At 71.6% G+C, this 57671-nt stretch carries 46 protein-coding genes and 2 tRNA genes (2 of these 48 running past the window's edge); 39 read left to right on the top strand and 9 right to left on the bottom strand.

Annotation, left to right across the window (positions count from 1 at the left end; genetic code table 11):
• A protein-coding gene (locus OG553_RS22320; RefSeq protein WP_405980681.1) for an amino acid permease crosses the window boundary here: on the bottom strand, nucleotides 1-1032 show its 5' portion. Its footprint begins 357 nt before the window's first position; only the first 1032 of its 1389 coding nucleotides appear in the window; its start codon is at nucleotides 1030-1032; the stop codon falls past the left edge of the window.
• Between the two features lie 283 nt (nucleotides 1033-1315).
• Here OG553_RS22320 and OG553_RS22325 point away from each other — a divergent pair, with 283 nt between their 5' ends.
• Complete coding sequence (locus OG553_RS22325) at nucleotides 1316-1900, top strand: biotin transporter BioY (protein WP_405980682.1); 585 nt, start codon at nucleotides 1316-1318, stop codon at nucleotides 1898-1900.
• 74 nt (nucleotides 1901-1974) lie between these two features.
• Here OG553_RS22325 and OG553_RS22330 read toward each other — a convergent pair whose 3' ends face one another.
• Complete coding sequence (locus tag OG553_RS22330) at nucleotides 1975-3462, bottom strand: amino acid permease (protein ID WP_405980683.1); 1488 nt, start codon at nucleotides 3460-3462, stop codon at nucleotides 1975-1977.
• 219 nt (nucleotides 3463-3681) lie between these two features.
• Here OG553_RS22330 and OG553_RS22335 point away from each other — a divergent pair, with 219 nt between their 5' ends.
• Nucleotides 3682-4170: a ribose-5-phosphate isomerase gene (locus OG553_RS22335; RefSeq protein ID WP_405980684.1), complete on the top strand. Its 489-nt coding sequence runs from the start codon at nucleotides 3682-3684 to the stop codon at nucleotides 4168-4170.
• Nucleotides 4171-4232: 62 nt separating this feature from the next.
• Nucleotides 4233-5039, top strand: a complete 807-nt coding sequence (locus OG553_RS22340; RefSeq protein ID WP_405980685.1) for an Fpg/Nei family DNA glycosylase — start codon at nucleotides 4233-4235, stop codon at nucleotides 5037-5039.
• Between the two features lie 150 nt (nucleotides 5040-5189).
• Here the strand turns inward: OG553_RS22340 and OG553_RS22345 are convergent, their stop codons facing one another.
• Complete coding sequence (locus OG553_RS22345) at nucleotides 5190-6428, bottom strand: GNAT family N-acetyltransferase (protein WP_405980686.1); 1239 nt, start codon at nucleotides 6426-6428, stop codon at nucleotides 5190-5192.
• A gap of 117 nt (nucleotides 6429-6545) precedes the next feature.
• On the opposite strand from OG553_RS22345, the gene OG553_RS22350 reads away from it, so the two are divergent.
• The 5 genes from OG553_RS22350 (at nucleotide 6546) to OG553_RS22370 (ending at nucleotide 11502) form a co-directional block, all read left to right on the top strand.
• Nucleotides 6546-7688, top strand: a complete 1143-nt coding sequence (locus OG553_RS22350) for a PP2C family protein-serine/threonine phosphatase (protein WP_405980687.1) — start codon at nucleotides 6546-6548, stop codon at nucleotides 7686-7688.
• A gap of 118 nt (nucleotides 7689-7806) precedes the next feature.
• Nucleotides 7807-8595, top strand: a complete 789-nt coding sequence (locus tag OG553_RS22355; protein ID WP_405980688.1) for an ABC transporter ATP-binding protein — start codon at nucleotides 7807-7809, stop codon at nucleotides 8593-8595.
• A 707-nt stretch (nucleotides 8596-9302) separates the two neighbouring features.
• A complete protein-coding gene (locus OG553_RS22360; protein ID WP_405980689.1) occupies nucleotides 9303-10688 on the top strand; it encodes a pyridoxal phosphate-dependent decarboxylase family protein in 1386 nt (461 codons plus the stop codon).
• The gene (locus OG553_RS22365) at nucleotides 10685-11143 is read left to right on the top strand and encodes an HD domain-containing protein (protein WP_405980690.1); all 459 of its coding nucleotides are present in this window, start codon (nucleotides 10685-10687) and stop codon (nucleotides 11141-11143) included. Before OG553_RS22360 ends, OG553_RS22365 begins: the two co-directional genes overlap by 4 nt.
• Nucleotides 11144-11307: 164 nt before the next feature.
• Nucleotides 11308-11502 carry a hypothetical protein gene (locus tag OG553_RS22370; protein WP_385761390.1) on the top strand — a complete coding sequence of 65 codons (195 nt, stop codon included), beginning with the start codon at nucleotides 11308-11310 and terminating at the stop codon, nucleotides 11500-11502.
• A 76-nt stretch (nucleotides 11503-11578) separates the two neighbouring features.
• On the opposite strand, the gene OG553_RS22375 is transcribed toward OG553_RS22370, so the two are convergent.
• Nucleotides 11579-11649: transfer RNA gene (locus OG553_RS22375), tRNA-Gly, on the bottom strand.
• 178 nt (nucleotides 11650-11827) lie between these two features.
• Between OG553_RS22375 and OG553_RS22380 the strand changes: the two genes are divergently transcribed.
• The 5 genes from OG553_RS22380 to clpX all read left to right on the top strand — a co-directional run bounded on the left by OG553_RS22380 (nucleotide 11828) and on the right by clpX (nucleotide 16566).
• Nucleotides 11828-11904 (top strand) — tRNA-Pro (locus OG553_RS22380).
• 180 nt (nucleotides 11905-12084) lie between these two features.
• Nucleotides 12085-13464, top strand: a complete 1380-nt coding sequence (gene tig / locus OG553_RS22385) for a trigger factor (RefSeq protein ID WP_405980691.1) — start codon at nucleotides 12085-12087, stop codon at nucleotides 13462-13464.
• Between the two features lie 286 nt (nucleotides 13465-13750).
• Nucleotides 13751-14368, top strand: coding sequence for an ATP-dependent Clp protease proteolytic subunit (locus OG553_RS22390; protein ID WP_405980692.1), 618 nt, complete (start codon nucleotides 13751-13753; stop codon nucleotides 14366-14368).
• A gap of 104 nt (nucleotides 14369-14472) precedes the next feature.
• The gene (locus OG553_RS22395; protein WP_405983107.1) at nucleotides 14473-15126 is read left to right on the top strand and encodes an ATP-dependent Clp protease proteolytic subunit; all 654 of its coding nucleotides are present in this window, start codon (nucleotides 14473-14475) and stop codon (nucleotides 15124-15126) included.
• Nucleotides 15127-15279: 153 nt separating this feature from the next.
• Entirely contained in the window at nucleotides 15280-16566 is a 1287-nt protein-coding gene (gene clpX / locus OG553_RS22400; protein WP_007264060.1) for an ATP-dependent Clp protease ATP-binding subunit ClpX, read from the top strand.
• A gap of 66 nt (nucleotides 16567-16632) precedes the next feature.
• Here the strand turns inward: clpX and OG553_RS22405 are convergent, their stop codons facing one another.
• Complete coding sequence (locus OG553_RS22405) at nucleotides 16633-17664, bottom strand: hypothetical protein (RefSeq protein ID WP_405980693.1); 1032 nt, start codon at nucleotides 17662-17664, stop codon at nucleotides 16633-16635.
• A gap of 195 nt (nucleotides 17665-17859) precedes the next feature.
• Here OG553_RS22405 and OG553_RS22410 point away from each other — a divergent pair, with 195 nt between their 5' ends.
• Nucleotides 17860-19113 (top strand): RNA-guided endonuclease InsQ/TnpB family protein, encoded by a 1254-nt coding sequence (locus tag OG553_RS22410; RefSeq protein ID WP_405980694.1) that lies wholly within the window; start codon nucleotides 17860-17862, stop codon nucleotides 19111-19113.
• The gene (locus OG553_RS22415) at nucleotides 19110-21758 is read left to right on the top strand and encodes a valine--tRNA ligase (RefSeq protein ID WP_405980695.1); all 2649 of its coding nucleotides are present in this window, start codon (nucleotides 19110-19112) and stop codon (nucleotides 21756-21758) included. The genes OG553_RS22410 and OG553_RS22415 overlap by 4 nt, the downstream gene beginning before the upstream one ends.
• A 79-nt stretch (nucleotides 21759-21837) precedes the next feature.
• Here the strand turns inward: OG553_RS22415 and OG553_RS22420 are convergent, their stop codons facing one another.
• Nucleotides 21838-22413, bottom strand: coding sequence for a vitamin K epoxide reductase family protein (locus tag OG553_RS22420; RefSeq protein ID WP_405980696.1), 576 nt, complete (start codon nucleotides 22411-22413; stop codon nucleotides 21838-21840).
• 163 nt (nucleotides 22414-22576) lie between these two features.
• Here OG553_RS22420 and OG553_RS22425 point away from each other — a divergent pair, with 163 nt between their 5' ends.
• Nucleotides 22577-23725: a sensor histidine kinase gene (locus tag OG553_RS22425; RefSeq protein ID WP_405980697.1), complete on the top strand. Its 1149-nt coding sequence runs from the start codon at nucleotides 22577-22579 to the stop codon at nucleotides 23723-23725.
• Between the two features lie 30 nt (nucleotides 23726-23755).
• Here OG553_RS22425 and OG553_RS22430 read toward each other — a convergent pair whose 3' ends face one another.
• A complete protein-coding gene (locus OG553_RS22430) occupies nucleotides 23756-24805 on the bottom strand; it encodes a rod shape-determining protein (protein WP_405980698.1) in 1050 nt (349 codons plus the stop codon).
• Nucleotides 24806-24922: 117 nt separating this feature from the next.
• Here OG553_RS22430 and OG553_RS22435 point away from each other — a divergent pair, with 117 nt between their 5' ends.
• The 18 genes from OG553_RS22435 (at nucleotide 24923) to galE (ending at nucleotide 48837) form a co-directional block, all read left to right on the top strand.
• On the top strand, nucleotides 24923-26488 hold the full coding sequence (locus tag OG553_RS22435) for a bifunctional folylpolyglutamate synthase/dihydrofolate synthase (RefSeq protein WP_405980699.1): 1566 nt from the start codon (nucleotides 24923-24925) through the stop codon (nucleotides 26486-26488).
• Between the two features lie 7 nt (nucleotides 26489-26495).
• The gene (locus tag OG553_RS22440) at nucleotides 26496-26855 is read left to right on the top strand and encodes a DUF4233 domain-containing protein (protein WP_405980700.1); all 360 of its coding nucleotides are present in this window, start codon (nucleotides 26496-26498) and stop codon (nucleotides 26853-26855) included.
• A gap of 64 nt (nucleotides 26856-26919) precedes the next feature.
• Complete coding sequence (gene ndk / locus OG553_RS22445) at nucleotides 26920-27330, top strand: nucleoside-diphosphate kinase (RefSeq protein ID WP_405980701.1); 411 nt, start codon at nucleotides 26920-26922, stop codon at nucleotides 27328-27330.
• 316 nt (nucleotides 27331-27646) lie between these two features.
• Nucleotides 27647-28666, top strand: a complete 1020-nt coding sequence (locus tag OG553_RS22450) for a rod shape-determining protein (RefSeq protein WP_030008578.1) — start codon at nucleotides 27647-27649, stop codon at nucleotides 28664-28666.
• A gap of 167 nt (nucleotides 28667-28833) precedes the next feature.
• Entirely contained in the window at nucleotides 28834-29784 is a 951-nt protein-coding gene (gene mreC / locus OG553_RS22455; RefSeq protein WP_405980702.1) for a rod shape-determining protein MreC, read from the top strand.
• 3 nt (nucleotides 29785-29787) lie between these two features.
• A complete protein-coding gene (gene mreD / locus OG553_RS22460) occupies nucleotides 29788-30483 on the top strand; it encodes a rod shape-determining protein MreD (RefSeq protein ID WP_405980703.1) in 696 nt (231 codons plus the stop codon).
• Between the two features lie 16 nt (nucleotides 30484-30499).
• On the top strand, nucleotides 30500-32662 hold the full coding sequence (mrdA, locus tag OG553_RS22465) for a penicillin-binding protein 2 (RefSeq protein ID WP_405980704.1): 2163 nt from the start codon (nucleotides 30500-30502) through the stop codon (nucleotides 32660-32662).
• 9 nt (nucleotides 32663-32671) lie between these two features.
• Nucleotides 32672-33871 carry a rod shape-determining protein RodA gene (gene rodA, locus OG553_RS22470; RefSeq protein ID WP_405983108.1) on the top strand — a complete coding sequence of 400 codons (1200 nt, stop codon included), beginning with the start codon at nucleotides 32672-32674 and terminating at the stop codon, nucleotides 33869-33871.
• An 89-nt stretch (nucleotides 33872-33960) separates the two neighbouring features.
• Nucleotides 33961-35484 (top strand): CHAD domain-containing protein, encoded by a 1524-nt coding sequence (locus OG553_RS22475; RefSeq protein ID WP_405980705.1) that lies wholly within the window; start codon nucleotides 33961-33963, stop codon nucleotides 35482-35484.
• A 72-nt stretch (nucleotides 35485-35556) separates the two neighbouring features.
• Nucleotides 35557-37500 carry a TIGR03960 family B12-binding radical SAM protein gene (locus tag OG553_RS22480; RefSeq protein ID WP_405980706.1) on the top strand — a complete coding sequence of 648 codons (1944 nt, stop codon included), beginning with the start codon at nucleotides 35557-35559 and terminating at the stop codon, nucleotides 37498-37500.
• A 99-nt stretch (nucleotides 37501-37599) separates the two neighbouring features.
• Entirely contained in the window at nucleotides 37600-38562 is a 963-nt protein-coding gene (locus OG553_RS22485; RefSeq protein WP_405980707.1) for a hypothetical protein, read from the top strand.
• Between the two features lie 109 nt (nucleotides 38563-38671).
• Complete coding sequence (locus OG553_RS22490; RefSeq protein ID WP_405980708.1) at nucleotides 38672-39451, top strand: TIGR03936 family radical SAM-associated protein; 780 nt, start codon at nucleotides 38672-38674, stop codon at nucleotides 39449-39451.
• 234 nt (nucleotides 39452-39685) lie between these two features.
• On the top strand, nucleotides 39686-43615 hold the full coding sequence (locus OG553_RS22495) for a ribonuclease E/G (RefSeq protein WP_405980709.1): 3930 nt from the start codon (nucleotides 39686-39688) through the stop codon (nucleotides 43613-43615).
• A 280-nt stretch (nucleotides 43616-43895) separates the two neighbouring features.
• Entirely contained in the window at nucleotides 43896-44216 is a 321-nt protein-coding gene (gene rplU, locus OG553_RS22500; RefSeq protein ID WP_007264039.1) for a 50S ribosomal protein L21, read from the top strand.
• 13 nt (nucleotides 44217-44229) lie between these two features.
• Nucleotides 44230-44484, top strand: a complete 255-nt coding sequence (gene rpmA, locus OG553_RS22505; RefSeq protein WP_007264038.1) for a 50S ribosomal protein L27 — start codon at nucleotides 44230-44232, stop codon at nucleotides 44482-44484.
• A 170-nt stretch (nucleotides 44485-44654) separates the two neighbouring features.
• Nucleotides 44655-46100 carry a GTPase ObgE gene (obgE, locus tag OG553_RS22510; RefSeq protein WP_405980710.1) on the top strand — a complete coding sequence of 482 codons (1446 nt, stop codon included), beginning with the start codon at nucleotides 44655-44657 and terminating at the stop codon, nucleotides 46098-46100.
• A 66-nt stretch (nucleotides 46101-46166) separates the two neighbouring features.
• Nucleotides 46167-47804: a glycosyltransferase family 2 protein gene (locus OG553_RS22515; RefSeq protein WP_405980711.1), complete on the top strand. Its 1638-nt coding sequence runs from the start codon at nucleotides 46167-46169 to the stop codon at nucleotides 47802-47804.
• A 16-nt stretch (nucleotides 47805-47820) separates the two neighbouring features.
• Nucleotides 47821-48837 (top strand): UDP-glucose 4-epimerase GalE, encoded by a 1017-nt coding sequence (gene galE, locus OG553_RS22520; RefSeq protein ID WP_405980712.1) that lies wholly within the window; start codon nucleotides 47821-47823, stop codon nucleotides 48835-48837.
• A 74-nt stretch (nucleotides 48838-48911) separates the two neighbouring features.
• Here the strand turns inward: galE and OG553_RS22525 are convergent, their stop codons facing one another.
• Nucleotides 48912-50093 (bottom strand): glycosyltransferase, encoded by a 1182-nt coding sequence (locus OG553_RS22525; protein ID WP_405980713.1) that lies wholly within the window; start codon nucleotides 50091-50093, stop codon nucleotides 48912-48914.
• On the bottom strand, nucleotides 50090-52960 hold the full coding sequence (locus OG553_RS22530) for a CDP-glycerol glycerophosphotransferase family protein (protein WP_405980714.1): 2871 nt from the start codon (nucleotides 52958-52960) through the stop codon (nucleotides 50090-50092). Before OG553_RS22530 ends, OG553_RS22525 begins: the two co-directional genes overlap by 4 nt.
• Before the next feature lie 159 nt (nucleotides 52961-53119).
• Between OG553_RS22530 and OG553_RS22535 the strand changes: the two genes are divergently transcribed.
• The 5 genes from OG553_RS22535 to OG553_RS22555 all read left to right on the top strand — a co-directional run.
• Nucleotides 53120-54100, top strand: a complete 981-nt coding sequence (locus tag OG553_RS22535) for a glycosyltransferase family 2 protein (RefSeq protein WP_405980715.1) — start codon at nucleotides 53120-53122, stop codon at nucleotides 54098-54100.
• Nucleotides 54100-54546 (top strand): GtrA family protein, encoded by a 447-nt coding sequence (locus OG553_RS22540; protein WP_405980716.1) that lies wholly within the window; start codon nucleotides 54100-54102, stop codon nucleotides 54544-54546. The genes OG553_RS22535 and OG553_RS22540 overlap by 1 nt, the downstream gene beginning before the upstream one ends.
• Before the next feature lie 93 nt (nucleotides 54547-54639).
• The gene (gene proB / locus OG553_RS22545; protein WP_405980717.1) at nucleotides 54640-55767 is read left to right on the top strand and encodes a glutamate 5-kinase; all 1128 of its coding nucleotides are present in this window, start codon (nucleotides 54640-54642) and stop codon (nucleotides 55765-55767) included.
• A gap of 46 nt (nucleotides 55768-55813) precedes the next feature.
• Nucleotides 55814-56245: a hypothetical protein gene (locus OG553_RS22550; protein ID WP_386274904.1), complete on the top strand. Its 432-nt coding sequence runs from the start codon at nucleotides 55814-55816 to the stop codon at nucleotides 56243-56245.
• Between the two features lie 534 nt (nucleotides 56246-56779).
• A protein-coding gene (locus OG553_RS22555; RefSeq protein ID WP_405980718.1) for a glutamate-5-semialdehyde dehydrogenase crosses the window boundary here: on the top strand, nucleotides 56780-57671 show its 5' portion. 392 nt of this gene lie beyond the right edge of the window; 892 of the gene's 1284 nt are visible here — the first part of the coding sequence; its start codon is at nucleotides 56780-56782; its stop codon lies off the right edge, out of view.

Genomic DNA, 57671 nt, shown 5'->3' on the forward strand with positions numbered 1-57671 from the left:
CACCGCCCGCGTCGGCACCCCGCTGCCCGACACCTTCAGCAGCGACTTCGGCGCCTCGCCCCGCTCGGCCAGCGAGAACACCATGCGCGAGGAGCCGTACAGGTTGGCGTTCAGCGCCGACAGCAGCGCCACGAACACCACGATGTTCATGATCTGGCCGGCCGCCGGGATCCCGATGGAGTCCAGCACGGCGACGTACGGGCTCTCACCCGGCTTCAGCGAGTCCCACGGCAGCAGGGTCACGATGACCAGCATCGAGCCGACGTAGAAGAAGAGGATGCGCCACACCGCGCTGCGCACCGCGCGGGACACGGACCTGGCCGGGTCGTCCGACTCGGCGGCCGCGATGGTGACGACCTCCAGGCCGCCGAAGGCGAAGATCACCGCGAGCATGCCGGCGATCACCCCTCCGAAGCCGGCCGGGAAGAAGCCGCCCTGCCCGGTCAGGTTGGCCATCCCCACCGGCTCGGTGTCGGGGAGCAGGCCGAAGACCGCCAGGGTGCCCAGGATCAGGAACAGCACGATGGCGCCGACCTTGAGGGCGGCGAACCAGAACTCGAACTCGCCGAAGTTCCGGACGGCGGCCAGGTTGCTGAGGGTGAAGACCACCATGAAGATCAGCACCCACAGCCACTGGTCGACCGCGGGCACCCACCCGTGGGCGATGTTCGCGGCGCCGGTCGCCTCCACGGCCAGCACCACCACCAGCAGGAACCAGTACAGCCAGCCGGCCGAGAAGCCGGCCCAGCGCCCGAGGGCCTTCTCCGCGTACACGGAGAAGGAGCCGGAGGCGGGCATCGCGGCGGACATCTCGCCGAGCATCCGCATCACCAGCATGGCGAGCACGCCGGCCAGCAGGTACGAGCAGATGATCGCGGGGCCGGCGATCCCGATGCCGGCGCCGGAGCCGACGAACAGGCCGGCCCCGATCACGCCGCCGAGGCCCAGCATGGTCAGGTGACGCTGCTTGAGGCTGTGGCTGAGGGGTTCCGGGGGCAGTTCGCTCCCGGTGACGGACAGATCTTCGCGCATGAGCAGATTCGTACTCTCGGTAGGCAAGCGACGCAGGGGTATCCGGGGGGATTGGCGGGAACCTACAGTCTGGCTGGAGTGAACCCCCGGGAGCAAAAAGGATGTGTCGTCGAATGCGGCCCGTGATCGGGATCACTTCAACTCGGGTGTAAGGCTGCACCTTTGTGCGGTCTCCACCAAACCGGACAGTATGGCTTTGTCCCGGTCAGTGGATGGGCCGGCCGTATGACGACGGCTAACGTCGCGGTGTCCCGCCCGACCACACCACCTTCCGGAGCCTTCGATGAGCACCGCTTCCGTCTCCTTCCGGCCCGGCGCCGTCCTCGCCGACCTGCTGCCCGCGAGCCGCGTCAGGGACGCCGCCCTCGTCGTCGGCGGAGCCGCGCTCACCGGCCTGGCCGCGCAGCTCTCCGTACCGGTCCCCGGCTCGCCGGTCCCGGTCACCGGGCAGACCTTCGCGGCGCTGCTCGTCGGCACGGCCTTCGGCGCCCGCCGCGGCTTCCTGTCGCTGGCGCTGTACACCCTGGTCGGCATGGCCGGCGTGCCGTGGTTCGCGGGCGGCGGCTCCGGCGCGGCCGGGGCCTCCTTCGGCTACGTGCTCGGCATGCTGCTGGCCGCCACCGTCGTCGGCGCCCTCGCGCGCCGCGGCGCCGACCGCTCGGTGCTGCGCACGGCCGGCACGATGGTGCTGGGCTCGGCCGTGATCTACGCGGTGGGCGTGCCGTACCTGATGGCCGCCACCGGCATGTCGCTCGGCGCGGCCGTCGCGGCGGGCCTGACCCCGTTCCTGATCGGCGACGCCCTCAAGGCCGCGCTCGCCATGGGCGCGCTCCCGGCCGCGTGGAAGCTGGCCGGCCGCCGCGGCTGAGCCCCGCACCCGTACGGCAGCAGCCCCGGACCGCGCGCTCGCGGTCCGGGGCTGCTGCCGTGTGCGGGGGTCGCTCAGGAGAGGTCGGCCGAGGCGTCGACCGCGACGTCGGCCGCGACCTCGGCACCGGCCCCGGCGGCGAGCTCGCCCTTGCGGCGCGAGTCGCGCACCACGCCGACCACGATCACGACGGCGGCGACGAGCAGGGAGTACAGCACCGTCTCGCGGTTGCCGTCGTCATAGAGCATGTAGCCCAGGACGAAGGTGATCATCGCGGCGGTGGCCCAGGTCAGGTACGGGAAGAGCCACATCTTCACCGTCAGCTTCTCCGGCGCCTCGGCGACGAGGATCTTGCGCATGCGCAGCTGGGTCAGGCAGATGACCAGCCAGACGAAGAGCGCGATCGCACCGGAGGAGTTCAGCAGGAAGCTGAAGACGGTGTCCGGGTTGGTGTAGTTGAAGATGACGGCGACGAAGCCGAAGACCGTGGAGCCGAGGATGGCCGCCATCGGCACGCCGCGCTTGTTGACCTTCGCGAAGGACTTGGGCGCGTCACCGCGCTCGCCCAGCGAGAACGCCATGCGGGAGGCGGTGTAGAGGCCCGAGTTCAGGCAGGACAGCACGGCGGTCAGGACGATCACGTTCATGATCTGGCCGGCGGCCGGGATGCCGATCGAGTCGAGGGCCGCGACGTACGAGCCCTTGTCGACGATCGACTTGTCGTTCCACGGCAGCAGGGTCAGGACGACGAAGATCGAGCCCAGGTAGAAGACGCCGATGCGCCAGATGACCGAGTTCGTGGCCTTGGTGACGGCGCGGCGCGGGTCCTCGGACTCGCCGGCGGCCAGGGTGACGATCTCACTGCCCATGAAGGAGAAGACGACCATCAGCACACCGGTGAGGACCGAGCCCCAGCCGTTGGGCATGAACCCGCCGGCGTCGGTGAGGTGCGCGAAGCCGGCGCCCGGGTTGTCCGAGCCGGGCAGGACGCCGAAGACGGCGAGCATGCCGACGATGACGAACGCGCCGATGGCGACGACCTTGATGCCCGCGAACCAGAACTCGAACTCGCCGTAGGAGGCGACCGAGCCGAGGTTGGTGGCGGTCAGGACGGCCATGACGATCAGGGACCAGCCCCACTGCGGGATGGCCGGGATCCAGCTTTCCAGGATGACGGCGCCGGCGGTGGCCTCGACGGCCAGGACGACGACCCAGAAGAACCAGTACAGCCAGCCGATGGAGAAGCCGGCCCAGCGGCCCAGCGCGCGGTCCGCGTAGGCGGAGAAGGAGCCGGAGTTCGGGCTCGCGGCGGCCATCTCGCCCAGCATCCGCATCACGAAGACGACCATCGCGCCGACGAGGGCGTACGAGATCAGGATGGCGGGGCCGGCCTTGGCGATGCCGCCGCCGGAGCCGACGAAGAGTCCGGCGCCGATGACACCGCCGATGGCGATCATGGAGAGGTGGCGGTTCTTGAGACCGGCCTTGAGACCGTCGGAGGGCTGGGAGGAACCGGGTTCGCCGGGGCCGCCTGCCTTCTGAAGGGTCGTCGTCGTGCTCATGGACGAATCCTTAGGTTCTCGGGTGGAGAGTTCCGGCATTCAAACCCGATTTCCGGCCAGTACGGAAGACCTTCTTCCGATAGTTACCTAAGGCCCCCAACGCGGGACCAAGGTCCTGACCCCTCCCGTCTGCGTTCTTTGGGTTTACTTGAGGTTTAGAAGTGATTTATGCGACACCCCTCTGCGGTCGCCGGAGGCCGCGCATGCCACACTCGACCCATGCGCGTGTATCTCGGATCCGACCATGCAGGCTTTGAGCTCAAGAACCACCTCGTGGACTGGCTCAAGAACAACGGCCACGAGCCCGTCGACTGCGGGCCCCACATCTACGACGCCGTCGACGACTACCCGCCGTTCTGCCTCCGCGCCGCGGAGAAGACCGCCGCGGACGCCGACAGCCTCGGCATCGTGATCGGCGGCTCCGGCAACGGCGAGCAGATCGCCGCCAACAAGGTCAAGGGCGTCCGCGCCATCCTCGCCTGGAGCGTGGAGACCGCGAAGCTCGGCCGCGAGCACAACAACGCCAACGTCATCTCCGTCGGCGGCCGCATGCACAGCCAGGAAGACGCCACCAGCTTCATCGAGGCCTTCCTCGCGACCCCGTACTCCGACGAGGAGCGCCACACGCGCCGCATCGACATGCTCTCCACGTACGAGACCACCGGCGAGCTCCCCCCGATCCCGGCCCACCACCCGCAGGACCAGTAGTACGCCGTGCCGCCGGACGCCCCCGTCCGGCGGCACCCCCGTTCGCAACGAGGAGCGCCGCCGTGCCCGAGGGGCATACGATCCACCGCCTCGCCCAGGACCACGCCGAGCGCTTCGCCGCCCGCCCGGTACGGGTGAGCAGCCCCCAGGGCCGCTTCGCCGCGAGCGCGGCCCTGCTCGACGGGCGGGAGCTGGAGAGCGCCGAGGCACACGGCAAGCACCTCTTCCTGGAGCTGGGCGACGCCTGGATCCACATCCACCTCGGCCTCTTCGGCAAGCTCGGCTTCGGCCCCGCCCCGGCCCCGCCGGCCACCGACACGGTCCGGCTGCGCCTGCTGAACGAGGACCACTACGCCGACCTGCGCGGACCCACGGCCTGCGCGCTGATCGGCGAGGGCGAGAAGAAGGCGATACACGACCGCCTCGGCCCCGACCCGCTGCGCCCCGCCGACGACCCCGGCCGCGCCTGGACCCGGATCTCCCGCAGCCGGACCACGATCGCCGCCCTGCTGATGGACCAGAAGGTCGTCGCGGGCGTAGGCAACGTCTACCGGGCCGAGGTCCTCTTCCGGCACGGCATCGACCCCTACCGGCTCGGCCGGGACCTCACCCGCGCCGAATGGGACGCGATGTGGGCCGACCTGGCGGAGCTGATGCGCGAGGGCGTCCGCAGGAACCGCATCGACACCGTCCGCGACGAGCACCTCCCCGAGGCGATGGGCCGCCCGCCGAGGGTGGACGACCACGGCGGCGAGGTGTACGTCTACCGGCGGGCGAACATGCCCTGCCACATCTGCGCCGGCGAGATCCGCACCGCCGACCTCGCCGCCCGCAACCTCTTCTGGTGCCCGACCTGCCAACAGCGCTAGCCGCGCATGAGTCCCGGGGCCCGCTGCGCGGAGCCTCTGGGAACGGTGGAAGTGGGGGTCCCCCCGGACGGAGTCTGGGGGAGGGTGGGGGACCCCGGCCCCGCGCAGCGGCCCACCCACCCGCACCCGGACCGCCCCCGGAGGCAGGGGCTAGAAGTTGTGCGGCAGCCAAGGGGCCGCGTCGGCGGTGAAGGCCCGCGAGGCCTCCCGCAGGGCGCCCGCCCGCAGCTCGCGCACCCGTCCGGCCGCCGCCAGCGAGGTCAGCGTGACCCCGCCCAGGTACGCCGAGCCCAGCTCCCGCACCGACAGCGCCAGGTCCGCGGGGTCCTGCGACCGGACGCACCGCACCGCCCCGTCACCGCCGGCGGTCGTCAGCCGCCACCGCCCCGCGTTCCACGGACAGAACGCGTCCTCCACCTCCAGCACCACGTCCACCGCCGCCCCGTACGCCCGCGCCTCCAGCGCCGCCGGCAGGTCGACCAGCCGCAGGTGCAGCGCGTCCCGCTGCCGGACCCGGCACCGCCGGACGTCGCTCACGAGGTGCAGCAGAGCGTCGTCGACCGGCCGCCGGTACGCCCGTACGTGCCAGGTCAGGTCGATCTCGAAGAGGTACCGCCACAGCGCCGCGTACACCGCCGGGTCCGGCGCGTGCACCTCGGCGACCTCGACCTTGCCGTCCGAGCCGGTCAGCTCCCAGTCCGGCTTGACCCGGTAGCGCGCGTACCCGGTCACCCCGCCGTCCGGGTCCTCGGCCACCACGCACTTCAGCGGCGAGGACCCGTCCCGCAGCTCCGGCACGTCCACCAGCGCCTCCCGCTCCCAGCCCGGCTGCCGCGCGAGCATCCCCGGCCGGTCCGCGACCAGCCCGGCGTAGACCCGCTCGCAGTCCGCGAGGGACTTCTCCGGGTCCACGAGCCGCAGCCGCACCCCGTCCGTCCCCGGCGGCACGGAGAGGCGTACGCGGGTGGTGTCGATGTCGACGGCCAGGGAGTACGCGGCGGTGCCGTAGCCGAAGCGGCCGTAGATCTCCGGCTCCGAGGCCGTCAGCACGGCGATCGGCTCCTCACCCGTACGGATGTCGTCCAATTGGCGGCGCATCAGCGACGTGAGCACCCCGCGCCTGCGATGGGTCGGCGCGACACCGACCATGGTCACCCCCGACGCCGGAACCAGGGCCCCGCCCGGCACCGAGAGGCGGAAGCCGAAGGCAGAGGCCGAGCCGACGCAGTCCTCGCCGTCCCAGACACCGAGGGAGCGGTCCGGCTCCGTGAGCGACCGGAAGAGCTCCCGGCTCGGTGCGGGTTCGGTCACACCGCCGAACGCCAGTTCCAGATGATCGAACCAGACATCCCACTCATTCTGCTTCAAAACCCGCATCTCAAGAGCCATGCGGTCATCCTCACTCGGCCGATCCGCCGGAGTCGAAGGGTTTTCGCCCCGCGAAGTGCCATTGGTCCGGGGGTCCCCCTGCGCAGTCACAGCCAGGATGGATATGGTCCCGAAGCAATGGCCGGAGCACGCGTGGAGACGTTCATGGCCCGGATGCGCATGTTTTCGCACCGGGCACGCACAGCCCTGCGCAAATCCGCCGTCGACTACTTCCGCGGCGACGCCTCCGACTGGCTCGCCTTCGCCGGCCTCCTCCTCACCGTCCCCGCCATAGCCTGCGGCACGCTCCTGATGCCCGTCTGGTTCTCCCCGGCGGCCCTGGTCCTGCCCATCGTCGCGGGCGGCCTCCTGCTGCGCCCCGCCAGCCTCCTCGGGCTGTACGCCGCCACAGCGGCCGCCCTGATCGTCGAGGCCCTCGTCCTCGGCCCCTATACCCAGGGCCCCGCCCGGGTCACCCCCGGAACCGTCCTCGTCGTGGCCGCCTGCGGATTCTTCGGACTGGTCATCGCCCAGTTCCGCAGCCGCGTCGGCGTGCCCTGGAGACGCGGCGGCACCATGCTCTTCGACCTGCGCGAACGCATCCGCGTCCAGAGCAAGCTGCCCGCCCTGCCCCGCGGCTGGCACCGCGAGATGGCCCTGCGCCCGGCCGGCGGCCAGTCCTTCTCCGGCGACTTCGTCGTCGCCGCCCGCACCAACGGCGGCCGCACCCTCGAAGTCGTCCTCACCGACGTCTCCGGCAAGGGCATGGAGGCGGGCTCCCGCGCCCTCCTCCTCTCCGGGGCCTTCGGCGGCCTCCTCGGCGCCCTCCCGCCCCAGGACTTCCTCCCCGCCGCCAACGGCTACCTGCTCCGCCAGGACTGGGACGAGGGCTTCGCCACCTCCATCCACCTCGTCCTCGACCTGGAGACCGGCGACTACGAGCTGCTGTCCGCCGGACACCTCCCCGCCCTCCAGCTCTCCGCCGGCACCGGCCGCTGGCAGGAGATCGCCGGCGAGGGCCCGCTGCTCGGCGTCTACGACGGCGCCGAGTTCGAACCCGCCCGCGGCAACCTGCGGCGCGGCGACGTCCTCATGCTCTTCACCGACGGCCTCGTCGAAACCGCCGAACGCGAGATCAGCGAAGGCATGGACCGGCTCACCGGCGAAGCCGACCGCTACGTCGCCGCCGGCTGGGACGGCGCCGCCTGGCACCTCATCGAGAAGGTCGCCAAGGACGTCAACGACGACCGCGCCCTCCTCCTCATCCGCCGCTCGCCCTGACACCCCGGGGTGGGGTTTACCCCACCGGCCGTCCGCCGGGCCGCTCCATGGCCACCGCCCCACGCCCCTCCGTAGCGTCGGGGACACCAACGGACACCGGTACGGAAGGCGGCACACCATGGGGCTGAGGCGGACCAGGCGGGACGACGCGAGGACCGGACCCGCCGTGGAGCTGAGCGGCGTACGGCGCGTCTACGGACGCGGCGCCGCCACCGTGCACGCCCTGCGCGGCATCGACCTCACCCTGCCGCGCGGCAGCTTCACCGCCGTGATGGGCCCCTCCGGCTCCGGCAAGTCCACCTTCCTCCAGTGCGCCGCCGGACTCGACGTCCCCACCGAGGGCTCCGTCCGGCTCGGCGGCACCGAGATCACCACCATGAACGAGAACGAGCTCACCGAGCTGCGCCGCAGCCGCCTCGGCTTCGTCTTCCAGGCCTTCAACCTGCTGCCCTCGCTCACCGTCGAGCAGAACGTCCTGCTCCCCATGAGCCTCGGCGGCGGCCGCCAGGACCGGGCGCGGGCCGCCGAGCTGCTCGCCCGGGTCGGCCTCGACGGCAAGGGCCGGCGCCGCCCCGCCGAGCTGTCCGGCGGACAGCAGCAGCGGGTCGCCATCGCCCGGGCCCTGGTCACCCGGCCCGACGTGGTCTTCGCCGACGAGCCGACCGGCGCCCTCGACACCACCACCGCCGCGGAGGTGCTCGGTCTGCTGCGTGACGGCGTGGACTCCCTCGGCGCCACCGTCGTCATGGTCACCCACGACCCGGTCGCCGCCGCCCACGCCGACCAGGTCCTCTTCCTCGCCGACGGCCTCATCGCGGACCGCCTCCCCCGCACCCCCGCCGCCACGATCGCCACCCGCATGACCGCCCTCGCCGCCCGCCCGACCCCGTCGTACACGGCGGCCTGAGGGCGCTCCTTCTTGACGCGCCGCGCTCCCTCTTTTGCCGCGCCGCTCGCGCGGCTCGGCGCCGGGGCGCCTCCCGGGCTTCGCGCCGCTGCGCCGGCCTCCGTCCGTACTCTCCTTGACGCGCCGCTCGCGCCGCTCAGCGCTGGCGCGCTTCCCGGGCTTCGCGCCGCTGCGCCGGCCTCCGTCCGGCGGATGCGGTGCGGGGTCGGTTCGGGTGGCTGGTGCCGGTGGTCGTGTGCGGCTGGGTGGGCCGCTGCGCGGGGCCGGGGTCCCCTACCCCCCCCTTCCACCGTTCCCAGGGGCTCCGCCCCTGACCCCGATACCGGCCGCTCCGCGCCCGGTGCGCTCAAACGCCGCGCGGGCTGGAGATTCGCTGCGCGAATCCCAGCCCCCGCCGGCACCCTCCAGCCTCGCCGGCGTTTGAGGCGCGGGGGTGCGGGGGCGGAGCCCCCGCAAGGGGTCCGGGCGCAGCCCGGGGAACGGGCGAAGGGCGGGTAGGGGACCTCGCCCCGCGCAGCGGCAACGCCCCGGCGCCCCGGACCCCGCCGGGCCACGGCAGCGGCCCACCCGGACCCCGCCGGGCCACGGCAACGGCAGCGGCCCCCCACCCCGCCGGGCCACGGCAACGGCCCGCGCCCCTGCCGCCCGGGCCAATTGGCGCGGATTGGCCCGCCCCCCAGCCCCCGGCGGGGTCTAGCGTGCCGCCCATGCACCGCATCCTCGCCGCCGACCTCGCCCGTCTCCCCGAGCTCCTCGACGCCACCCGCCGGGCCGCCGCAGAGGCCCTCGCGGCCCTCGACGACCGCCCCGTCGTACCGCCCCAGGACGCCCCGCGGCCGACACCGCTCCCCGAGCGCGGCACCGGCACGGAGGCGGCCCTCGCCGAGTTCCGGGCCCGCTGGGAGCCCCGGCTCTCCGCCTCCGCCGGACCTCGCTACCTCGGCTTCGTCACCGGCGGCGCCACCCCCGCCGCCCTCGCCGGGGACTGGCTCACCGCCGCCCACGACCAGAACTCCAACTCCGCCATGGACGGCGCCGGCCAGCACCTCGAACGCGAGACCACCGGCTGGCTCCGCGAACTCTTCGGCCTCTCCGACGCCCACACCGGCACCTTCGTCAGCGGCGCCACCATGTCCAACACCGCCGGCCTCGCCATCGCCCGCGAGTGGCTCGGCGAACGCCTCGGCGTCTCCCCGGCCGATGAGGGCGTCGCCGCCCTCGGGTCCGTCCGCGTGCTCTCCGGCGCCCCGCACTCCTCCATCGCCAAGGCCCTGTCCGTCCTCGGCCTCGGCCGCGCCGCCCTCGTACCCGTGCCCACCCTCCCCGGCCGGGAGGCCGTCGACCCCGCCGCCCTCGACCGGGCCCTCGCCGACACCACCGGCCCGGCGGTCGTCGTCGCCAACGCCGGCACCGTCAACACCGTCGACTTCGACGACCTGCGGGCCGTCGCCGCCCTGAGGGAACGCCACGACTTCTGGCTCCACACCGACGCCGCCTTCGGCGCCTTCGCCGCGCTCACACCCGAGCACGCCCACCTCGTCGCCGGCCTCGACGCCTCCGACTCCGTCTGCGTCGACCTGCACAAGTGGCTCAACGTCCCCTACGACAGCGCCGTCCAGTTCACCCGCCGCCGCGACCTCCAGTCCCGGGTCTTCGCCAACGCCGCCGCCTACCTCGGCCCCCTCGGCCCCGACCCCGACCTCGTCCACCTCACCCCCGAGAACTCCCACCGGCTGCGGGCCCTCGCCGCCTGGTTCACCCTGCGCGCCTACGGCCGCGAGGGCCACCGCGAGATCGTCGAACGGGACATCGCCTGCGCCCGCGCCCTCGGCGAACGCCTCGACCGCGACCCCGCGTTCCGGCTGCTCGCCCCGGTCCGCCTCAACGTCGTCTGCTTCACCCTCGCCGCAGACCCCGACCCCGAGCGGCTGACCGCCCTGCGCGAGGCCGTCGCCGCCGACGTCTTCGTCACCCCCACCGTCCTCGGGGGAACCGCCGGCCTGCGCGCCGCGTTCTCCAACTGGCGCACCACCCCCGCGGACGTGGACCGGGCCGCCGAGGCCCTGCGCGCGGCAGCGAAGGAGATCGCATGACGAACGACCGCCCCCTGACCCTCGCCGAGGTGGAGGCCCTCGCCCGCTCCGCGCACGAGGGCCAGACCGACAAGGCCGGACGCCCCTACGCCGAGCACCTGGCGGCCGTCGCCGAGGGCGTCCGCCTGCGCGGCGGCAGTCCCGCCCAACAGGCCGCCGCCTGGCTCCACGACTCGGTGGAGGACGACGCCCTCAGCCCGGAGCAGCTCGCGGCCGCCGCCCTCCCGCAGGAGGTCAAGGACATGGTCCTGGCCCTCACCAAACGCCCCGGGGAACCGGTCGGGGAGTACGCCGCCCGCATCCTCGCGACCCCCGGAGCCCTCCTCGTGAAGGAGGCCGACATAGCGCACAACGCGGACCCCGTACGGCTGTCCGTACTGGACGCGCCCACCCGCGACCGGCTGACCGCCAAGTACGCCCACGTCCGCTCGCTCCTCGGCATCACCGCACCCTGACGCCCGAAATGTCCCCGGTCCGCGCCCCCTTGGCGGGAAAGACCCGATGGCTATTCGTCACGGGGCGGATACCCGGGGCCGGTTGGTGGGAGGATGGTGCATGTGGGGCGCGCAACGCCGCGCGCGCCGGGCCGGCCAGGGGACGACCGAAGGTGTGATCAGTAGTGGCCATTTCGCTGTCAGTGGTGGTTCTGTTGGCGGTCATCCTGGTGATCCTGATCCGCGGCAACCACATCAAGGCGGGCCCCGCGATCGTCGCGGTCCTCTTCGGGTTCTTCCTCGCGTCCAGCTCCATCGCCCCGGACGTGAACCGCTTCCTGAACTCCCTCGCGGACACCATCGCGGGCATCAAGCTCTGAAGCGGGAGCCCTGAAGCGGAAACGGCGAGGGGCCAGGTCCTGGAGAACGTCTCCGGCCTGGCCCCTCGCCATGAAGAGCGGGTGACGGGAATCGAACCCGCGTAGCTAGTTTGGAAGACTAGTGCTCTACCATTGAGCTACACCCGCAACACGCGCGCCGCAGGTCCGAGGACCGCGGCACGGACATCATCCTAGCGGGTCGCGCGGTGGGAGTGCACACCGCATTTCCCTCCGTGTCCGGCCCGCCCCGCACGCGCGTGCGCCCGCCCGGGAAAACCGGGGGCGTCGGAGGGTCTCCGGGCATGTACCCTACGTGTCGCACCGACGGGGTGTGGCGCAGCTTGGTAGCGCGTCCGCTTTGGGAGCGGAAGGTCGTCGGTTCGAATCCGGCCACCCCGACCACTCAGTACCGCCCGCGCCACCGATCATTCGCCAAGATCGCGTTGTGGGCTGATTGCCGCTTGCGGTTACTATGCAAGCTGCGTGCCCGTGTGTCTGATGTACCGGGCCGAATCCGCCGAGACCGCTGAATCGCAGCGTTCCGGCAGAACCCCCAGCAGTCAGCCACAAGGAGACCGAACCGTGAAGAGCGCCGTGGAGACCCTGAACCCGACTCGGGTTCGGCTCACTGTCGAGGTGCCCTTCGAGGAGCTCAAGGACAGCCTCGACGCGGCGTACAAGAAGATCAACCAGCAGGTCACGGTGAAGGGCTTCCGCAAGGGCAAGATCCCTGCCCGCGTCATCGACCAGCGCTTCGGCCGCGGTGCGGTGCTGGAGGAGGCCGTCAACGACGCCCTCCCGAAGTTCTACACCGAGGCCGTCAACGAGGCCGACCTGAACCCGCTGGGCCAGCCCGAGGTCGACATCACCGAGCTGAAGGACGGCGAGCTGCTGGCCTTCACCGCCGAGGTGGACGTCCGCCCCGAGATCGAGATCCCGGACTACTCCGGCATCGAGGTCGAGGTCGACGCGGTCGAGGTCTCGGACGAGGACGTCGAGAAGTCGGTCGAGCAGCTGCGCGGCCGCTTCGCGTCCACCAAGGACGTCGAGCGCGCCGCCGCCGAGGGTGACGTCGTCACCATCGACCTCGAGGCCAAGGTCGACGGCGAGGTCCTCGCGGACGGCGTCGCCACCGACGTGTCCTACACCATCGGTTCCGGCGAGCTCCTCGACGGCATCGACGAGGCCGTCAAGGGCCTGGAGGCCGGTGGCGAGGCCACCTTCACCTCGCAGCTGAAGGGCGGCTCCGCCGAGGGCAAGGACGCCGAGGTCACCGTCAAGGTCACCAAGGTCTCCGCCCGCGAGCTGCCGGAGCTGGACGACGAGTTCGCGCAGATGGCGAGCGAGTTCGACACCCTCGACGAGCTGAAGGCCGACAGCCGCAAGCGCCTCGAGAACATGAAGCAGTACGACCAGGCCACGCAGGCCCAGGAGCGCGTCCTGGAGAAGCTGCTGGAGCTCGTCGAGGTCCCGATCCCCGAGAAGCTCCTCGCGGACGAGGTCCAGACCCGCAAGCACAACCTGGAGCACCACCAGCTCGGCCAGATGGGCCTGGACCTCGAGAAGTTCCTCGAGATCCAGGGCAAGACGGTCGAGGAGTTCGACGCCGAGACCTCCGAGCAGGCCGTCAAGGGCATCAAGACCCAGTTCGTCCTCGACGCGCTGGTCAACAAGGAGAAGCTGGGCGTCAACCAGGAGGAGCTCACCGAGCACCTCATGCGCCGCGCGCAGTCCTCCGGCATGTCCCCCGACCAGTTCGCCCAGGCCGTCGTCGAGGGCGGCCAGGTCCCGATGCTGGTCGGCGAGGTCGCCCGCGGCAAGGCCCTCGCGGTCGTCGTCGAGGCCGCCAAGGTCGTCGACACCAAGGGTGAGGTCGTCGACCTCTCCGACGACGAGGACGAGACCGAGACGGCCGCCGAGGTCGTCGAGGCCGCCGTCGAGGGTGACGCCGAGGCCAAGTAACACCCCCGGGAGGCGCCCTCGCGGAGCCCCCTGAGCAGTGCCCCGAAGGGCCCGTACGCAGCCGCGTACGGGCCCTTCCGCTTGTCCCCGCGGGGCCCCCGGGACCTTGCGCTCCGAGCGAACAGTTCGGGAAGCGGGATGGCGTTGTCCGACCTGCGCGTTAGGGTCCATGAATACGAGGGCACGGGAGTACCCGAAGCCGGCGGGCATCGCCCCCCGGTAGGTCCGCGCCCCAGAACGAGACGCTGAGACGGCATGTGGCCGTCGGAGACGAGCAGGTGGATACGTGACGAATCTGAAGCCTTACGCCGCGGGTGAGCCGTCCATCGGTGGCGGCCTCGGCGACCATGTCTACAACCGGCTGCTCGGCGAACGCATCATCTTCCTCGGGCAGCAGGTCGACGACGACATCGCGAACAAGATCACGGCGCAGCTCCTCCTCCTGGCCGCGGAGCCGGAGAAGGACATCTACCTGTACATCAACAGCCCCGGTGGCTCGGTGACGGCCGGCATGGCGGTCTACGACACCATGCAGTTCATCCCGAACGACGTCGTCACCATCGGCATGGGCATGGCCGCCTCCATGGGCCAGTTCCTGCTCACCGGCGGCACCCCGGGCAAGCGCTTCGCCCTCCCGAACACCGACATCCTGATGCACCAGGGCTCCGCCGGCATCGGCGGCACCGCGTCGGACATCAAGATCCAGGCCCAGTACCTGCTGCGCACCAAGCAGCGCATGGCCGAGATCACCGCGCACCACTCGGGCCAGACCGTCGAGGCGATCATCCGCGACGGTGACCGCGACCGCTGGTTCACCGCCGAGGAGGCCAAGGCGTACGGCCTGATCGACGACATCATCGCGGCCGCGTCCCTCGCTCCGGGCGGCGGCGGCACCGGGGCCTGATCCCCGGCCGGCGCCCGGCGTCCCGTACGAGGACCCGTGCGCCCCGCCCGCCCGCGCCAGGCACCCACAGCCCGCAGAACGCCACCAGGACGGTGAACACCCAGATGCAGAACAACTTCTCCGCGAGCGGCCTCTACTCCGGCCCTCAGGTCGACAACCGGTACGTGATCCCGCGCTTCGTCGAGCGCACCTCGCAGGGCGTGCGCGAGTACGACCCGTACGCGAAGCTCTTCGAGGAGCGCGTGATCTTCCTCGGCGTGCAGATCGACGACGCCTCCGCCAACGACGTCATGGCGCAGCTGCTGTGCCTGGAGTCGATGGACCCGGACCGCGACATCTCGATCTACATCAACAGCCCGGGCGGTTCCTTCACCGCCCTCACGGCGATCTACGACACGATGCAGTTCGTGAAGCCGGACATCCAGACGGTCTGCATGGGCCAGGCGGCCTCCGCCGCCGCGGTCCTGCTCGCCGCCGGTACCCCCGGCAAGCGCATGGCCCTCCCGAACGCCCGCGTGCTGATCCACCAGCCCTCCGGCGGCACCGGCCGCGAGCAGCTCTCCGACCTGGAGATCGCGGCCAACGAGATCCTGCGCATGCGCGACCAGCTGGAGAGCATGCTGGCCAAGCACTCGTCGACGCCGATCGAGAAGATCCGCGACGACATCGAGCGCGACAAGATCCTCACGGCCGAGGACGCGCTGGCGTACGGGCTGATCGACCAGATCGTCTCGACCCGCAAGATGAACGCGGCCTGATCCTTGCCGCCACCGGCGCGGCCGCACCGCGGGATTCCGCGATGTGAACCGCGTCAAGGGGGCCCCGAACGGGGCCCCCGGCAAGGTACCGTCGGATATGAGGCACCAGGAGCGCTGAACCAAAGCGTCTCCCAGGCGAAGGGGAAGCACCTCGTGGCACGCATCGGTGACGGCGGCGACCTGCTCAAGTGCTCGTTCTGCGGAAAGAGCCAGAAGCAGGTGAAGAAGCTCATCGCAGGACCCGGTGTGTACATCTGCGACGAGTGCATCGACCTCTGCAACGAGATCATCGAAGAGGAACTCGCGGAGACCTCCGAGGTCCGGTGGGAGGAACTCCCCAAGCCCCGTGAGATCTACGAGTTCCTGGAGAGCTACGTCGTCGGCCAGGAGCCGGCGAAGAAGGCGCTCTCGGTAGCGGTCTACAACCACTACAAGCGCGTCCAGGCCGGCGAGAACGGCGGCGCGCAGGGCCGTGACGACGCGATCGAGCTCGCGAAGTCCAACATCCTCCTGCTGGGCCCCACGGGCTCCGGCAAGACCCTGCTGGCCCAGACCCTGGCCCGCATGCTCAACGTCCCGTTCGCCATCGCCGACGCGACGGCGCTGACGGAGGCGGGGTACGTGGGCGAGGACGTCGAGAACATCCTGCTCAAGCTGATCCAGGCGGCCGACTACGACGTCAAGAAGGCCGAGACGGGGATCATCTACATCGACGAGATCGACAAGGTCGCCCGCAAGAGCGAGAACCCGTCGATCACGCGCGACGTGAGCGGGGAAGGCGTCCAGCAGGCCCTCCTCAAGATCCTGGAAGGCACGACCGCTTCGGTGCCCCCGCAGGGCGGCCGCAAGCACCCGCACCAGGAGTTCATCCAGATCGACACGACGAACGTGCTCTTCATCGTGGGCGGCGCCTTCGCCGGCCTGGAGAAGATCATCGAGTCGCGCGCGGGCGCCAAGGGCATCGGCTTCGGGGCGACGATCCGCTCGAAGCGCGAGATCGAGGCGAGCGACCAGTTCCAGGAGGTCATGCCGGAGGACCTGGTGAAGTTCGGGATGATCCCGGAGTTCATCGGCCGTCTGCCCGTCATCACCTCGGTGCACAACCTGGACCGCGAGGCGCTCCTCCAGATCCTGGTGGAGCCGCGCAACGCGCTGGTGAAGCAGTACCAGCGGCTGTTCGAACTCGACGGCGTCGAGCTGGACTTCGAGCGCGAGGCCCTGGAGGCCATCGCGGACCAGGCGATCCTCCGCCAGACGGGCGCGCGCGGCCTGCGCGCCATCATGGAAGAGGTCCTGATGTCGGTGATGTACGAGGTCCCGTCCCGCAAGGACGTGGCCCGCGTGGTCATCACCGCCGACGTGGTCCGCTCCAACGTCAACCCGACGCTGGTCCCCCGCATCGTCCCGAAGGACCAGGGCCCGCACGAGAAGTCGGCGTAGCGGCAAGGACGTACGAGAAGGGGCGCTCCCGACCGGGGGCGCCCCTTCCGCGTACCTGCCGTGCGGTCACTTCTTGGCGCGGGCGGTCTTGTAGAGCTTCGAGGTCAGGTCGGAGTCCTGCTCCAGGGTGTAGCCCGGCTTGCTCGCGAGGATGGCGGCGGCGTCGCTGGCGGTGACCGTCGCCATGGTGCTGTAGTCGGCCCAGACGCACACCGGAACCGTGATCTCCTTGGGGCCCTTGGTGTTCGGGTCCTTCGAAGTGGCCTTGAACTCCTGGCACTTCATGATGGCGCCCTCGAACCCGTCGGGAGTGAACTCCTTGGGGCTGCCGATGAACTGGGCGTCCGACTTGCCGTCCTTGGCGATCTTCGCCTGCACCATGGCGAAGGCCCCGTCGACGGTCTTCTCCGGGTCGGCGATCTCGCCGTAGTAGCCGCTGAAGGTGAGGCCCTTGAACGTGAGCGGGTTCTTCGGGTCGCCGACGAAGTAGTCCATCCCCACCTGGGTGGGGTTCTTGATGCCCGCGGCCTCGACCTGCTGCTTGTCGGCGTCGCTGAGCTGCTTGGGCTGGTACTTCGGGTCCTTCTGGAACTCGCCCACCGACTCCGGGGCGACCAGCTTGTAGCCCTTCGTCTCGTCCGAGACCGAGCCGCCGGAGCCCAGGAACCACCAGGCGCCGCCCGCGATCACGGCGACGGCCACGACGCCCGCGATGACCGGGACGGCCTTCGACTTCTTCGGGGGTGCCGGCGGCGGGGGGACGTACGCGGGCGTCTGGGGCTGCTGCTGCGGCTGCTGGTAGCCGTACGCGGGCTGCGGGGCCGGCGGGGGCGGGGGAGGCGTCTGGTAGCCGCCCTGCTGGGGGTAGGCCGGGGGCGCCGGCTGCTGGGGGTAGGACGGCTGCGCCGGCTGCTGGGGGTAGGACGGCTGCGCGGGCTGCTGCGGGTAGGACGGGGCGGGGGGCTGCTGGGGGTAGCCGTAGCCGGGCTGCTGCTGGGGCTGCTGGCCGTACGGGTTCGGCTGCTGCGGGGGCTGCTGCCCGTAGGGACCTGGCTGCTGCGGCTGCTGGCCGTAAGGCCCCGGCTGATTGAAACTCATCCCGCGTCCCCCTGTGAGGTGTGCTTATCCGTTTCACACATCCTGGCGGAAGGCCGGGGCGGGAAGGACCTCGGGGTGTGGTTCAGTGCCGGACTGTTACCGCCATGGTGACAACAAGTTGCCCGAGCGGATCCTTTCCGGACAGTTGCGGTCATGTGCGCCGAAGGTGCACGGTCGCTCCCTAGGGAGCGGAACGTGCGGCTTCGCTACAACTACCGGGTGTACCCCGACGCCGACCAGCGCTCGGCGCTGGCGCAGGCGTTCGGTTGTGCACGCGTGGTGTGGAACGACTGCCTGCGAGCCCGCAAGGACGCGCATGCGGCGGGCATGCCGTACGTGTCCTCGTCCGAGCTGTCGAAGGCCTTCATCACCCGGGCCAAGCGGACGGAGGAACGCCGCTGGCTGGGGGACGTCTCCGCCGTGGTGCTCCAGCAGTCACTGAGGGACCTGGACACCGCCTTCCGGAACTTCTTCGCGTCGTTGAAGGACGGCAGGAAGGGGCGCAGACACGGCCCCCCGCGCTTCAAGCCGAAGAAGGACCCCCGGCAGGGCATCCGCCTCAACACCAACGCGTTCGTCCTGCGAGACGACGGCCGGCTGTACGTTGCGAAGGTCGGAGACCTGAAGGTCAGGTGGTCGCGGCCGCTGCCGGCTGCCCCGACGTCCTTGACGGTCATCAAGGACGCGGCCGGGCGCTACTTCGCCAGCTTCGTCGTCGCCGTGCGGCCGGACGGCCTTGCCGAGGTGGGCGCCGAGGTGGGGATCGATCTCGGTCTCACCACGTTCGCGGTCCTGTCCGACGGTTCGAAGATCTCCTCTCCCCGTTTCCTGCGGAGGGCGGAGAAGAAGCTGAAGAGGCTCCAGCGGGAGCTGTCACGGAAAGCGGACGGTTCGAGCAACCGGGCGAAGGCCCGGACCAAGCTCGCTCGCCAGCACGCCAAGGTCGCCGACCGGCGCAGGGACTGGCACCACAAGACGTCCACACGGATCGTCCGCGACAACCAAGCGGTGTACGTGGAAGACCTCGCGGTGCACGCCCTCGGCCGGACCGGGCTCGCCAAGTCGGTGCACGATGCCGGCTGGGGGGCCTTCCTGCGCATGCTGGAGTACAAGGCGGCCAAGCACGGCCGCCACTTCGGGAGGGTCGGCCGCTTCGTGCCGACCTCCCAGACGTGTTCCACGTGCGGGCACCGCGACGGGCCCAAGCCGCTGCACGTCCGCGCATGGACCTGTGCGGCCTGTGGCTCGCTCCACGACCGTGACGAGAACGCAGCGATCAACACCCTGGCCGCCGGACGGGCGGACAGGTCAAACGCCTCGTGGAGCGCGGGTAGGACCGGGACGAGAGCTCCGGCGCCGCGCGGTGAAGCAGGAAGCCGGCCCGGTCGGCCGGGCGGCACGTCAACGGTTTCAATACTGGACCGGCACGCCTCTAAACTGTGCCCGTGACCGAGAACACGCAGACACCCAGTGCCCCCAACTCCGAACTGCCGACCCAGTACGCGCCGGCCGAGGTAGAGGGGAAGCTCTACGAGCGCTGGGTAGAGCGTGGCTACTTCACGGCCGACGCCGCGAGCGAGAAGCCCGCGTACACCATCGTCATCCCGCCGCCGAACGTCACCGGCTCGCTCCACCTGGGCCACGCCTTCCAGCACACCCTCATGGACGCCCTGACCCGCCGCAAGCGCATGCAGGGCTTCGAGTCCCTGTGGCTGCCCGGCATGGACCACGCCGGCATCGCCACCCAGAACAAGGTCGAGCAGCAGCTCGCCGAGGAGGGCAAGTCCCGCCACGACCTGGGCCGCGAGGAGTTCGTCGAGCGCGTCTGGCAGTGGAAGGAAGAGTACGGCGGCAAGATCCTCGGCCAGATGCGCCGCCTCGGCGACGGCGTCGACTGGTCGCGCGAGCGCTTCACCATGGACGAGGGCCTGTCGAAGGCCGTCCAGACCATCTTCAAGAAGCTCTACGACGACGAGCTGATCTACCGCGCCGAGCGCATCATCAACTGGTGCCCCCGCTGCCTGACGGCCATCTCCGACATCGAGGTGGAGTACCAGGAGGACGCGGGCGAGCTCGTCTCCATCCGGTACGGCGAGGGCGAGGACAGCCTCGTCGTCGCCACCACCCGCGCCGAGACGATGCTCGGTGACACCGCCATCGCCGTCCACCCCGACGACGAGCGCTACAAGCACCTCGTCGGCCGGCTCATCAAGCTGCCGCTCACCGACCGCTCCATCCCGGTCGTCGCGGACGCGCACGTCGACCCGGAGTTCGGCACCGGCTGCGTCAAGGTGACGCCGGCGCACGACCCGAACGACTTCGCCATCGGGCAGCGCCACAACCTGCCCAATATGACGATCATGGACGAGCACGGCGTCATCACCGTCCACGGCCCCTTCCTCGGCCTGGACCGCTTCGAGGCCCGTTCCGCGGTCGTCGGCGCGCTGCGCGAGCAGGGCCGGATCGTCGCCGAGAAGCGCCCCTACCTGCACTCCGTCGGGCACTGCTCGCGCTGCAGCACCACCGTCGAGCCCCGCCTGTCGCTCCAGTGGTGGGTCAAGGTCGAGACGCTGGCCAAGGCCGCCGGTGACGCCGTCCGCGACGGCCGGGTCGCGATCCACCCCGTGGAGATGGAGAAGCGGTACTTCGACTGGGTCGACAACCTCAACGACTGGTGCATCTCGCGCCAGCTGTGGTGGGGCCACCGCATCCCGGTCTGGTACGGCCCGGACGGCGAGGTCGTCTGCGTCGGCCCCGACGAGGAGGCGCCCGCCGGCGAGGGCTGGACCCAGGACACCGACGTCCTGGACACCTGGTTCTCCTCCGGCCTGTGGCCGTTCTCCACACTGGGCTGGCCGGAGAAGACCCCGGACCTGGCGAAGTTCTACTCCACCGACGTCCTGGTCACCGGCCACGACATCATCTTCTTCTGGGTCGCCCGGATGATGATGTTCGGCCTGTACGCCATGGACGGCGAGGTCCCCTTCAAGACGATCGCGCTGACCGGCCTGGTCCGCGACGAGCGCGGCAAGAAGATGTCGAAGTCCTTCGGCAACGTCGTCGACCCGCTCGACTGGATGGACAAGTACGGCTCCGACGCCGTCCGCTTCACCCTGGCCAAGGGCGCCAACCCCGGCACCGACGTGCCGATCGGCGAGGACTGGGTCCAGGCGTCCAGCAAGTTCGCCAACAAGATCTGGAACGCCACGCGCTTCGCGCTGATGAACGGCGCCACGATCGAGGGCGAGCTGCCGCCGGCCGAGCAGCTGTCGGCCACCGACCGCTGGATCCTCTCCCGTCTGAACAAGACGGTCGCGCAGGTCGACGGCTACTACGAGGACTTCCAGTTCTCCAAGCTCAGCGAGGCGCTCTACCACTTCGCGTGGGACGAGGTCTTCGACTGGTACGTCGAGCTGTCGAAGACGACCTTCTTCGCGGGCGGCGAGCAGGCGAAGGTCTCCAGCCGGGTCCTCGGCGAGGTCATCGACGTGATGCTGCGCCTGCTGCACCCGGTGGTCCCGTTCGTCACCGAGACGCTGTGGACCACTCTGACCGGCGGCGAGTCCCTGGTGATCGCCGACTGGCCGAAGGCTGTGTCCGTTCCTGGCACTGACGCGCCGGGCGGTTTCCGCGACGAGGCCGCCGAGGCCGAGATCGAGGGCGTCCAGAACCTGGTCCGCGAGGTCCGCCGCTTCCGCAAGGAGCAGGGCCTCGACGACAAGCAGAAGGTTCCGGCCCGCCTGGACCTGTCCGGTACGGCGCTCGCCGCGCACGAGGCGGCCATCCGCCAGGTGCTCCGCCTCCAGCCTGAGGGCGACGCCTTCAGCGCCTCCGCGACCCTCCCGGTCGGCGGTGCGACGGTGGCCCTTGACCTGTCGGGCACCATCGACGTCGAGGCCGAGCGCAAGCGCCTGACGAAGGACCTGGGCGCCGCCGAGAAGGAGAAGCAGCAGGCCGAGGCGAAGCTGGCGAACGAGGCGTTCATCGCCAAGGCGCCGGACAACGTCGTGGACAAGATCAAGGGCCGTCTGGCCAAGGCCGAGGCGGACATCGCCCGGATCCAGGCGCAGCTGGCGGGTCTGCCCGCCGCCTAGTCGCGCAGCGGCGCCAGACGTACGAAGGCCCCCGCGCCGTCTCCGGACGGTGCGGGGGCCTTCGCGCGCGTGCGGACGTTCAGAGCAGGGCCGTCCCGAAGCGGGTCACGACCAGCGCGGCCACGGCCAGGTACAGGGCGGACGGGACCAGCCAGTGGGGGAGGGCGCGCAGCGGGGAGCCGGGGCGGGCCAGGTGCCGGGTGACGTACCAGAACAGCGGGATCATCACCGCCCAGACGGCCGTGCACCACGGGCACAGCGCGCCGATCACGTACAGGCACTGGGCGATCAGCCACAGGGTGAGGGCGAAGCCGGCGGCGAGGGCGGCCCACAGCCCCTGCCAGAGCCGGTGCGGGAGGCGGGCTCCGGCGGCGACCGCGAGGCCCAGGCCCGCGAGGGCGGCGAAGGCGGCGAGGCCGAGCAGGGCGTTGGGCGGGCCCAGCAGGTCGCTCTGCCAGGCGGTCATCACGTCGCCGCAGCTCAGTACGGCGTTGATGTTGCAGCCGGGGGAGAAGAGGGGGTCCTCCAGGGTGCGCAGGCGGTCGTGCAGGAGCGCGCCGGAGGCGAGGGCGCCGATGAGGCCGCCGGTGAGGAGGAGCAGTCCGGTGCGGCGGCCGCCGGTGCTCCGGGCTGCCCTGCTGTGCTCGGTGGTCATCCTGCCGACGCTACGGCGGCGGGTGCGGCCGGCGGCAGGGCGGAAGGTCCGCTCGGGGGAGGGGCTTCGGTCCCCTGTCACGGGCTAAGCGGAGTGCCGCATATCACTTGATATGTCCCAGTCGCCGATCCGATCCCGGCCGCGGACCCCCGATGATGGGGAGATGCACGTCAAGCCCGCCCCGACGGCGTTCCACCGGCTCGTGGCCTCCGGCCGCCGGATGGCCGAGGGCTGGGGCGCCTCCCCGCGTGCGCAGGACGTCCTCACGGCGCTGAGCTGCCTGGCCCTGATGGCGCTGGACCTCCCCGGGCTGGCCGCCGCCGACAACTCCCTCAACGGGGCCGGTGCCGCCGTCGTGCTCACCGTCGGCTGCTCGACGCTGCTGCTGCGGCGCCGGATGCCCTGGGCGGCGTACCTCACCGCCCTGGTGTTCATCGGCTGGCTGCACGAGCTGACGCTGATCCAGTTCGCCCTGTACTCCGTCGGCCGCTACCGGGGGCGCCGCGCCGCGGTCCTGGCCACCGTCGGGTACGTGGCCTTCGCGGTCTCGGTGTTCTGCGTGCCGGGCTGGCCCGAGCCGAGGGCCGCTACGCTCAGCTCCTTCCTCGGTCTGGTGGTGCCCATCGGGGTGCTCGCCTCGGCCGTCGGGATCGCCGCGTACCGGCACGACCTGGTGCGCGAGCTGGAGGCCAGGCGGGCCGAGTCGGCGGTGCTGAACGCCGTGCAGGAGGAGCGGACCTCCGTAGCCCGCGACGTCCACGACTTCGTGGGGCGGGAGCTGACCCTGCTGACGGTCCGCTCGGAGGTGCTGTCGATGCGGGCCCGCGAGACCCCGTACGCGAAGGACTTCGAGGAGCTGTCGGACACGGCCCGGCGGGCGCACCTGGTGCTCAACGAGATCATCGTGCAGCGCGGGGAGCGGGCCGCGACCCCCGGTGTGGACGGGCTGGCGGCGCTCGCGGAGGAGAGCGGGCGGGTGGGCTCCCCGGTGCGGCTGGCGATGGACCCGCAGGCGCACGGGCTGTCGCCGCTGCGGCAGGCGGCCGTGTACCGGGTGGTGCAGGAGTGCCTGACCAACGCGGCCAAGCACGCGCACGGCGAGACCGTCGAGGTGACGGTCCGGACGGACGGCCCGCACGTGCGGATCGCCGTCAGCAACGGCCTGCCGGACGGAGCCCCGGGCCGGGCCCCGGTCTCGGCGGGCTCGGGTACGGCGAGCATGGCCGAGCGGGTCCGCAGCCTGGGGGGCACCCTGACGGCGACGCGCACGCCGGACTCGTACGAGGTCGTGGCGGTGCTGCCGCGCGGCTGACCGGGGCCCGGCCCGATCCGGCGGGCGCGGTCAGGCCCTGGCGGGGGAGAGCAGGCCGCTGAGGGTGTCGAGGTCCTCGACGCAGCGGCCGGAGCCGAGGGCCACGCAGTCCAGCGGGGAGTCCGCGACGAACACCGGGATGCCGGTGGCGGAGGCGATGCGCAGGTCCAGGCCGGGCAGCAGGGCGCCGCCGCCGGTGAGGACGATGCCGTGCTCCATGACGTCGCCGGAGAGCTCGGGCGGGCAGTCCTCCAGGGTGGTGCGGACGGCCGCGATGATCGCCTCGACGGGCTCGTCGAGGGCGGCGCGGACGTCGGGCGCGGTCAGCTCCAGGGTCTTGGGCATGCCGCCGACCTTCTCGCGGCCGCGCACGGTGAAGGTCCGGGTCTCCAGCTCCGGCCGGTCCGGGACGGGCCAGGCGGAGCCGATGGCGACCTTGACGTCCTCGGCGGTGCGCTCGCCGATGAGCAGCGCGTGCTCCTTGCGCACGTAGTCCGTGATCGCGGCGTCCAGCCGGTCCCCGCCGACCCGCAGGGACTGCGAGGTGACGATCCCGCCCAGGGAGATCACGGCGACCTCCGAGGTGCCGCCGCCGATGTCCACCACCATGGAGCCGCGCGCTTCGGCCACCGGCAGGCCCGCCCCGATCGCGGCGGCCATCGGCTCCTCGATGAGGTGGACGGTCTTGGCGCCGGCCCGGGTGGAGGCGTGGATGATGGCCCGCCGCTCCACGGGGGTGACGCCGGACGGCACGCAGATCACCATCCGGGTGCGGGGGCGGCGGCCGGGCACGGCCTTGCGCACGAAGTGCCGGATCATTTCCTCGGCCGCCTCGTAGTCGCAGATCACCCCGTCCTTGAGGGGGCGGATGGCGGTGATGGAGCCCGGGGTGCGCCCGATGGTCTCCTTGGCCTCTGCGCCGACGGCCAGGGCGGTGGTGGTGCCGGCCTTGACCGCCACCACGGACGGCTCATTGAGGACGATTCCGTGGCCGCGGGCGTAGACGAGGGTGTTCGCGGTGCCCAGGTCTATCCCTATGTCGCGGCTGGAAGCGGTCGTGGTGGTGCTGGCCTGCGGCATTTGTTCCCCTATCTCCTGCCCGCAAGGCTTGCATAACGATCAGGTCGCTTTCGCAGCCGAAGGTCCCGAAACGGCCGGGCCGAAAGTCCCGCGGGGCCCCGTCCGTAGACTGGACCCGTGAGTGAGCAGCAGCCCGAGAGCCACGACCGCGACCGCGACCGTCCCTTCGACGAGTTCGACCAGATCGTGGCGGAAGAGTCCGACCTCCCCCAAACTCTCGACTCCGCTCGAGCAGGGGGTACCCCCACCCCCGACCTGGCGGTGATCGAGGCCGGCAGCCGTACCCTGCGCGCCCAGGCCGGGCCGCCCGCGGGCGACCCCGTGCCGTCCCGCCCCGAGGACCCCGAGGTGGCGAAGGCGCTGCACGAGGTGGAGCAGGAGCTCGCCACCCGCTGGGGCGAGACCAAGCTGGAGCCGTCCGTCAGCCGGATCGCCGCGCTGATGGACGTACTGGGCGAGCCGCAGCACGCGTACCCGTCCATCCACGTCACCGGCACCAACGGCAAGACCAGCACGGCCCGCATGATCGAGGCCCTGCTGAACGCCTTCGACCTGCGCACCGGCCGCTACACCAGCCCGCACGTCCAGTCGGTGACCGAGCGGATCAGCCTGGACGGCGCGCCCATCAGCGCCGAGCGCTTCATCGAGACCTACCACGACGTGAAGCCGTACGTGGAGATGGTCGACGCGGCCGAGGAGTACCGGCTGTCGTTCTTCGAGGTGCTCACCGGCATGGCGTACGCGGCCTTCGCGGACGCGCCGGTCGACGTCGCCGTCGTCGAGGTCGGCATGGGCGGCAGCTGGGACGCCACCAACGTGATCGACGGGACGGTCGCGGTGATCACCCCGATCAGCCTGGACCACACGGACCGGCTCGGCTCCACGCCCGGCGAGATCGCCCAGGAGAAGGGCGGCGTCATCAAGCAGGACGCCACCGTCATTCTGGCGCAGCAGCCGGTGGACGCGGCGCAGGTGCTGCTGAAGAAGGCCGTCGAGGTCGACGCGACGGTGGCCCGCGAGGGCATGGAGTTCGGCGTCGTCTCCCGCGAGGTGGCGGTCGGCGGCCAGATGCTGACCCTGCGCGGGATGGGCGGCGAGTACGAGGGCATCTTCCTGCCGCTGTACGGCGCCCACATGGCGCACAACGCGGCCGTCGCGCTGGCCGCCGTCGAGGCCTTCTTCGGCGTCGGCGGGGAGCACGCGCGGGAGCTGGACCTGGACACGGTGCGGCAGGCCTTCGCCTCGGTGACCTCGCCGGGCCGCATGGAGGTCGTGCGCCGCAGCCCGACGGTGATCCTGGACGCCGCGCACAACCCGGCGGGCGCCCAGGTCACCGCGGAGGCGGTCACCGAGGCCTTCGGCTTCAGCCGGCTGATCGGTGTCGTGGCGGCGAGCGAGGGCAAGGACGTCAAGGGCGTCTTCGAGGCCTTCGAGCCGATCTTCGCGGAGGTCGTGGTCACCGAGAACACCAGCCACCGGGCCATGGGCGCGGACGAGCTGGCGGCGATCGCGGTCGAGGTCTTCGGGCCGGACCGGGTGCAGGTGGAGCCCCGCCTGGACGACGCCCTGGAGGCGGCCGTCACCCTGGCGGAGGAAGAGGCCGAATACGGAGGGGCCGGCGTCCTGGTGACCGGTTCCGTGATCACGGTGGGCGAGGCCCGCCTGCTGTTCAAGAAGGGCTGAGGGATCGATGCGCACGCTCTGCGCGAGCACGCTGATCGGTGAATTCTTCATCGTCGGCTTCGCGGGCCTGGTGGCCATGAAGAACCCGGACCTGACGCAGGCCCAGGTGTGGACGGTCTGCGGTGTGACGATGCTGGTGTCGGTGCTGCTGTGCGGGATGCTGTCGCGCCCCGGCGCGGTGCAGATCGGCTGGGCGCTGCAGATCGGGCTGATCGCGAGCGGCTTCGTGGTGCCGACGATGTTCTTCCTGGGCGCGGTCTTCGCGGCCCTGTGGTGGTGCTCGGTGCACTACGGCCGCAAGATCGACGCGATCAAGGCGAGCTGGGCGGCCCGTCAGGCGGAAGCCGCAGCTCCTGACGCTGCGTGACGGTTCACCGTTTCGGCCCTGTAGATTCGTCGCACCGCACCCGTTTGCCGCAAGGAGTTGTCACATGACCCAGCGCACGCTCGTCATCCTCAAGCCCGACGCCGTCCGGCGCGGCCTGGTCGGCGAGATCATCGGCCGCATCGAGCGGAAGGCCGGCTGGACCATCCCCGCGCTGGAGCTGCGCACGCTGGACGCGGAGACCCTGGAGGCCCACTACGGCGAGCACAAGGGCAAGCCCTTCTACGAGCCCCTGATGGGCTTCATGGCGAGCGGCCCCGTCGTCGTCCTGGTCGTGGAAGGGGAACGCGCGATCGAGGGTGTCCGCCAGCTGGCCGGACCCACCGACCCGATCGCCGCGGCGCCCGGCTCCATCCGGGGGGACTTCGGCACCATCGTGCGCGAGAACCTGATCCACGCCTCGGATTCCGAGGAGTCCGCGGAGCGCGAGCTGAAGCTCTTCTTCCCGGCTCTCTGAGCGTAGCGGAGCATTCCCGAGCGCGCTTTCCTGACGAGACATCAGCCAAATAGCGCTCATGACCTGGGGCGACCGAAGTAATTTCGGTCGCCCTTCGGTATTCCCGGAAGGCTCCGGGAACGCATGGCAAGGACACGACGTCACCACTAAGGGGGCGGGTTGCCCGTCCGGCGCCATCGCCGGAGTCCCGTCGCGCGGTACCGGTCCTCGCGGCCTTACGATGGGGCCTCCACCCACACACCCACCTCGCCGACCTGACAGCAGCCGCTATCAACTGGAAGGCCAGACGCTCCTCATGGGGAACAAGGGGAACAACATGTCGTTCATCGGCCGTGACATGGCGATCGACCTCGGGACCGCCAACACGCTGGTGTACGTGAGGGGCCGGGGAATCGTTCTGAACGAGCCGTCCGTGGTCGCCATCAACACGAACACCGGTGGAATCCTGGCGGTCGGCTCCGAGGCGAAGAAGATGATCGGGCGCACGCCCGGCAACATCGTCGCCGTGCGGCCCCTCAAGGACGGCGTGATCGCCGACTTCGAGATCACCGAGCGCATGCTCCGGTACTTCATCCTCAAGATCCACAAGCGCCGCTACCTGGCGCGTCCGCGCGTCGTGGTCTGCGTGCCCTCCGGCATCACCGGAGTGGAGCGGCGCGCCGTCATCGAGGCGTCCACGCAGGCCGGCGCCCGCCAGGTGCACATCATCGAGGAGCCCATGGCCGCCGCCATCGGCTCGGGCCTGCCCGTCCACGAGGCCACCGGCAACATGGTCGTGGACATCGGCGGCGGCACCACCGAGGTCGCCGTCATCTCCCTCGGCGGAATCGTCACGGCGCAGTCCATCCGGGTGGCCGGCGACGAGCTGGACAACGCGATCATCCAGCACATCAAGAAGGAGTACTCGCTCCTGCTCGGCGAGCGCACCGCCGAACAGATCAAGATCACCATCGGGTCGGCGTACGACCTCGACAAGGACGAGCACACCGAGATCCGCGGCCGCGACCTGGTCTCCGGCCTCCCGAAGACCGTCGTCATCTCGGCCGCCGAGGTGCGCAAGGCCATCGAGGAGCCGGTGAACTCCATCGTCGACGCCGTCAAGACCACCCTCGACAAGTGCCCGCCGGAGCTCTCCGGCGACATCATGGACCGCGGCATCGTCCTCACCGGCGGCGGCGCCCTCCTGCGCGGCCTCGACGAGCGGCTGCGCCGCGAGACCGGCATGCCGATCCACATCGCCGAGGACCCCCTCGACTCCGTGGCCCTCGGCTCCGGCAAGTGCGTCGAGGAGTTCGAAGCCCTCCAGCAGGTCCTGGACGCCCAGCCCCGGCGGTGATCAAACCCCCTCCAACGGGGCATGCGGAACACAAGGATCCGCCGTACGGGTGCTACCGCGCCGGTACGGCGGATCGTTGATATACAGGCACAGTCCGGTGCAGCCCCGGCTCCGCCGGAGCGGCTCCGCCGCACGGGTTTTCTACGAGGAAGGCACGGCCGCCGCACGTGAGGGACACACGAGAGAGCCGGCTGCTCCTGGTGCTGCTGATCGCCATCGCGTTCGCATTGATCACGGTGGACATCAGAGCGGGCGAGGAGTCACCGGTCGACGGTGCCCGGGGGGCCGCCGCAGCGGTCTTCGGCCCGGTCGAGAAGGGCGTCGCGACCGCAGTGGACCCGGTTGCCAACGCCATAGGGGCCGTACGCGACTCCGACGAGCGCCACAACCGCATCACCCGGCTGGAGCGCGAGAACACCCTCCTGAAGACCAGGATGGGCAGCGACGAGCGGGCCAAGAGCCGCATCCGCGAACTCGACGAGATGCTCAAGCGGGCCGGCGCCGGACAGTACGGCATCAAGGGCGCCGAGGTCATCGCCATAGGAGCGGCCCAGGGCTTCTCCTGGACCGTCACCATCGACGCCGGCAGCAAGGACGGCATCGAACGCGACATGACCGTCCTCAACGGCGACGGACTCGTCGGCCGCGTCACCACCGTCGGCCCCGACACCTCCACCGTCCTCCTCGCCAACGACCCCGACTTCACCGTCGGCACCCGTCTGGAGGCCAGTGGCGAACTCGGTTTCGCCACCGGCCAGGGCGACCGCCCCCTCTCCGTCCAGATGCTCAACGGCCGCGCCAAGGTCGGCCCCGGCGACCGCCTGGTCACCTTCGGCTCCCGCGCCAACAAGCCCTTCGTGCCCGGAGTCCCGCTCGGCGAGGTCGTCCGCGTCGACCCCTCCAACGGCGGTCTCACCCGCACCATCCACGTCCGGCCCTTCGTCGGCTTCTCCCGGCTCGACATCGTCGGCGTGGTCGTCGTGCCGCCCCGCGAGGACCCGCGCGACACCGTCCTGCCCCCCAAGCCCGAACCCCCCAAGCCCACACCCACGGTCACCGTCACGGTCACGCCCACCCCGAGCGTCTCCGGCCGGCCCGCGGACGAGGAGGAACGCTGAGCCATGCGCTTCAACCGGATCCTGCTCTCCGCCACCCTCGTCGTGGTCGCCCTCGTCATCCAGGTCACCATCCTGGGCAGACTCCAGCTCCCCGGCGCGGTCCCCGACCTGATGCTGCTCACGGTCGTCGCCCTGGCCCTGGTGTACGGGCCCACCTCCGGCGCCCTCATCGGCTTCGGCGCCGGGCTCCTCGCCGACCTGGCCCCGCCCGCCGACCACGCCGCGGGCCGCTACGCCCTCGTGCTGTGCATCATCGGCTACCTCGTGGGCCTGGCCCGCCCCGACAACGGCCGGTTCCGCTCCGCCTGGGGCCCCATGCTGACCGTCCTCGCCGCCGCTGCCGGATCGATCATGCTGTACGTCGGGGTCGGCGCCCTGGTCGGCGACACCGCCGAACGCCACGTCGGCCTCGGCGGGCTGCTGTTCACCGCCGTCCTCTACGACCTCCTGCTCGCCCCCTTCACCGTGCCGTGGATCATGGCCCTGGCCCGCCGCGCCGAGAACGACCCGATGGCCGTCGAGGCCAACGGCGGACCGCCGCAGGGCGCCGACGTCTCCACCGGCTGGCTCGCCGGCGGCACCGGCCTCAGGATCGGCAGCCAGCGCGGCGGCCTGCGGCTGCGCACCGCCCGCGGCCGCGCCAACCGGGCCGTCCGGATAAAGGGCGTCAAGGGCGTGAAGAACGTCAAGAAGCTGTGACGGGGGAGCACCAGGCATGACCAACATTCCCGAGACCGGCCGCACCCCCCGGGTGCAGATCCGGCTCGTCATCATCCAGATCCTCGTCTTCTCCCTGCTCTTCACCCTCGGCGGCCGCCTCTGGTACCTCCAGATCCGCAACGGACACGAGTACGCCGACGAGGCCCGCAGCAACCACGTCCAGCGCGTGGTGCAGCCCGCCGTGCGCGGCGACATCCTCGACGCCCGCGGCGTCCCCCTCGCCGACAACGAGACCCGCCTCGTGGTCTCCGCCTCCCGCACCGAGCTGATGCGGATGAAGGACCGGGGCAAGGCCGTCCTGACCCGGCTCGCCGGAGTCCTCGACATGAAGCCGCAGGACGTCATGGACAAGATCCGGCTCTGCGACTCCCAGACCCCCAAGCCCTGCTGGAACGGCTCCCCCTACCAGCCGATCCCGGTCACCACCGAGGCCACCACCCAGCAGGCCCTCCAGATCCGCGAACGCCCCGAGGACTTCCCCGGCATCACCGCCGAGCCCACCGCCGTACGCCGCTACCCGGCCGTCGGCGGCGGCCGCGCCGCCCAGGTCCTCGGCTACCTCTCGCCCGTCACCGACGACGAGATCCAGAAGGCCAAGAACACCGACTCGCCCCACCTGCGCTCCGACCAGGTCGGCCGCTCCGGCATCGAGCGCACGTACGACAAGGAGCTGCGCGGCAAGGCCCAGGTGACCTCCTACGAGGTCGACAACCTCGGCCGCGTCATGGGCGAGACCAAGTCCGACCCCGGCATCGCCGGATCCACCCTGATCACCAGCATCGACGCCCGCGTCCAGGCAGTCGCCGAGTTCGAGCTCGCCGAGGCGATGAAGGTCGTCCGCAACGAGACCGACAACATCACCGGCCGCAAGTACGAGGCCGACTCCGGGGCCGTCGTCGTCATGGAGACCAAGACCGGCCGCGTCGTCGCCATGGCCTCCCAGCCCGACTACGACCCCAACGTCTGGGTCGGCGGGATCTCCGGCCAGGACTACGCGAAGTTCACCAGCAAGGACTCCAACTACCCCCTGCTCAACCGGGCCATCCAGGGCCAGGCCCCGGCCGGCTCCATCTTCAAGGTGGTCTCCGCCAGCGCCGCCGTCCGCGCCGGCTACGGCTTCGACGACAAGTACAACTGCAGCGCCTCCTACAACATGGGCGGCCGCAGCTTCGCGAACTTCGAGTCCAAGGGCCACGGCCCCATCACCCTCGGCGAAGCCCTCAAGTTCTCCTGCAACACCGTCTTCTACGCCCTCGGCCACAAGGAGTGGCAGCGCGACGGCGGCCTCGAACCGAAGAACCCGCACGACTGGTTCTACAAGACCGCCCGCGAGTTCGGACTCGGCTCCGAGACCCACATCGACCTGCCCAACGAGGTCTCAGGCCGCATCCCCGACCGGCACTGGAAGCAGAGCTTCTGGGAGGCCAACAAGGACTCCTGGTGCAAGCAGGGCAAGAAGGGCGGCACCTACGTCGAGCAGATCGCCTACGAGTCCTGCCTCGAAGGCAACCAGCTCAAGGCCTACGACAGCATCAACTTCGCCATCGGCCAGGGCGACGTCCTCGTCACCCCCATCCAGATGGCCACCGCCTACGCGGCCATCAGCAACGGCGGCACCCTCTACAACCCCACCGTCGGCAAGGCCGTCATCAGCCCCCAGGGCAAGGCCGAGGAGATCAGGCCCCAGGCCCACGGCAAGCTGCCCGTCGACGCCAAGACCATCGCCGACCTCGACAAGGGCCTGCGCATGGTCGTCGAACCCGGCGGCACCGCCGCCTGGCGGTTCATCGGCTGGCCCCTGGACAAGATCCCGCTCCGCGCCAAGACCGGTACCGCCCAGGTCTACGGCAAGCAGACCACCTCGTGGCTCGCGACCTACACCGACGACTTCACCATCGTGATGACGATCTCCCAGGGCGGCACCGGCTCCGGCGCCTCCGGCCCCGCCGTCCGCAACATCTACAACGCGATGTACGGGCTCACCATGGACGGCAAGGAGACCGGCAAGGCCCTCCTGCCCAGGCCGCAGGCGCAGCTGCCCACCGTCCACCCCGACGGCACCATCGACTCCCCGGAGATCAAGCCGTACGTGCCCCCGTCCCCGGAGGAGCTGGCGCCGCCCGCGCTCGCCGGCCCGCCACCCCTGCGGCATGACTGAGACGTGATGATGCAGACCGCCAACAACTTCTCCGTATCCCGGTACGCGCCCCAGAAGGGCACGCTCGCCCGGCTGACGGCCCGCGACTCGGTCCTGCGCCGGCTCGACTGGCCGATACTGCTGTCGGCGCTCGGCCTGTCCCTGATCGGCGCCCTGCTCGTCTGGTCCGCCACCCGCCACCGGGACACCCTCAACCAGGGCGACCCGCAGTACTTCCTCTGGCGCCACCTGCTCAACACCGGCATCGGCCTCGTACTGATGATCGGGACGGTCCTCCTCGGACACCGCAACCTGCGGGGCGCCGTCCCGGTCCTCTACGGACTCTCGCTCGTCCTCGTCACGGCCGTGCTCACCCCGCTCGGCGCCACCATCAACGGCGCCCACGCCTGGATCGTCATCGGCGGCGGCTTCTCGCTCCAGCCCTCGGAGTTCGTGAAGGTCACGATCATCCTGGTGATGGCGATGCTGTTGGCGGCCCGGGTCGACGCGGGCGACCTCGAACACCCCGAGCACCGCACCGTGGTCAAGGCCCTGTGCCTGGCCGCCGCACCCATGGGCATCGTCATGCTGATGCCCGACCTCGGATCCGTCATGGTGATGGTCGTCATCGTGCTCGGCGTGCTGCTGGCCTCCGGCGCCTCCAACCGCTGGGTCCTCGGCCTCATGGGCACCGGCGCGGCCGGAGCCGTCCTCATCTGGCAGCTCGGAGTCCTCGACCAGTACCAGATCAACCGCTTCGCCGCCTTCGCCAACCCCGAACTCGACCCCTCCGGCGCCGGCTACAACACCAACCAGGCCCGCATCGCCATCGGCGGCGGCGGCCTGACCGGCTCCGGCCTGTTCAAGGGCCCCCAGACCACCGGACAGTTCGTCCCCGAACAGCAGACCGACTTCGTGTTCACCGTCGCCGGCGAGGAACTCGGCTTCGTCGGCGGCATCCTGATCCTCGGCCTCCTCGGCGTCGTCCTCTGGCGCGCCTGCATGATCGCCCGCGCCACCACCGAGCTGTACGGCACCATCGTGGCCGCCGGGATCATCGCCTGGTTCGCCTTCCAGGCCTTCGAGAACATCGGAATGAACCTCGGCATCATGCCCGTGGCAGGCCTGCCGCTGCCCTTCGTCTCCTACGGAGGATCGTCGATGTTCGCCGTCTGGGTGGCCGTCGGACTACTCCAGTCGATCAAGGTCCAACGGCCCCTGTCGGCCTGAGGCACCCGGCGCGGGGGAGGCCTTCCGCCGGCTGCGCCGGACGCCGAGGCGGCCTCCCCCCGTCCGCCGATCGGGACTAGATTCGATCCATGGCGGACACGAAGCGCGAGATCGAGCGGAAATTCGAGTTCACTGAGCCCGAGGCGGAGCGGCGCGGAGTCCCGGACCTCACCGGCACGGCGGGCATCGCCGCCGTCGTAGACCGGGGCGTCGCCGACCTCGACGCCGTCTACTACGACACCCCCGACCAGCGGCTCGCCGCCGACGGCCTCACCCTGCGCCGCCGCACCGGCGGCCACGACGCCGGCTGGCACCTCAAACTCCCCGTCGCCCCCGGCATCCGCGACGAGGTCACCGCCGCCCTCGCGGACACCGTCCCCGGCCCGCTCGCCGCCCTCGTCCGCTCCCGCGTCCGCGACGCCCGCCTCGAACCGCAGGTCAGGCTGCTCTCCTCCCGCCGGATCAGCCACCTCCTCGACGCCGACGGCGCGCTCCTCGCCGAACTCAGCACCGACGCGGTCACCGCCGAACACGAGGACACCACCGCCACCTGGACCGAGGTCGAGGTAGAGCTCGCCGACGGCACCGACCCCGGCCTCCTCGACGCCGTCGAAAAAACCTTCCGGAAAGCCGGGCTCAAGGTCTCCGACTCCCCCTCCAAACTCGCCCGCGCCCTCGCCGAGACCGGCAACGAGCCCCCCGCCCGCCCCGCCCCCGACCCCGCAGCCGAGGGCAGCGCCGGCGCGCACGTCCTCGCGTACCTGCGCGAACAGGTCACCGCCCTGATCGCCCACGACCCCGCCGTCCGGCGCGACCAGCCCGACGCCGTCCACCAGATGCGGGTGGCCTCCCGCCGCCTGCGCAGCGCCTTCAAGACCTACCGCAAGGTCCTCGACCGCGAAATCACCGACCCCATCGGCGTAGAACTGCGCCGGCTCGGCACGGAACTCGGCGCCGACCGGGACCGGGAAGTCCTCCACGAACACCTCCGCACCGCCCTCGACGACCTCCCCCGCACCCTCCTCGCCGGACCCGTCCGCAAACGCCTGCGCACCTGGAACACCACCCGCCGCTCCGCGTCCCGCCGCCGCGCCCTCGCGACCCTCGACAGCCCGCGCCACCTCGCCCTCCTCGACAGCCTGGAAGCCCTGCTCGCCGACCCGCCCCTGCTGCCCGGCGCCGCGAAGCCCGCCCGCAAGGCCCTCCCCGAGGCCGTGCTCCGCGACTACCGCAGACTCGCCTCCCGCGTCGACCACGCCCTCTCCCTCGACCCGGGGCAGGAGGCCGACCACGCCCTGCACCAGGCCCGCAAGGCCGCCAAACGCGCCCGCTACGCCGCGGAGGCCGCCGAATCCGCGCTCGGGAAACCCGCCGCCAAGTTCGCCAAGGCCGTCAAGGCGGTCCAGAACCTGCTCGGCGAGCACCAGGACAGCGTGGTCGCCCGCACCGCCCTGCGTGACCTCGCCCACCAGGCCCACGCCGCCGGCGAGCCCTCCTTCACCTGGGGCCTGCTCCACGGCCGCGAGGAATCGCGGGCGGAACGCTGCGGACGCGACCTCCCCGCCACCTGGGCCGAAGCCACCGACCCCCGGCTGCGGGCCGCCCTGAAGTGATCATGTGGCAGGGGGGATCCGGCCCTCAAGGTACGCTTGAGAGTCGCCCCCTGCCCGCTTCACGAAAGTCGCGTGATGTCCGAGTCGGTCTTCCCACAGCTCGAAGCTCTGCTCCCGCATGTGCAGAAGCCCATCCAGTACGTCGGTGGTGAGCTCAACTCCACCGTGAAGCCGTGGGAGTCCTGTGACGTCCGCTGGGCGCTCATGTACCCGGACGCCTACGAGGTGGGCCTGCCCAACCAGGGCGTCATGATCCTCTACGAGGTGCTCAACGAGCGCGAGGGCGTCCTCGCCGAGCGCACGTACTCGGTGTGGCCCGACCTGGAAGCCCTGATGCGCGAGCACCAGGTGCCCCAGTTCACCGTGGACAGCCACCGCCCCGTCTCCGCCTTCGACGTGTTCGGCCTGTCCTTCTCCACGGAGCTGGGCTACACGAACATGCTCACGGCCCTGGACCTCGCCGGCATCCCGCTGGAGTCCAAGGACCGTACGGTCGACCACCCCATCGTGCTCGCGGGCGGCCACGCGGCCTTCAACCCCGAGCCGATCGCGGACTTCATCGACTGCGCGGTCATCGGCGACGGCGAGCAGGCCGTCCTCGACATGACCGAGATCATCCGCACCTGGAAGGCCGAGGGCCGCCCGGGCGGACGCGAAGAGGTCCTGCTGCGCCTCGCGAAGACCGGCAACGTCTACGTGCCGGGCTTCTACGACGTCGAGTACCTGGAGGACGGCCGCATCGGCCGTGTCGTCCCGAACCGCTCCGGCGTTCCGTGGCGCGTCTCCAAGCACACCGTCATGGACCTCGACGAGTGGCCCTACCCCAAGCAGCCCCTGGTCCCGCTCGCCGAGACCGTCCACGAGCGCATGTCCGTGGAGATCTTCCGCGGCTGCACCCGCGGATGCCGTTTCTGCCAGGCCGGCATGATCACGCGCCCCGTGCGGGAGCGAAGCATCACCGGCATCGGCGAAATGGTCGAGAAGGGCCTCAAGGCGACGGGCTTCGAGGAGGTCGGCCTCCTCTCCCTGTCCTCCGCGGACCACACGGAGATCGCCGACATCGCCAAGGGCCTCGCCGACCGCTACTCGGACGACAAGGTGGGCCTGTCCCTCCCGTCGACCCGCGTGGACGCGTTCAACGTGGACCTGGCGAACGAGCTCACCCGCAACGGCCGCCGGTCCGGTCTGACCTTCGCCCCCGAGGGCGGCTCCGAGCGCATGCGCAAGGTCATCAACAAGATGGTCTCGGAAGAGGACCTGATCCGCACCGTCGCCACCGCGTACGGCAACGGCTGGCGCCAGGTGAAGCTGTACTTCATGTGCGGCCTGCCGACCGAGACCGACGAGGACGTCCTCCAGATCGGTGACATGGCGGTCAACGTCATCGCCAAGGGCCGCGAGGTCTCCGGCCAGAACGACATCCGTTGCACGGTGTCCATCGGCGGGTTCGTGCCCAAGCCGCACACCCCCTTCCAGTGGGCCCCGCAGCTGTCGGCCGAGGAGACGGACGCCCGGCTCGGCAAGCTCCGCGACAAGATCCGCGGCGACAAGAAGTACGGCCGCTCCATCGGCTTCCGCTACCACGACGGCAAGCCGGGCATCGTCGAGGGCCTCCTCTCGCGCGGCGACCGCCGCATCGGCGACGTCATCCGCGCCGTCTACGAGGACGGCGGCCGCTTCGACGGCTGGCGCGAGCACTTCTCGTACGACCGCTGGATGCAGGCGGCGGAGAAGACCCTGCCGGCGTACGGCGTGGACGTGGCCTGGTACACGACCCGCGAGCGCACGTACGAGGAGGTCCTGCCCTGGGACCACCTGGACTCGGGCCTGGACAAGGACTGGCTCTGGGAGGACTGGCAGGACGCCCTCGACGAGACCGAGGTCGAGGACTGCCGCTGGACGCCGTGCTTCGATTGTGGGGTGTGCCCGCAGATGCAGACCAGTATTCAAATCGGACCAACGGGTCAGAAGCTCCTCCCGCTGAGTGTGGTGGGCGGCGCCTCCCCGAAGGCGTGACGTGACGTCCGATGTCCCCTTGCCGCCCGGCAGGGGGACATCGGCGTTCCCGGGGCCGCCCGGCGCAACGGAAGGCCCGGTTCTGGTGTCCTTAGCGGCATGCAGATGGAGAAGGCGCAGGCCGCGCCGGGTGGGGGCGGGTGTCTGACCGGGGTGGTCAGGGTGCCCGTGAAGATCGTCGCCGTGCTCGTGGTGTTGCCCGTGCGGGCCCTGTGGGACCTGCTGGTGGCGGGGGCGCGGGCCGCCCGGAGGCACGTGCTGGCGCCGCTCGGGAAAGCCGCAGGGTGGGTGGTCCTCCAGGTGTGGCTCTACGTGCTGCGGCCGTTGGGGCTCGTTCTCTTCTACTGGCCCTGGGTGGGGCTGTGGCGGTACCTCGTCGTGCCCGTCGCCACCGTGCTGTACCGGTACCTGCTGCGGCCTCTCGGGCTGGGGACCGCCTGGCTGTGCGTGGCCCTCGGGCGGTACGTGCTGGTGCCGGCCGGGACCGGGATCGCGTGGCTGCTGCGGCACGTGGTGGTGCTGCCGACGGGGTGGCTGTACCGGGCGGTGCTGACGCCGGTCGGGCACGGACTGCGGTGGCTGGTGCGCGGGCTCTGCCTGGTGGTTTTCGTGTGGCCCTGGGTGGGGCTGTGGCGGTATCTGCTCGTACCGGCCGGGCGCGGGCTGGCCTGGGCGGGGCGGTACGTGCTGCTGCCGCCGCTCTCCCTGCTGTACCGGTACGTTCTCCTGCCGCTCGGGGAGCTCCTCGTCAGCGCCTGGCACGTCGCCGGCCGCATCACCCGCTTCCTCGGCCGCGGCCTGCGCCGGCTGTGGCGCGCCTGGGTCGCCCGGCCGGCCGCGTGGGTCTACCGGCAGGTGGCCACACCCGTCGGCCACACCGTTCGCGAGGTGTGGCGCACCGCCCGCGCGGCGGTCCGCGAGGCGCGGGCCGAGGTGCGCCGCATGCTGTTCGGGGGGCCGGCGGGGGAACCGGCGAGGTCACGGGCGCGTACTCTGGGTAGTACGACGGCCGCCGACGCGGCACCCGCTCCCGAGACCTCCCCGCGCAGACGGCGGGGGTGAGCCGGACGGGTCGACAGACCTCAGGGCGGCGCGCGAGCCGCGACGCCCCGCACAAGGAGAAGAACCACTGGGCAAGCGACAGCCCGAAGGCCCGCCTCCCGCACCGGTGGTGCAGCGCATCCGACTGCGCTACACCAAGCGTGGCCGCCTCCGGTTCACCAGCCACCGAGACTTCCAGCGCGCCTTCGAACGCGCCCTGCGCCGTGCCGAGGTGCCCATGGCGTACTCGGCGGGCTTCACACCGCACCCCCGCGTCTCGTACGCGAACGCCGCTCCCACCGGGACCGGCAGCGAGGCCGAGTACCTGGAGATCGGCCTCGCCCAGCACCGCGACCCCGAGAAGCTCCGCGAGCTGCTCGACGAGTCCATGCCGGTCGGCCTCGACATCGTCGACGCCGTCGAGGCCCGGACCTCCGGGCTCGCGGACCGGCTGACCGCCTCCGTCTGGGAGCTGCGCCTGGAGGGCGTGGAGCCCGCCGAGGCCGCGCGGGCGGTCGAGGCCTTCCTCGCCGCCGAGACCGTCGAGGTGCAGCGCCGGACCAAGAACGGCATCCGGACCTTCGACACGCGCGGCGCCGTCGTCAGTCTCGAAGCCCTTCCTGCCCAGGTTGATAGGTCGCTGGACAATGCCTGTGCGATACTGCGGCTGGTTGTTCGGCATTTGACACCTGCCGTGCGACCCGACGACGTCCTGTCCGGTCTCCAAGCTGTGGCCGACCTGGCGCCGCCGGTCCCCGCAGCGGTGACCAGGCTGGCGCAGGGGCTCTTCGACGAGGAGTCCGGCACGGTGACCGACCCGCTCGCGCCCGACCGCGAGGCTGTCACGGCCGCCCCACCCACGGCCGCCGTGAACGCCGACGCGAAGGCGCCGGAAGGTCCCGCCGCGTAAGGACCGTCGTCGTCGCGCCGCCCTGGAACTCGGGAGCCACCTGGGTCGGGCAGCGCACTGACCTGAAGACTTCCGCCAGGCCGTACGGACAACACGTACGGAACCGGCGGCCATGGACTACAGCTCCCGTGTGGCGAACGCGCCCCGGAGGCCGGCTCCGCGCCCATCGCGCGGGGCCGTGCCGGACCGGATGTCAGCCGCGGCGCCCGGGAGCGTGACGGGAGAACCGCCCGCATGCTCAACAACGAAAACGAGAACACCCCCGCCGCCGACAGTGGCAGCCCCAGCGACAACCTGCCCCCGCGCAGGCGTCGCCGCGCCGCTTCCCGGCCGGCCGGCCCGCCCGGCGGCGTCGTCGAGACGCCCGTGGAGGCCGCGCCCGCCGCCCCCGCGCCGGTCGTCGAGGAGGCTCCGGCCGCTCCGGCGCCGCGTGCCCGTCGCCGTGCGACCCGTGCCGTCACCGCTCCGGCCGTCGTGGCCGAGGCCGCCGAGGGCGTGGTGGAGTCCGCGCCCGCCGCCGCCCCCGCGGACGCGCCGGTCGTCGATGAGGCTCCGGCCGCTCCGGCGCCGCGCACCCGCCGCCGTGCCACCCGTGCCGCCACCGCTCCGGCCGCCGAGGCCGAGGCCGTCGCCGAGGCCGCTCCGGCCCCCGCGGCCGAGGAGGAGGCTCCGGCCGCTCCCGCCCCGCGTGCCCGCCGTCGCGCCACCCGCGCCGCCACCGCCCCCGTCGCCGTCGAGGCCGCCCCGGTCGTGGAGGCCGCTCCGGCCCCCGTCGTCGAGGAGGAGGCTGCGGCCGCTCCGGCGCCGCGTGCCCGTCGCCGTGCGACCCGTGCCGTCGCCGCTCCGGCCGCCGTGGCCGAGGCCGCTCCGGTCGTGGAGGAAGAGGAAGAGGCCCGGGAAGAGGTCCAGGCCGTCGTGGAGGAGGCCCCCAAGGCAGCCACCCGCGCCGTGACCGTCGCCGACGCCGTGGACGCCCCCAAGCGCGGCCGCCGCCGCGCCACCCGTGGCTCCGCCACCGCCGCTCCCGCCGCCGCGCAGCCCGCGCCCGCCGCCGAGCCGGAGGCCGCCGCCGCTCCGAACCGCGCCGCCCGCCGGGCCGCGCGTCCCGCCGTGGCCGTCTTCCAGGCCCCGGTGTTCGCCGAGCCGATGTTCCAGACCCCGGAGACCGCGGCCATGGCCGCCGCGGCCGCTGCCGCCGCCGCTTCGGAGGAGGAGGCCGAGGAGGAGGAGACCGAGGCCGCCGCCGAGGTCCAGGCCCCCGCCGCCCAGCCGGCCGGCCGTCGCCGCCGCCGTCGCGGTGCCGCCGAGCCCGTGGCCCCGGCCGAGCCGGAGCTCGTGGAGGAGGAGCCGGAGGCCGAGGCCGACGGGTTCGACGAGGACGAGGCCGACGAGTCGGGCGAGCGCCCCTCGCGCCGCCGCCGTCGTGGTGGCCGTCGCCGCCGCCGCGGTGAGGCCTCCGACCTGGACGAGTCCGCGTACGAGGAGACCGAGGGCGAGGCCGCCGCGCAGGAGGCCGAGCCGCAGGACGCCGACCAGGAGGAAGAGGACGAGGACGCCGATGAGGCCCTCGGTTCCACCTCCAGCCGTCGTCGCCGCCGTCGTCGCCGCCGCAGCGGTGACGGTGCCGTCGAGGTCGAGGCGGGCGAGGAGGACGGTGTCCGCACCGTGCTCAAGGTCCGCGAGCCGCGCCCGGCGCGCGAGAAGGCCGAGCCCTCCGACGAGGTGCAGTCCATCAAGGGCTCGACCCGTCTGGAGGCGAAGAAGCAGCGCCGTCGCGAGGGCCGCGAGCAGGGCCGCCGCCGCGTGCCGATCATCACCGAGGCCGAGTTCCTGGCGCGCCGCGAGGCCGTCGAGCGCGTGATGGTCGTCCGCCAGTCCGGCGAGCGCACCCAGATCGGCGTCCTCGAGGACAACGTGCTCGTCGAGCACTACGTCAACAAGGAAGAGGCCACCTCGTACGTCGGCAACGTCTACCTGGGCAAGGTCCAGAACGTGCTGCCGTCGATGGAGGCCGCCTTCATCGACATCGGCAAGGGCCGCAACGCAGTCCTGTACGCCGGTGAGGTCAACTTCGAGGCGCTCGGCATGGCCAACGGGCCGCGCCGCATCGAGTCCGCCCTCAAGTCCGGCCAGTCGGTCCTGGTGCAGGTCACCAAGGACCCGATCGGCCACAAGGGCGCCCGCCTGACCTCGCAGGTCTCGCTGCCCGGCCGCTACCTGGTCTACGTGCCCGAGGGCTCGATGACCGGCATCAGCCGCAAGCTGCCCGACACCGAGCGCGCGCGTCTGAAGACCATCCTCAAGAAGATCGTCCCCGAGGACGCGGGCGTCATCGTGCGCACCGCCGCCGAGGGTGCGAGCGAGGACGAGCTGCGCCGCGACGTCGAGCGTCTGCAGGCGCAGTGGGAGGACATCCAGAAGAAGTCGAAGCAGATCACGACCTCGTCGCCGAGCCTGCTGTACGGCGAGCCGGACATGACGGTCCGCGTCGTGCGCGACATCTTCAACGAAGACTTCTCCAAGGTCATCATCAGCGGTGACCAGGCGTGGGAGACCATCCACGGCTACGTGTCCCACGTGGCCCCGGACCTGGCCGACCGGCTGTCCCGCTGGACCTCCGAGGTCGACGTCTTCGCGACGTACCGGATCGACGAGCAGCTCGCCAAGGCGCTCGACCGCAAGGTGTGGCTGCCCTCGGGCGGTTCCCTCGTGATCGACAAGACCGAGGCGATGATCGTCATCGACGTCAACACCGGCAAGTTCACCGGTCAGGGCGGCAACCTCGAGGAGACCGTCACCAGGAACAACCTGGAGGCGGCCGAGGAGATCGTGCGCCAGCTGCGGCTGCGCGACCTGGGCGGCATCGTCGTCATCGACTTCATCGACATGGTCCTGGAGTCCAACCGCGACCTGGTGCTGCGGCGCATGCTGGAGTGCCTGGGCCGGGACCGGACGAAGCACCAGGTGGCCGAGGTCACCTCGCTGGGCCTGGTCCAGATGACCCGCAAGCGGGTGGGCCAGGGTCTGCTGGAGTCCTTCTCCGAGACCTGCGTCCACTGCAACGGCCGCGGTGTGATCGTGCACATGGAGACCCCGACCTCGGTCGGTGGCGGTGGCAACGGCAAGCGCGCCAAGCGCCGCGGTGGCCGCGCCGTGGAGCACGAGCACGAGCACGAGCACGGCCTGGAGACGGTCGAGACCGTCGACGCCGAGGTGCTGGAGGCCGAGACCGAGGCCGAGGTGGCCGCGGAGCTCGCCGCGCCGCGCGCCCTTCCGGAGCCGGCGTTCGTGCCGGACGAGGAGCTGTACAGCAGCCCGGCCGAGGCCGAGGCCGCCGCGGGCATCAGCGGGCGCCGCAACCGTCGTCGCGCCACCCGCAAGGCGACCGCTCCGGCGGGCGCCCCGCGCGGTGCGGAGCGGTTCGCCGCGCCGGCGCCGGCGGCCCCCGCGCCGGTGGCCCCGGTGGTGGAGGCCGAGCCGGTCACCGAGCCCGCGGACACGGTGCTGGAGCCGGCCGTCGAGTTCGTCGCCGAGGCCGCCCCGGCCGTGGAGACCGCCGAGGCCGCCCCGGCCGCGCCGGTGGACGAGGCCGCGCCGAAGGGCCGTACCCGTCGCCGGGCGACCCGCAAGGCGACCGCCCCGGAGCCGGAGCCGGTCGTGGCCCCGGAGCCCGTGGTCGTGGCCGAGCCGGAGCCGGTCGTGGAGGCCGTCGCCGAGCCGGTGGCGGTGCCCGTGGCCGAGGAGCCGGTCGCCCTGCCCGAGCCCGTCGCCCCGGCCGCCGAGCCCGTCGTGGAGGCCGCCCCGGCCCGCCCGCGCCGTCGCGCCGTGCGCAAGGCCACCGCGCCCGCGGGTGCGGCGGAGGCCGCCGTCGTGGTCGTCGAGGCCCCGGCAGCCGAGCCCGTCGCGGAGGCCGTCCCGGCCGAGGCACCGGCCGCCGAGGCCGATGCCGAGGCTCCGGCTCCCGCCAAGAAGGCCACCCGCAAGGCTCCGGCCAAGAAGGCGGCCACCACGGCGAAGAAGGCCCCGGCCAAGAAGGCGGCGGCCGCCAAGAAGACCGTCGCGAAGAAGGCGACGGCCAAGAAGACCACGGCGAAGCGGGCCACGAAGAAGACCGCGGCGGCGGAGCAGAGCGCTCCGTCCGTCACGGCTCCGACCGAGGCCTGACCCGTTCCGTGACCGTGGACCCCGCCTCCGGGCGGGGTCCACGGTGGCACGGGGCCCGGTTTGACCCTCCGGAATCAGCCCCGTAACCTAGACCGTCGGCGTGTCTTGAACGGTTGACCGTTCAGCGTGCGTCGCGCTCCTGAGCACCTTCCTCCCGCGGGTCCGCGCAAGCGGCCGGGTCACGGGAGAGGCCGCTCGTCCAATCCGGATCACCGTGGGCCCAGGCCCGTGTGAGCGGCTGGCTTCAGGAGCATCCGTCCCGAGTGAGAGAGAGATCCGCGTGTACGCCATCGTGCGCAGCGGTGGTCGCCAGCACAAGGTTGCTGTCGGCGACATCGTTGAGGTTGACAAGATTTCCACTGCCAAGGCTGGCGACACGGTCGAGCTCTCGACCCTGCTCGTTGTCGACGGCGACGCCGTGACCAGCGACCCGTGGGTGCTGGCCGGGATCAAGGTCACGGCCGAGGTCGTGGACCACACCAAGGGCGCCAAGATCGACATCCTGCGCTACAAGAACAAGACCGGCTACCGCCGTCGCCAGGGTCACCGTCAGCAGTACACGGCGATCAAGGTCACCGGTATCCCCACGGCTGCGAAGTAAGAGGGACTGAGACATGGCACACAAGAAGGGCGCATCGTCCACCCGGAACGGGCGCGATTCCAATGCTCAGCGGCTCGGCGTGAAGCGCTTCGGCGGTCAGGTCGTCTCCGCCGGCGAGATCCTCGTCCGCCAGCGCGGCACCCACTTCCACCCGGGTGCGGGTGTCGGTCGCGGTGGCGACGACACGCTGTTCGCGCTGCTGCCGGGTGCGGTGCAGTTCGGTACGCACCGTGGCCGCAAGGTCGTCAACATCGTTCCGGCCGCCTGATCCAGCTCCTGCTGAATCACAAGCGTTCGTAACACCCCGAGGGCGGATCTCAGCTCTTCCCGGCACGCGCCGGGAAGAGAGGTCCGCCCTCGGCGCGTTGTCACATAGACACGTTTAATGGGCAGCAAGGTCTGCCCGGGACATTCCCGTATGTATCTGGAGGAACACCCATGACCACCTTCGTGGACCGCGTCGAGCTGCACGTCGCCGCGGGTAACGGGGGCCACGGCTGCGCCTCCGTACACCGGGAGAAGTTCAAGCCGCTCGGCGGCCCCGACGGCGGCAACGGCGGCCGCGGCGGTGACGTGATCCTGGTGGTGGAGCAGGCGATCACCACCCTGCTGGACTATCACCACAGCCCGCACCGCAAGGCCACCAACGGCAAGCCCGGCGAGGGCGGCAACCGCTCCGGCAAGGACGGCCAGGACCTGGTCCTGCCCGTGCCGGACGGCACCGTCGTCCTCGACAAGCAGGGCAACGTCCTCGCCGACCTCGTCGGCCAGGGCACCACGTACGTCGCCGCCGAGGGCGGCCGCGGCGGCCTCGGCAACGCCGCGCTCTCCTCCGCCCGCCGCAAGGCGCCCGGCTTCGCCCTCCTCGGCGTCCCCGGTGACAGCGGCGACATCGTCCTGGAGCTGAAGACCGTCGCCGACGTGGCGCTGGTCGGCTTCCCGAGCGCCGGCAAGTCCTCGCTGATCTCGGTGCTCTCCGCCGCCAAGCCGAAGATCGCGGACTACCCCTTCACCACCCTCGTCCCGAACCTGGGCGTGGTCACCGCCGGCTCGACCGTCTACACCATCGCCGACGTCCCGGGCCTGATCCCGGGCGCCAGCCAGGGCAAGGGCCTCGGCCTGGAGTTCCTGCGCCACGTCGAGCGCTGCTCCGTCCTCGTGCACGTGCTGGACACGGCGACCCTGGAGACCGACCGCGACCCCGTGGCCGACCTCGACGTCATCGAGGAAGAGCTCAAGATCTACGGCGGCGGCCTGGAGAAGCGTCCGCGCCTCGTCGTCCTGAACAAGGTCGACATCCCCGACGGCCAGGACCTCGCGGACATGGTCCGCCCGGACCTGGAGGCCCGCGGCTACAAGGTCTTCGAGGTCTCCGCGGTCGCCCGTACGGGTCTGAAGGAGCTCTCCTACTTCCTCGCCGAGGTCGTCGCCAAGGCGCGCGCCCGCAAGCCCAAGCAGGAGGCGACCCGCATCGTCATCCGCCCGAAGGCCGTGGACGACGCCGGCTTCACCGTCGCCTACGACGAGGTCGAGGACGTGTACCGGGTGCGCGGCGAGAAGCCGGAGCGCTGGGTCCGCCAGACCGACTTCAACAACGACGAGGCCGTCGGCTACCTCGCCGACCGGCTCAACCGCCTCGGTGTCGAGGAAGCGCTGAAGAAGGCCGGTGCCAAGGCGGGCGACGGCGTCGCGATCGGTTCCGAGGAGAACGCGGTCGTGTTCGACTGGGAGCCGACCGTGATGGCCGGTGCCGAGATGCTGGGCCGCCGCGGTGAGGACCACCGCCTGGACGCTCCGCGTCCGGCGACCCAGCGCCGCAACGAGAAGGAAGCCCGGCGCGGCGACTCCGCCCAGAAGGAGTACGACGAGTTCCGCCCCTTCTGACCGGGCGGGGGCGGCGGAGGGCCGGCTTTGAAGTCGGCTTTACGCCGTTCGCCTAGGATCCTGCGGGTGAGCAGCAGCCATTCCAGCAGTGACACCGCCGCGGGCCCCTCGGTCTCGGTGGTGGTGATCGCGTACAACGACGCCGGGCTCGTGGGCGAGGCCGTCTCCTCGGCCCTCGCCCAGGGCCCGGTGGTCGCCGAGGTCATCGCCGTGAACGACGCCTCCTCGGACGGGACCGCCGGCGTGCTGGACGAGCTGGCGGCGGCACACCCGCGCCTGCGGGTCCTGCACCGCGCGGAGAACAGCGGCGGCTGCGGTACCCCGCGCAACGACGGGATCGCCGCCGCGACCTCCCCGTACGTCCTCTTCCTCGACAGCGACGACGTACTGCCGCCGGGCGCCGCCGAGGCGCTGGTGCGGGCGGCCGAGGAGCACCGGGCCCCCGTCACCGTCGGCGCGTGCGTGCGCCGCGAGCTTCCCGAGGGCCGCGAGGTGCCCTGGATGCCCGGCCTGTACACGCCGGGCGACGTCATCGAGCGGCCCGCCGACCGGCCCGAGCTGGTCCGCGACACCCTCTGCGTCAACAAGCTGTACGACCGCTCCTTCCTGGAGAAGCACGGGATCCGCTTCCCCGACGGCCGGTTCGTGTACGAGGACTTCGTCTTCACCTCCCGCGTCCTGGCCGCCGGGCCCCGGATCGCCGTCGTCGGCGACCTCGTCTACGTGTGGCACGTGCGCCGCAGCGCCGCCCAGGTGTCGATCTCCCTGGACCGCAAGGACGTCGGCAACTGGCGTTCCCGCGTCGAGGCCCACCGCACCGCCTCCCGCACCCTCGCCGCCGCCTCCCCGGAGCTGGGCCGCGCCTGCCAGGTGAAGTTCCTCGACTACGACCTGCGGATGTACCTGCGCGAGCTGGGCGGGGACCCCGGGTACCGGGCCGACTGGTGGGCGCTGACCCGCGAGTACCTGGCCGGCTTCGACCCCGCCGACACCGCCGCCGCGCCCGCCCGCGCCCGCTGGGCCGCCGGGGTGCTGGCCGCCGCCGAGACCCCGCCCGGGGACGTGGAGCGGCTGATGCGGTTCGCCGCCGAGCCGGCCCGGCTGCTGCCCCCGTACGCCCGTGACGCGGCCGGGGCGCCGGTGTGGAGCGCCGAGCTGCCGGTGCCGCTGGACGGGCTCGACGCCCTGCCGGTGGCGGAGCTGCCGGTCACCGTCGACGCGGGGCCCGCCGGGCCGGGGGCCCTGCGGCTCCGGGTGCGCGACCTGTACGGGCGGCTCGCCGGGGCCGGTCCGCAGACCGTCCAGCTGAGCTTCCCGCCCCGCGCCGGGGGCGATCCCGTCCTGCTGCGGCCCGTGGAGCTGCGGGCCGCCGCCGACGGGGACGGGTGGACCGCCGAGGTGCCGTTCCGGCCGGCCGCGCTGGCCGCCGAGGGGCGCCGGCGGGGGCTGCGCGGGATGCAGGCGTGGGACGTCCGGGTGGGCGTGCGCTGCGCCGACGGGAGCTCCCTGCACACCTCCCTGCGCCCCCTGGGCGGTCTGCTCCGCCGCCGGGCCCTGCCCAGCAGCCGGTACGGTGTTCTGCTGGCGCAGCCCTACCGCACGGCCGCCGGAGCGCTGGCCGTGCGCCTCGCGCCCGGTGCCGGGGGCGCGCTGACCTTCGTACGCAACCGCCTCGACCGCGCCCGCACGCGCCGGTCACGCTAGAGCTCGGGAGATACGCATGACATTTCTGATCACCGGTGGCGCCGGATACATCGGCGCGCACGTCGTCCGGGCGATGCTGCTCGCGGGTGAGGAGGTCGTGGTCTTCGACGACCTCTCCACGGGCCGGGAGGACCGCGTGCCGGAGGGCGTCCCGCTGGTGACGGCCTCGGTGCTGGACCGCCTCGCCCTGGACGAGGCCATCCGCGAACACAGGATCACCGGCGTGGTGCACCTGGCGGGCAAGAAGCAGGTCGGCGAGTCCGTCGAGAAGCCGCTGTACTACTACCGCGAGAACGTGCAGGGCCTCACGGTGCTGCTGGAGGCCGTGGCGGCGGCGGGCATCCGCAACTTCCTGTTCTCCTCCTCCGCCTCCGTGTACGGCATGCCGGACGTGGACTCCGTCACCGAGGAGACCCCGTGCAGGCCGCTGAGCCCGTACGGCGAGACCAAGCTGGCCGGCGAGTGGCTGGTCCGCGCGGCCGGCAAGGCGCACGGGATCTCCACCGCCTGCCTGCGCTACTTCAACGTGGCCGGCGCGGCCGCTCCCGAGCTCGCGGACACCGGGGTCTTCAACCTGGTCCCGATGGTCTTCGAGCGCTACGACGCCGGCGAGGGCGCCCGGATCTTCGGCGACGACTACCCGACCCCGGACGGCACCTGCATCCGCGACTACATCCACGTGGAGGACCTCGCGGACGCCCACGTGGTGGCGGCCCGCAGGCTCGCCGAGTGGGGTGCGGCCGGGGACCACAAGGACCTCACCGTCAACATCGGCCGCGGTGAGGGCGTCTCCGTCAAGGAGATGGTCGAGCTGCTGAACGCGGGCACCGGGCACACCTACGCGCCGGTCGTCACCCCGCGCCGCCCCGGCGACCCGGCGAAGGTCGTGGCCTCGGCCGACCGGATCGCCGCCGAGCTGGGCTGGAAGGCCCGCCACGACGTCCGCGAGATGATCACCTCGGCGTGGGCCGGCTGGGAGGCCAACCGCACGGCCGGCCACGGGGACCACCACCGCGACGTCCACAAGGTCTGAGTCACCCCGTAACGAGAGAGCCGCCCGCCCCGGACCGAGTCCGGGGCGGGCGGCTCTTCGTGTGCGGGGGCGGGTCAGCGCTCCAGGAAGGCGAACAGCTCTTCCCACCGGTCGGTGATCTCCGCGGGGGAGTAGCGCCGCACGTGGCGGAACGCCTCGTCGCCGAGCGCCTCCCGGGTCTCCCGGTCCGACATCAGGGTGTCCAGGTGCCCGGCCAGCTCCATCGTGTTGCCCAGGCGGGCCAGCAGCCCGTCCTCGCCGTGCCGCACGATCTCGCGGACGCCCGGCGCGCAGTCGAACGCGGCCACGGGAAGGCCCGCAGCCATCGCCTCCAGCAGGGTGATCGGGAAGCCCTCGGCCCGGGAGGCCTGGGCGAAGACGGACGCCCCGCGCAGCGCGCCCAGCACGTCGGCGGTGCTGCCCATCCACTCCACGGAGTCGTCCAGGCCCAGCGAGGTGCAGTGCGCCCGCAGCTTCGCCTCCTCGGTGCCCGCGCCGTAGATCCGCAGGGTCCAGTCGGGGTGGTGCGGGGCCGCGTCCGCCCACGCGTCGAGCAGCAGGTCCACGCCCTTCTCGAAGGCGAGGCGGCCGACGCTCGCGACGACCTTCTCGGTGCGCGGGGCGGGGGAGTCCGGCATGAACGGCAGAGGGTTCGGCATGCTGGCGACGTTCTCCATGCCGGCCCGGATCCACAGGTCCGCGTCCTCCGGGGTGAGGACCAGCAGCCGGTCCACCTCGGGGTAGAAGCGGCGGACCCGCGCGCCCCGGGTGGACGTCTGGCTGGCCTCGAAGGACTCGTGGCTCATGCCGATGACCGACAGCCCCTTGGTGTCGGCGAGGGACACCCACTCCATCGCCCACACCTGGGTGACGATGACGACGGCACCGGGCCCGGCCGCCCGGAACAGCTCGTTCAGCTTCTCCGCCTTGGCCCGCATGCCCGCCCGGCGGGCCGCCTGGCGGCGCCGCTCCGGGGCGTTGAGGCGGCCCTTGATGCCGCGCAGCCGGCGGGCCTTCGGCGGGTGGGTGTCGTACAGGGTGGTCATCCCGTACGGGAGGGCGTCCGGCAGCCGCTGGCGGATCTCCTCGGCGACGGGCGCGATGCCGACGATGTGCACCCGGTGGCCCCGGTCGGTGAAGAGCCGGGCCATCTGGTGCGACCAGGTGGTCACGCCGCCGAGCTCGTCCACGCTGTTGGAGACGATGAAGACGTCGCGGCCGCCCTGCGCCGCGAGCTCCTGGGGCTGCTGGCTCACTTGCCGCTCCTGGTGAAGAACTTCTCGACGATCCGGCGCGCGGCGTCCCCGCGGTCGTACTCGCCGAACTCGGCGAGGAAGCGCTGGCGGGCCTCCGCGTACTTGGCGTCGGCCTCGTCGAAGGCGGCGACGGCCTGCATCAGCTCGTCGGCCGTGGCCACGACCGGGCCGGGCGCCTTGTCCTTCAGGTCGAAGTAGGTGCCGCGGATGTCGGTGGAGTACTTCTCGTAGTCGTACGCGAAGAACAGCATCGGCCGGTCCAGCACCGCGTAGTCGAACATCACGGACGAGTAGTCGGTGATCAGCCCGTCGGCGAGCGCCAGCAGCGGGGTGATGTCGTGGTGCCGGGACACGTCCAGCACCCGGCCGGCCACCGACGGCGGCAGCGAGACGCTGTTGAGGTAGTGGGTGCGCACCAGCAGCGTGAAGCGGTCGCCGAGCCGGTCGGCGAACTCCTCCACGTCGAAGGGGAACGCGAAGCCCTCCACCGTGCCGTCCGCGCTCGCCCGGAAGGTCGGCGCGTACAGCAGCACCCGCTTGTCCGGGTCGATGCCCAGCTCGGCGGCGAGCGGGCCGCGCACGCGCTCCCCGCTCTGCGTCTCCGCGCGGTGCGCCTCGACCAGGGCGTCGTTGCGCGGGTAGCCGGTGCGCAGCAGCACCTCGTCGCGCAGCCGGAAGCCCTTGGCGAGGGTGCGCACGTCGTGCTCGGAGCGGATCAGGAAGTGGTCGAAGCGGTCGACGGCCTTCTGGAAACGGTCCTGCGCGGGCTTGCCCTGAGCCTTGGTGCGGGGCTCGTGGAAGCCCATCCGCTTGAGCGCGGAGCCGTGCCAGGTCTGGATGTACGTGGTCCCGGGGCGCTTGGTCAGCGCCAGCGGGAAGCCCTGGTTGTCGACCCAGTACTCGGCCTGGGCCAGCGCCCGCAGGTACTGCCAGCTCCAGCGCTTGACCAGGGTGGCCTGCTCGGGGAAGCCGGTGGGCTTGGCGCCGGCGTAGGACCAGATCGCCTCGAAGGGGGCGCCCTGGCGGACCAGCTCCTCGTAGATCGCCTTGGGGCTGTCGCTGTACTGCTTGCCCATGTGGCTCTCGAAGACGACCGTGCCCTTCTTGACCGGCAGCTTCGAGAAGACCTCGTGGTAGACCTTCACCTTCTGCTCGCCCGAGCCGATGTTGCGGCGGGCCTTCAGGGCCCGGCGCAGGCTGCGCTTGACCAGGCCTGCGGCCCTGCCGTGCATGGCGCTGCCGAGCAGCGACTGGGTGCGCACGGCCGCGGCGCCCTCGGCGGCAAGGACGTAGGAGAGGTTGCCCTTCTTGGTGACCTCGGGCTCGAAGCGGTCGGAGACCAGCCGGGTCAGGCGCGGGCGGACCCGCAGGCGGGCCGCCGACTCCAGGTCGACGCCGCCGACCGAGACGCGGGTGGTGAGCTTGTCGCCGCCGGCCGTCAGCTTCAGGCGCACGTCCCAGACGGCGTCGATGATGCCGAGGGGGCGGACGGTGCCGCCGATGTCGGCGGTGGCGTTCCACTCGATCGTGCTACCGGCGTGGCGCACGGTTGCCACCGGGAAGCTGAAGGAGCGCACGCCGATCTGCCGGCGGGCCCGGAACTCCAGGGAGGCCTTCAGCTCGGCGTCCTCGGCGATGCGGCCCAGTGGGTTCACGACGGAGCCGGACAGGGTGACGGTGCCGCGTCCGTCGTCCTCGTACGAGGTCAGGCGGTTGCCCAGGACCAGGGAGGACAGCGGGGTCGTGTGGAAGCCCTGGCCGGTGACGTCCAGTATCCGGCGGCCCTCGGCGTCGTCGAGGTGCTCGGCGCACCAGTAGACGCGGCCGTCGCGCTCGGCCAGCGGGGAGGACAGCCGGCCCTTGTTGGTCATCGCGTCGGCGGCCGGGAGGAGGTTCTTCCAGTCCTCCTTGCCGAGCAGGTAGGCGCAGATGGCCTGGAGGTAGGTGACGTTCTCGTACGCGGCCGGGTCGATGCCGGCGAGGTAGCCGTTGGCGAGCCGGGCGAACTCCTGGCGGTACGCGTCGCCCAGCAGCGGCAGGTCGCGCAGGTGCAGCACGAGGTCGTGCTTGAGGAACTTGGCGTCCTTCGCGGTCTTGATCGCCGTGTGGCCCTTGGCCGCGAGCAGCTCGTCGACCCGGCGGTGGATCTCCATCCGGTGGACGAAGTTCGCGATCTCGTGGCGCCGGTTGCTGATCGACTTGGCGGCGGCCTTCTCGACCACGTTCCAGTAGTAGACGTGGTTCGGGATCAGCGTGATGCGGCGGGCGGCGACGTACGCCTGCGCCGAGAACAGCAGGTCCTCGTAGTGGATGCCGACCGGGAACTCCAGGCCCTGCTCCAGCAGGAACGCGCGCCGGTAGCACTTGTTCGTGGAGAGGGTGTCGTAGACCAGTAGGTCCGGGTACTCGGTGATCGACTCCAGCGTGCGGGTGCGGGAGTAGATCCACGGGTACCACTCGGTGGTCTTGCCCCACCGGTTGTCCAGGTGCACGCGTACGCACATGCCCGAGACCAGGTCGGACCCGGTGCTCTCGGCGGCCGCCAGCATGTTCCGGCAGGCGTTGCGCTCCAGGACGTCGTCGCTGTCCAGGAACATGACGTAGGTGCCGGTGGCCTGCTTGATGCCGTGGTTGCGCGGGGCGCCGCAGCCCCCGCTGTTCTCGGGCAGCTGGAAGGCGCGCACCCGCCCCGGGTTCGCCGCTTCCAGCTCCCGGGCGACCGCGTGGGAACGGTCCTTGCTGCAGTCGTCCACGATCACGACTTCGACCCCGTGCAGGGTCTGGTCCAAAACCGACTGGACGGCCGCCGGCAGACGCTCTGCGTCGTTGTAGACGATGACGACCACGGAGACGTCAGGCACGTGCACCTCGATCCCTTCGTTCCATTCCGCTTATTCAGTCAAAGCTACCGTGTGCCGCACGCGACTCGGGCAGGCCGGCCACCGGCGTGCATACTTCTAAGGAAGAGGTGAGTGGCGGGTCCGGTCGCCGACAATCACCCGTTAGGACGCCAGCAGGAAGTGCTCATGACCAAGCTGTCGGTAGTTGTCCCCTGTTACAACGAAGAAGCCGTCATCGACCGGTTCGACACCGAGATCCGCAAGGTGCTGGACGCCCTGCCGGTCGAGTACGAGGTCTGCTACGTCGACGACGGCAGCCGCGACGGGACCCTGGGCAAGCTCCGCAAGATCGCCGCCGAGCACGGGGAGCGGACCCGCTACGTCTCCTTCAGCCGGAACTTCGGCAAGGAGGCCGGCATGCTCGCCGGGCTCCGCGAGGCCACCGGCGACGCCGTGGTCATCATGGACGCCGACCTCCAGCACCCGCCGGAGCTGATCGCCACCATGCTGGAGCACTACCGGCAGGGCCACGACCAGATCATCGCCCGGCGCACCCGCGAGGGCGACAAGAAGGTCCGCTCCGCGCTCAGCCGCCTCTACTACCGCGGGGTCAACCGCTGGGTCGACGTGGAGCTCACCGACGGGGTCGGCGACTTCCGCATGCTCTCGCGGCCCGCCGTCGACGCCCTGCTCGCGCTCCCCGAGTACAACCGCTTCTCCAAGGGGCTGTTCTCCTGGATCGGCTTCGACACCGTCCACTTCGACTACCAGAACGCCCAGCGCGAGGCGGGCGAGACCAAGTGGAAGTTCGGGTCCCTGCTGAACTACGGCATGGACGGACTGATCTCCTTCAACAACAAGCCGCTGCGCCTCGGCATCTGGCTCGGCGTGTCGCTGGTCGCGCTGACCGGCCTGTACGCGCTGTGGATCATCGTCGAGGCGATCACCAACGGCATCGAATCGCCCGGTTACGTCACGCTCGTCGCGTTGATCGCCGGCATCGGCGGCATGCAGATGATCATGCTGGGTCTGATCGGCGAGTACATCGGCCGCATCTACTACGAGACCAAGCGCCGCCCGCACTTCCTGGTCAAGGAGGCCCACGGCGCCGACGCCGAGCGGATGCCCGGCATCTCCGAAGCCGTGATCGCGGAGCGCAGCCGCTGATGACCGGGCACAGCCGGCGCGACCAGCTCGGCCAGATCTTCCGGTTCGCCCTGGTGGGCGGCGTGAACACCGGCACCTTCTTCGGCATCTACCTGCTGCTGCACCCGTGGATGCCCTACTTCGCCGCGTACACGCTCGCCTTCGTGCTGTCGATGATCGGGTCGTTCTTCATGAACACCTACTTCACCTACCGCACCCGGCCCACCTGGAAGAAGTTCCTCCTCTTCCCGCTGACGAACGTCACCAACTACGTCATCCAGTCCGCCGGGCTCTACGCCCTGGTCACCTGGGCCGGGATGGACACCCGGATCGCACCGCTGGTCGCCGCCGTCGTCGCCATCCCCTTCACCTTCCTGCTCTCCCGCAAGATCCTCATCCCCGGCACCGGAGCCGCCGCGGCCGTGGCCGGGGACCCGGCGCCCGCCCGCTCCTCGTCCACGGTCTGAAACCGGGGGGCGGCCCCGCCGCCCCACCCCGTAGATTGGGCCGGTCGGTCAGTGGGTCAGTGGGCCATCGGGTTCCGTGGTGAGGGGAAAGACGTGTCAGCGGCTAGGCAAGGTGTCGTGGACGCCCGCAGGATCGTGGTCAAGGTCGGCTCCTCCTCCCTGACCACCGCGGCGGGCGGGCTCGACGCCGACCGGGTGGACGCGCTGGTCGACGTACTCGCCAAGGCGCGCAGCGGCGGCGAGAAGGAGATCGTCCTGGTTTCCTCCGGAGCCATCGCCGCCGGCCTCTCCCCGCTCGGCCTGGCCCGCCGCCCCAAGGACCTCGCCCGGCAGCAGGCCGCCGCCAGCGTCGGCCAGGGCCTCCTCGTCGCCCGCTACACCGCCTCCTTCGCCCGCTACGGCGTCCGCGTCGGCCAGGTCCTGCTGACCACCGACGACACCAGCCGGCGCGCCCACTACCGCAACGCCTACCGGACCCTGGACCAGCTCCTGGCCATGGGCGCCCTGCCGGTCGTCAACGAGAACGACACCGTCGCCACCGACGAGATCCGCTTCGGCGACAACGACCGGCTGGCCGCCCTCGTGGCCCACCTGGTCCGCGCCGACCTCCTCGTCCTCCTCTCCGACGTCGACGGGCTCTACGACGGCGATCCGTCCCTGCCCGGCACCACCCGCATCGAAGAGGTGCGCGGCCCCGAGGACATCGCCCACGTCTCCATCGGCAGCGCCGGCAAGGCGGGCGTCGGCACCGGCGGCATGGTCACCAAGGTCGAGGCCGCGCGGATCGCCGCCGCCGCCGGGATCCCGGTGGTCCTGACCTCCGCCAGCCAGGCCGCCGACGCCCTGGCCGGCCGCGAGACCGGTACGCACTTCCACGCCACCGGCCGCCGCTCCGCCGACCGGCTGCTGTGGCTCCAGCACGCCTCCACCCCGCAGGGGCACCTCGTCCTCGACGACGGCGCCGTACGGGCGGTCACCGAACGCGGCAGCTCGCTGCTCGCCGCCGGCATCGCCGCCGTCGAAGGCGACTTCAGCGCCGGCGACCCCGTCGAACTGCGCGCCGCCGACGGCCGCGCCGTGGCCCGGGGCCTGGTCAACTTCGACGCCAAGGAACTCCCCCAGCTCCTCGGCCGCTCCACCCGTGAGCTTGCGCGGGAGCTCGGACCCGCGTACGAGCGGGAGGTCGTCCACCGCGACGATCTGGTCCTGCTCCAGGGCTGAGGTTCGGGAAAACCCCCGCGCGGCGGGCCGGGGACTGGTCAACTGTGTGGGGCGGACACGCGTAGCGCAGACAGGAGGCGGGCTGGTGAGACGAGCGCTGACCAGCGTGGGCGGCGGCGGGGACGAACAGGCCGAGACCTCCCGCCTGTGGCACATCACGCTCAGCGTATCCGGCAAGCCGGCGCCGCTGTCCGAGGTGCGGCGCGGGCTGGAGCAGCTCGCGCACGACCACCCCTTCCTGCTGACGAGCCGGTACGCCGACGACCACGCGGAGATCCGGTACTGGGAGGAGGCCCGCGACCTCCACGACGCGGCGGCCGTCGCCCTGCGGCTCTGGGGCGAACACCGCTCGACGGCACAGCTGCCGCCGTGGGAGATCGTCGGCCTGGAGGTCATCGACCGCCCCACGTACCACCAACGCGTGGCGGAAGGCTACGGCCCACCCCCGGCCCACCCGGTAGGCGTGCACCCGTACTAGACGCGCGCCTCGCGCGGTGCGGCCGCTGGCGGCCTTACCGGCTTCGGCCCGCTGCGCCGGACTCCGTCCGCCGGTCCGCCGGGCGGGGCCGGTCCCCTACCCTCCCCCAGACTCCGTCCGGGACCCCCACTTCCGCCGTTCCCAGGGGCGTTGCCCCTGACCCCGGTACGGGCGCTGCGCGCCCGTCGCCTCGAACGCCGGCGGGGCTATTCATAGCCCCGCCGGCGTTTGAGGCGCTGGGGGCACCTCCCAGCGGTAGCTGGGGGAGGGTCCGGGGGCGGAGCCCCCGGGGAACGGGCGAAGGGCGGGTAGGGGACCTCGCCCGCGCAGCGGCAACACCACCCGCACCCGACCCACCGGCCCCAGCCACCCGAACCGACCCCGCCGGGGGCCCGACGGCCGGAGGCGGTCGCAGCGGCGCGAAGCCGGGGAGGCCCGCCAGGGCCGAGTCGCGCGAGCGGCGCGTCGGAAAGGGCGTCTCGGGGGGTGGAAGGCCCGGCGGAGCCAGCGGTGGCGGGGATTACCCTGGGCGGCATGACCTCGCTCGACGACGCCACCGCCGCCTCCCCCGTCACCGCCACCGCGCAGGCGGCCCGCACCGCCGCCGCCGCCATCGCGCCACTCCCGCGGTCCGCCAAGGACACCGCCCTGCTGGCCATCGCGGACGCGCTGGAGGCCCGTACGGCCGAGATCGTCGCCGCCAACGCCGTCGACACCGACAAGGCCCGCGCCGCCGGCACCAGCGAGACCGTCATCGACCGCCTCACCCTCACCCCGGAGCGCGTCCGCGCCATCGCCTCCGACGTGCGCGACGTCGCGGCCCTGCCCGACCCCGTCGGCGAGGTCGTCCGCGGCTCCACCCTCCCCAACGGCATCGACCTCCGCCAGATCCGCGTCCCCCTCGGCGTCGTCGGCATCATCTACGAGGCCCGCCCCAACGTCACCGTCGACGCCGCCGCGCTCTGCCTGAAGTCCGGCAACGCCGTCCTCCTGCGCGGCAGCTCCTCCGCCTACGCCTCCAACACCGCCCTGGTCGCCATCCTGCGCGACGCCATCGAGGCCGCCGGCCTGCCCGCCGACGCGATCCAGCTCGTCCCCGGCGAGTCCCGCGACTCCGTCCGCGAGCTGATGCGCGCCCGCGGCCTCGTCGACGTGCTCATCCCGCGCGGCGGCGCCTCGCTCATCAAGACCGTCGTCGAGGAGTCCATCGTTCCGGTCATCGAGACCGGTACCGGCAACTGCCACGTCTACGTCGACGCCCAGGCCGACCTCGACATGGCCGTGGACATCCTCGTCAACTCCAAGGCCCAGCGGCCCTCCGTCTGCAACGCCGCCGAGACCCTCCTCGTGCACCGCGACATCGCCGCCGCCTTCCTGCCGCGCGCCCTCGACGCGCTCGCCGACGCCGGCGTGACCGTCCACGGCG

The sequence above is a fragment of the Streptomyces sp. NBC_00158 genome (assembly GCF_045160885.1).
Taxonomy (GTDB): domain Bacteria; phylum Actinomycetota; class Actinomycetes; order Streptomycetales; family Streptomycetaceae; genus Streptomyces.

Coding starts and splice junctions, on each gene's coding strand:
- OG553_RS22325 (WP_405980682.1), top strand. CDS start 1,316: ATGAGCACCGCTTCCGTCTCCTTCCGGCCCGGCGCCGTCCTCGCCGAC.
- OG553_RS22330 (WP_405980683.1), bottom strand. CDS start 3,462: ATGAGCACGACGACGACCCTTCAGAAGGCAGGCGGCCCCGGCGAACCC.
- OG553_RS22335 (WP_405980684.1), top strand. CDS start 3,682: ATGCGCGTGTATCTCGGATCCGACCATGCAGGCTTTGAGCTCAAGAAC.
- OG553_RS22345 (WP_405980686.1), bottom strand. CDS start 6,428: ATGGCTCTTGAGATGCGGGTTTTGAAGCAGAATGAGTGGGATGTCTGG.
- OG553_RS22350 (WP_405980687.1), top strand. CDS start 6,546: ATGGCCGGAGCACGCGTGGAGACGTTCATGGCCCGGATGCGCATGTTT.
- OG553_RS22355 (WP_405980688.1), top strand. CDS start 7,807: ATGGGGCTGAGGCGGACCAGGCGGGACGACGCGAGGACCGGACCCGCC.
- OG553_RS22360 (WP_405980689.1), top strand. CDS start 9,303: ATGCACCGCATCCTCGCCGCCGACCTCGCCCGTCTCCCCGAGCTCCTC.
- OG553_RS22365 (WP_405980690.1), top strand. CDS start 10,685: ATGACGAACGACCGCCCCCTGACCCTCGCCGAGGTGGAGGCCCTCGCC.
- OG553_RS22395 (WP_405983107.1), top strand. CDS start 14,473: ATGCAGAACAACTTCTCCGCGAGCGGCCTCTACTCCGGCCCTCAGGTC.
- OG553_RS22405 (WP_405980693.1), bottom strand. CDS start 17,664: ATGAGTTTCAATCAGCCGGGGCCTTACGGCCAGCAGCCGCAGCAGCCA.
- OG553_RS22420 (WP_405980696.1), bottom strand. CDS start 22,413: ATGACCACCGAGCACAGCAGGGCAGCCCGGAGCACCGGCGGCCGCCGC.
- OG553_RS22425 (WP_405980697.1), top strand. CDS start 22,577: ATGCACGTCAAGCCCGCCCCGACGGCGTTCCACCGGCTCGTGGCCTCC.
- OG553_RS22430 (WP_405980698.1), bottom strand. CDS start 24,805: ATGCCGCAGGCCAGCACCACCACGACCGCTTCCAGCCGCGACATAGGG.
- OG553_RS22440 (WP_405980700.1), top strand. CDS start 26,496: ATGCGCACGCTCTGCGCGAGCACGCTGATCGGTGAATTCTTCATCGTC.
- ndk (WP_405980701.1), top strand. CDS start 26,920: ATGACCCAGCGCACGCTCGTCATCCTCAAGCCCGACGCCGTCCGGCGC.
- OG553_RS22450 (WP_030008578.1), top strand. CDS start 27,647: ATGTCGTTCATCGGCCGTGACATGGCGATCGACCTCGGGACCGCCAAC.
- mreD (WP_405980703.1), top strand. CDS start 29,788: ATGCGCTTCAACCGGATCCTGCTCTCCGCCACCCTCGTCGTGGTCGCC.
- mrdA (WP_405980704.1), top strand. CDS start 30,500: ATGACCAACATTCCCGAGACCGGCCGCACCCCCCGGGTGCAGATCCGG.
- rodA (WP_405983108.1), top strand. CDS start 32,672: ATGCAGACCGCCAACAACTTCTCCGTATCCCGGTACGCGCCCCAGAAG.
- OG553_RS22475 (WP_405980705.1), top strand. CDS start 33,961: ATGGCGGACACGAAGCGCGAGATCGAGCGGAAATTCGAGTTCACTGAG.
- OG553_RS22485 (WP_405980707.1), top strand. CDS start 37,600: ATGCAGATGGAGAAGGCGCAGGCCGCGCCGGGTGGGGGCGGGTGTCTG.
- OG553_RS22495 (WP_405980709.1), top strand. CDS start 39,686: ATGCTCAACAACGAAAACGAGAACACCCCCGCCGCCGACAGTGGCAGC.
- rpmA (WP_007264038.1), top strand. CDS start 44,230: ATGGCACACAAGAAGGGCGCATCGTCCACCCGGAACGGGCGCGATTCC.
- obgE (WP_405980710.1), top strand. CDS start 44,655: ATGACCACCTTCGTGGACCGCGTCGAGCTGCACGTCGCCGCGGGTAAC.
- galE (WP_405980712.1), top strand. CDS start 47,821: ATGACATTTCTGATCACCGGTGGCGCCGGATACATCGGCGCGCACGTC.
- OG553_RS22535 (WP_405980715.1), top strand. CDS start 53,120: ATGACCAAGCTGTCGGTAGTTGTCCCCTGTTACAACGAAGAAGCCGTC.
- OG553_RS22540 (WP_405980716.1), top strand. CDS start 54,100: ATGACCGGGCACAGCCGGCGCGACCAGCTCGGCCAGATCTTCCGGTTC.